This is a genomic window from Streptomyces sp. NPDC002787 (genome assembly GCF_053592095.1).
This window is the reverse complement of the sequence record NZ_JBSFVC010000017.1, coordinates 170761-227586: the sequence shown is the minus strand read 5'-3', so window position 1 is coordinate 227586 and position 56826 is coordinate 170761. Positions and strand designations below refer to the sequence as shown.

Below are 56826 nucleotides of genomic sequence, written 5' to 3'. Positions count from 1 at the left end.
CCCGCCTCGACATCACCGACCTCGGCGAGCTGTACGGGCTCGGCGCCTACGACGACGAGGACGTGGAGACCGTGGGCGGCCTCCTCGCCAAGGCCCTGGGCCGCGTCCCCATCGCCGGCGCCTCCTCGGTCGTCGCCCTCCCCGACGAGCGCGAACTGCGCCTCACGGCGGAGGCCGCCGCCGGCCGTCGGAACAAGATCGTCACGGTGCTGGTGGAGCCGATCGGCCCCGCCGAGCCGCCGGAGGAGGAGACGAAGTCCGAGTGACCCCTCAGGAGCTGCGTGCCTTCTGCCTCTCCTTCAACGAGGCCGTCGAGGATTTCCCCTTCCGCCCCGAGATCTCCGTCTTCAAGGTTCTCGGCAAGATGTTCGCGCTGAGCTGGACGGAGCAGCGGCCGCTGAAGGTCAACCTCAAGTGCGACCCCGAGGACGCGGTCCGGCTCCGCACCGAGCACCCCGGCCTGATCGCCCCCGGCTACCACATGAACAAGCGCCATTGGAACACCGTGACGCTCGACGGCCATCTCCCGGACCGCCTGGTCAAGGAGCTGATCGAGGACTCGTACGACCTGGTGGTGGCCGGTCTGCCACGGGCCGAACGGCTTCGGCTCGACCGGGCGTGACGCACCCCGTGCGGTGGTGGGCCGCACGCGTCTCCGTATGCTCGGCCCATGACCGACACCAGCGCGCTTGACCCCGAGGACCGCAAGATCGTCACCCTGGCCCGTTCCGCGCGGGCCCGCAACGCTGTGCCCGAGGGGGCGGCCGTACGGGACGAGACGGGCCGTACGTATGTCGCCGGGACCGTGGCCCTCGACTCCCTGCGGCTCAGCGCGCTGCGCACGGCCGTCGCCATGGCGGTGGCGTCCGGCGCCAAGTCCCTGGAGGCGGCGGCCGTGGTGACCGACGCGGAGACCCTGCCGGACGAGGACCGGGCCGCCGTACGGGACCTGGGCGGCCCCGGGACGCCGGTACTGGTGGCGGGCCCGGACGGGGCGGTGCGGGTGACGGTGACGGCGGGCTGACCCCCTCTGCGGGTCAGTTCTTCTGCAGGGTCCGTGTCACCCCCGCGATGACCGCTGTCGTCAGGATCCAGCCGAAGGCGATCAGGGCGTAGGCCAGCCACTGGGGGGTGGGGTCTGTCCAGTACCAGGCCGTGCGCTGGCCCAGGCCGCCGATGGGGATAAGGAGGTCGAGGGTGTAGACGAGGGGCTGGAAGGGGGCGCCCTCGCCCGGTTTCACCGGCGTGGGGGTGTGGGCGTCGAAGACGAGGGTGCCCAGCAGCGTCAGGGTGAGCAGCCAGACGCCGGCCAGCCAGGGGCGGTAGCCGTAGCCGACGGTCGCGTCGAGGAGGTGGCCCCAGGCGCGGGCCATCGGGGAGAGGGTGCGGCGCCGGTGGCGCTGCTTGGCCAGGAGCACCCGGCGGGCGTCGTCGTCGTGCCCGACCTTGCGGTACCAGGCCGCCAACTGCTCATACGGCTGTGGGCTGTAGCCCGGACTGCGCTGTACCCACTCCATACGGCGGGCCACCGCCGCCGGGCCGCCCACCGCCTCCCGCCGCTCGCCCTCCACGTCCGCGGTCTTGATCGAGCCGTAGACGAAGCCGTCCAGCTCCACGACCTCCGGCCAGCTGTGTGCGCCCTCGTGGAGGTACGACACCTGGGCGCCCCGCAGATCCACCGCTCCCGTCGGCCGCCGGGCCAGGGCGAAGTCGAAGTCGGCGGCCTGCATGAGCATGGCCACCAGGGCCGGGCCGGTGCCCTCGCCGTCGTCGGGTGTTCCGTTCAGGACGGCGCCCTCGAAGGACAGGTTGTCCGTGATCTGGGCGCCACGCAGGCGGACGGTGCCGTTGGAGACGAACCCGCCGGAGCAGTCGACCGTCTGGGCGACGGCGTTGTCCAGGGCGAGGGTCACCCCGTGCGGGCCGGGCCGTTCCAGGCGGGCTCCCCGCAGGAACAACCCGCCGGGCAGCTGGGCGCCCAGCAGCCGGACTTCACCGTCGGCGACGAATCCGCGCCGGCAGAAGAGGCCTCCTTCGACGACCAGGCCACCGGCGGACATCGCCCACCCGTCGGGGGCGATCAGCCGGGCCCTGTTCAGCATGATGCCGCCGGTCACATGGGCGTTGACCAGGGACAGGGCGGTGCTCTCGCGATGGAAGGGGGAGGAGGCCGGCCCTGCTTCCACCTGGGTGCCGAGCAGATCGAGACGTCCCCCGATCCGGCTCGACCCGGCCTCCAGCCTGGGCACCCGGCTGCCCATGATCGCGACCGTCCGCGTCTCCGCCCCGTAGAGGTTCACCTCCTGCTCGAACCAGCACTCCTCCAGCCAGAGGGGGTGCTCGATCCGGGCACCGGCCAGGTCGAGACGGCCGGAGATCCGCGCCCCGGCGAGAGAGAGCGAGCCGACCGCGCCGGGCCGCTGAGCGGCGTTGGAGCCGAGCAGCAGCGCCGCGATCACCGCCGCCCGCACCGTCCGCCGCGGTCCCCACTCCCCGCCCCCGGTGACCCGGTCCTCCTCCGGCGACCCTGTCCGCAGATCGACCCGCCGCCCTTCCGGAAACGCGTCCCACAGCTCACGCTCCGGCCCCGTCAACTCGTCGTAAGTGAGCACCCGTACAGGGTAGTGATCTTCGACCGTGCGGTGCCGGGTGTCGCTCGCGGCGTAGTGTTACGGCCGGTAACAGCCCTCCGAGCTGCGTGAAAATCTTGCGCGGGCGAGTGGACATCCGGGCCGGGCTACCGGCGAAACCGCGCGGCGCGGGACAGATCGCCTCACCGTCCCGACCCTGCCGGCGAGTGGGTCCGCACCCCCGGCGATCGGCTTCGGCCACTTTCGCCGACCCTTGGCGCAACCCCCGGAACAGCTCTTGCAATCTCGGGCCGCTCACGCCTCAATGGAGCCGTTCTCTTGGCGGACCGTCATATTCCGCCGCGCGGCCGCGCATTGCACCGCCCCCACATGGCAACGCCCGTACCGGGCCGTACGAGGTTTCCCCAGGCCTCGTGCGCATCCCGTACCAGGGAAGGGAATTCGCTCCATGAAACGCATACGACTCGGAGTCGGCTCGGCGCTCGCGGCAGGGACGCTGGCCGTCACCGGCCTCGCGTTCGCCCCGACCGCCTCGGCCGTCACCCCGGACACCGCGACCATCAACGCCAGCTGCACCATCGGCGGCTCCGGCGCGGCCACGCTCACGGCCACGCAGAGCGGGACGACCGCCACGGTCACCCTCTCCTCCGAGGAGATCACCGCCCCGATCGCCCTCGCCGAGGACTCCATCCAGTCCACGCTCACCTTCGTGAAGGCGAGCGGCGGCACGACGTCCTTCACCGGCACCGAGAACCCGGCCCTGGCCGCCGGTGACGGCATGGTCGTCGGTCCGCTCACCGGTACCGTCGCCCCCGGTGACAGCCTGGAGGCGTACGGCGGCTCCCTGCAGATGGTGGTCTTCGGCATCACCGTGAGCTGCACGGCGAGCGGACCGCAGTCGCCGGGGCCGTTCGTCTTCGACTGAGCCGAGAGCTCCTGAACGAGGGGTGGTGCCGTCCGGCGGCACCACCCCGCACCCCGGCCCTGTGTCTCAGAGCGCGTCGGGACCCCGCTCGCCCGTCCGCACCCGTACGACCGTCTCCACCGGCACCGCCCACACCTTGCCGTCGCCGATCTTCCCGGTCTGCGCGGCCTTGACGATCGTCTCGATGACGGCGTCGGCGTCGGCGTCCTCGACGACGATCTCGATGCGGACCTTGGGGACGAGGTCGACCTGGTACTCGGCACCGCGGTACACCTCGGTGTGGCCGCGCTGCCGGCCGTAGCCGCTGGCCTCGCTGACGGTCAGACCGTCCACGCCCGCCTCCTGCAGAGCGGTCTTGACCGCGTCGAGGCGGTACGGCTTGACGATCGCGGTGATGAGCTTCATGCCTGGGCCTTGGCCTTCTGCGTGGGGGGACGGTGGACGAGACGGATGAGATGGGCGAGGTGCCCGGGCACCGTGGCCCAGGACGCCGTGATCGTATGCCGTCTCGGCGTGGGACCGTAAGGCCGAGACCGGCGTGCCCGTGGTCCTCGTCCGCGGCCCTCGGCCGACCGGGTCGCGAGGGCGTGACGGCGACCGGGCCGGCGGCCGCGCCGTTGCGGAACGCTCACGTTCCGTGGTGGGTGCGGCGGGGCTTCGGCGATCAGGGACAATGGGCGCCATGAGCGTTCGTACCCAGTCATCCGAGAAGCCGGCCGAGGCCGCCCACCGCGCCGGCTTCGCCTGCTTCGTGGGCCGCCCCAACGCGGGCAAGTCCACCCTCACGAACGCTCTGGTCGGCCAGAAGGTGGCGATCACCGCGAACCAGCCGCAGACGACGCGGCACACGGTACGGGGCATCGTGCACCGCCCGGACGCCCAGCTCATCCTGGTCGACACCCCCGGCCTCCACAAGCCGCGCACGCTGCTGGGCGAACGCCTGAACGACGTCGTGCGTACGACGTGGGCCGAGGTCGACGTGATCGGCTTCTGTCTCCCGGCGAACGAGAAGCTCGGCCCCGGTGACCGCTTCATCGCCAAGGAACTGGCGTCCATCAAGAAGACGCCGAAGATCGCGATCGTCACCAAGACCGACCTCGTCGACAGCAAGGCGCTCGCCGAGCAGCTGATCGCGATCGACCAGCTCGGCAAGGAGCTGGGCTTCGAGTGGGCCGAGATCGTGCCCGTCTCGGCGGTCGCCGACAAGCAGGTGGACCTGCTGGCCGACCTGCTCGTCCCGCTCCTCCCGGAGGGCCCGGCCCTCTATCCCGAGGGCGACCTCACCGACGAGCCCGAGCAGGTCATGATCGCCGAGCTGATCCGTGAGGCGGCCCTGGAGGGCGTCCGCGACGAGCTCCCGCACTCCATCGCCGTCGTCGTCGAGGAGATGCTCCCCCGCGAGGACCGCCCCGCCGACAGGCCCCTCCTCGACATCCACGCCTTCGTCTACATCGAGCGCCCCAGTCAGAAGGGCATCATCATCGGCCCCAAGGGCAAGCGCCTGAAGGAGGTCGGCATCAAGTCGCGGAAGCAGATCGAGGCGCTGCTGGGCACGCCGGTCTTCCTCGACCTCCATGTGAAGGTGGCCAAGGACTGGCAGCGCGATCCTCGGCAGCTGCGGAAGCTGGGGTTCTGAGGGGGCGGCGAGACTCTGAGCCGAGCACGGCCGTTTAACCGGTCGCGCACCCTGGTCAAGTTTGACTAGCGTTGAGGTATGGGCGAGAAGACGATTCCGATCCTTCCGTGTCCGAGCCTCCGGCCGCTCCTCGACTTCTACGCGGCCCTCGGCTTCGAGATCACCTTCCAGCAGCGCAGCCCCAACCCGTACGCCGTGGTGGAGCGGGGCGGCATCGAGCTGCAGTTCTTCGGGCTGAAGGGGTACGAGCCGGCCGCCTCGGTCAGTACCTGCTACGTGGTCACGGACGACGTCGACGGCCTGTACGCCGCGTTCCGGGCCGGGCTCAAGCAGGCGTACGGGCGGGTGCCGACACGGGGGCTGCCACGCATCGGGCCGCTGAAGGACATGTCGTACGGCATGCGGCAGTTCCTGATGACCGACCCGGGCGGCAACTGTGTACGGGTGGGGCAGCCGACGAGCGAGGACCAGAGCCACCGGCCCGCCCCGAAGGAGACCTACGCGCGGGCCCTGCACCACGCGTCCCTGTTGGCGGACTCCCGGGAGGACCCGGCCGCCGCGGCGAAGGTCATCGACCGGGTGCTCCGGCCCGGGGAGGGCGAACCGGCCCCCACGGCGTCACAGCAGGTACGGCTGCTCGTGCTGCGCGCCGACGTCGCCGTGCGGACGGGCGACGAGGAGGCGGCGGCGGACGCGATCCGGCGCGCCGGGGCGGTACCCCTCACCGACGAGGAGCGGGAACAGGTCCGGGACAGCCTCCTACGGCTGGAGGACCTGCGGGGCCGGGAGCAGGCATGAGAAAAGCCGCCGCCCCGGATCTCCGGGGCGGCGGCCGTCATGTCGTGCAGGGTCCGGCGGTGGCCGGTGTCAGCGCGTCCACCAGGCCGCGGAGGTGTTCCGCAGGGTGTTCGTGCCGCAGTGGATCTCGCCCATGCCGAGGTGGTACGTCTCCCAGTCGTCCAGGTAAGACACCTTCATGCCGGCACTCGTGTACGCGGCCGTCACCGCCTCGGTGAAGATGTCCTTGCCGCCGATGACCGGGCCCCACTGGCGCGGCGCCAGGTAGTTCGTGCGGCTGAGGACGACGCCGTTGACCGCGCCGGGAACGTACGCGCTGGTCATCACCGGCGGCGCGGGCGCCGCGGGGGAAGCCGCCCCGAAGCCCTCCCGGCCCTTCGCACCCTGGCCCGCCGTCGTCTCGTCGAGCCGGCGCTGCTGGCCGTAGTCCCGCGCCACGTCCGGGAGTTCGGCGCCGGCGCCGAGGCGGGTCAGACGGGGGAGGCGGGTCTTGCCGTCGCCGCCCGACTGCGTCTCGCCCACCTGCTCCGTGCCCTGGGTGTAGAGGGCCGGGACGCGGACGACCTCGGCGTCCGTGACGCCCGTCTCGCGCTGGAGCACCGCGAGGTTGGCCTCGATCTTGCGGGTGGCGAGGTTGTTGTCGGAGACCAGGGTCTTGGAGGCGAGGGCCTTGGCGATGGTCTCCGTGGGGCCGAGCTTCCGGGAGAACATCTTCGTCGAACCGTGACCGGCGGCCTTCGCGTCACGCAGCAGCTGGAGCCCCGCCTCGGGGTCGGCGACCGCGATCTTCCAGCCGCGCGGGGTGTCGGCGGGCAGGAACTGCACGAACTCGTCGACATGGCCCACGTGCAGCCAGGACGTGTCGAGGAACAGCGGGTCCTGCATGCCCTGGGACTTCAGGAACGTCCGCATCACCTTCGCCGGCTTGGAGCCGACGTCCGGGCGCTGGCCCATGATGATCCGGCCCGCCGGGAACGAGCGCCCACCGTGCGCGAACGGCGGAATGGTCTCCAGGTTGCCCATGGAGTTGAGCGTCCACTCCTCCGAGTCCTTGGCGCCTGTCACCTGCACGGCACCGATGTTCGGGCCGCGCATCTTCTCGAACAGCTCCCGGCCGGACTCGCGGTCCAGCTGGGCGGAGCGCAGCATCACGCGCATCGCCTGCCGCTTGCCGTCCGCGCCGGTCATGCTGACGTACGCGGGCTCGACGAAGTCCTGCGCCCAGATGTCCCCGTACTTGGTGAAGTTCACCGTCGGCCGGGTGATGCCGGCGTCCTTGGCAGCTTGGTCCAGGCCCTTGCGGAAGGCGGCGTTGAGCTTGCCGTAGTTGCCGCCGGAGATCTTGGTGACCAGCAACTGCTGGGCGTTCTGCAGGTGGTGGTGGGTGAGGAGCGGGGCGACGCGCAGGGTGACCGAGTCGGCGGTGGTGCCCTTGGAGGACTTCACGGTCAGCCGGACCCGGGCCGTCCCGTCCCACTTCGCGGTGTCCCGGACGACGTCCTTGGCCTCCACGCCGAACTCCACACCGGCCTTCAACTCGGCCCGCGACAGCCGGGTCTTGGCCGTGACCGGCTCCCACTTCTTGCCCCGCTTGACGAACACACGCGTCTGCTTGGCGCCCGCCGTGACCTTCACGCTGCCCTGTGCGCCGGCGGGCGCGCTCTTCATCGGTACGGACCGTACGCGGGCGAGGTCGGCGGCGTCGGCGGTGCCGTTCACCTTCGAGTCGGAGGCGTCGTTGCAGGCGGCCAGCTGGGCGTCCGTGAGGCGCTTGCCGTTGGGGCCGGTGGCCGGGCAACGGCGGGTGTCGTCGTCGATGTTGGGCAGCATCAGGGCGCCGCGGGCGACGGTCCAGCCGTTCTCGCCGGAGGTGTCGGTGGTGCCGGTGACATCGACCTTGCCGTCGCGGTTGGTGTCCACCCGCAGATCGGTCGGGGGCGCCCCGGCCGCGAACGCCGAGGGCAGCGCCAGCGAGGGCGTCGCGAGGAGCGTGCCGGACACCGCCAGCACGGCTATCGCCTGCCGTGCGGGGCGGGTTCGGAATGGTCTGGTTGAACGCGTAGGCACAGAGCGTCCCTTCGGCGGCGAGCGTGGTCAGCACTGAAGACGGATGACAGCGCGGATCCGTTGTCTGTGCGCCTCCTGTGAAAGACGTGATCTGCCGCACGCGGGATGTGAACGGCGACGGGCGGGTGCGTCATCCACGCCACGGGCGGGCGCGCGATCTACTCCACGCCGCGAATCCGCCCCACGAACACCGCCCCCGCCAGCCCGATCACCGCCGCCACCAGGTACAGCGTCCGGTAGCCGCCGAGATGCGTCACGATCGGCGCCGCCAGCACCGGAGCGGCCACCTGGGGCAGGGAGTTGGCCACGTTGATGACACCCAGGTCCTTGCCCCGGTCGAGGGCCTTCGGCAGCACATCGGTCATGAGGGCGAAGTCGACCGACGTGAACACACCGAAGCCCAGGCCGAGCAGGGCCGAGGCGGCGAGCGCGCCGGGCCAGGTCGGCCAGAGGGCGATGAGGCCGGTCGCGCCCGCCATCAGCAGCCCCGACCAGTACACGAACGGCTTGCGCCGCCCCACCCGGTCCGACCACATCCCGGAGACCACCACCGTCGCCAGCAGCGTCGAGGCGTTCACCACCGTGAGGATCAGCACGCCCTGCTCCGGATCGGGATACCCGACCCGGTCCCGCAGGTAGAACAGCAGGTAGAGCAGGCCGACGCTGTTGCCCAGATTGATCAGGAAGCGCGTCAGCCAGGCCCACGCGAAGTCCGGATGGCGCCGCGGGCTCAGCCAGAAGCCCGCCAGGAACCCCCGCCACGACCACTCCGGGCGGGCCACCGCCGGCAGCGGCGGGTCCCGGTGGGCCAGCACGTACGGCAGCACGCCCACCAGCGTGAACACCGCACACGCCGCGTACCCCGCGCCGACACCCCCGCCCAGCGTCGCCAGCCCGGTGCCGCCGACCACGCCCAGGATCTGCGCCGCCCCCAACCAGCCGCCCACGGAGCCCCGTTGGAGACGCGGCACCTGATCCGGGACCGCCGCGGTGACCGCCGCCCAGGACGCGTTCAGGGTGAGCTGCACCAGACACCAGCCGGCCACCATGGTCCACAGCCCGCCCGCGCCCGCGAGCAGCAGCAGCGACACCGCCCCGCCGGCCGACCCCGCCACGATCCACGGCGTACGGCGGCCCCGGCGGGACGTCGTACGGTCCGACAGCGCCCCGAACAGCGGCGTGGCCAGCAACGAGACGACCGCCCCGGCACCGGTCACCCACGCCAGCACCGTCTCCTTCGACATTCCGGAGCCGGGCGCGAAGTCCTCCGCCTGCGAGGCCAGCAGGATCTGCAACGGGCCGTACCAGCCCACCCAGATCGCCCCGTTGGCCAGCGCCAGGGCCGAGGTCCAGCCCCCGCCGACCGGCTCGACGGGCTCGGCGAGGGCGTCCGTCGTCCGTGCCGTCGTCATCCTCGGTTCTGCGCCCGCAGCAGGTCCCGGTACCAGGCGTACGACGCCTTCGGGGTCCGCTCCAGCGACTCGAAGTCCACGTGGACCAGGCCGAACCGCCGAGCGTAGCCCTCCGCCCACTCGAAGTTGTCGAGCAGGGACCACACGAAGTAGCCGCGGATGTCCACGCCCGCCTCCGACGCCGCGTGCAGTGCGCGCACATGGCCGTCCAGGTAGGCGATGCGCTCCTGGTCGTCGACGCCCTCGTAGGAGCAGCCGTTCTCGGTGATGACGACGGGCGGCAGACGGTCGCCGTAGCGGGCGTGGAAGTCGGTGAGGAGCTCGGTGAGGCCCTCGGGGACGACCGGCCAGCCGAAGTCGGTGGTCGGGACGTTCTCGATCTGCTTGACGGTGAAGGGGAGTTCGGCGGGGATCGTGACACCGCCGAACTCGATGTCCGTGCCCTCGGGCGCACCCACGCGGGTCGGGGCGTAGTAGTTGATGCCGTACCAGTCGATCGGCTCGGAGATGACCTTCAGGTCGGAGTCGATGTCCGTGCCCGGCATCAACTCGCCGATCCCCTCCGGGTACTCGCCCAGCAGCACCGGTTCCGCGAACAGTCGGTTCAGCAGCAGGTCGTAGAAGCCCGCCGCCTCCACGTCCGCCTGCTCCTGCGACGCGGCCCACGTCGGCCCGTGCGAGTTGGCGATGCCGATGTCCGTGACTCCGGCCGCACGCAGCGCCCGTACGGCCAGGCCGTGGCCCAACAGCTGGTGGTGGGCGGCCGGGAGCGCGTCGAACATCAGCTGCTTGCCCGGCGCGTGGGTGCCGAGGGCATGGCCCAGCAGGGTGTGCTCGGCGGGCTCGTTGAGGGTGATCCACTTGCCGACGCGGTCGCCGAGCCGGGCGGCCACGACGGCGACGTACTCGGCGAACCGCTCGGCGGTGTCCCGGTTCAGCCAGCCGCCGGCCTCCTCCAGCGACGACGGCAGATCCCAGTGGAAGAGGGTCGGGACGGGGCGTACGCCCGCGCCGGCCAGCTCGTCCACCAGACGGTCGTAGAAGTCCAGGCCGCCCGGTGTGTTGACCCGGGGCCAGGAGATCGAGAAGCGGTACGCACCCACGCCCAGGTCGCGCAGCAGGGCCACGTCCTCGGGGTAGCGGTGGAAGTGGTCGCAGGCCACCGCCGCCGTCGAGCCGTCCTTGATGTGGCCCGTCCCGGCCGAGAAGGCGTCCCACACGGAGGGCTCGCGCTCACCCACGGCACCCTCGATCTGATGCGCGGAGGTCGAGACGCCCCACAGGAAGCCGGCCGGGAACTGGGGTATCGGGTTCGTCGCCATGGGCGGATCATCCGTACCACTGGTAACGGAAGTCAACGCCCCAGGGCGAACTGCCCGTTACGCACCCCGGAGCCGGTGTGAGGGCGGCTCACGCCCCTTCCTTGAGCACCCTTCTGATCAGCTCCCGCTGTTCCTCCGTCAGCCGGGGGTCCGCGCAGTACACGGTCCTGCCGTCCACCGTGATCTCGTACGAGAAACCGTCCGGCACCCCGAGCGGCGGCGAGCCCCGGCCGGCGGCGAGCGCGCGTTCGGCCAGGGACTGCCACTCCCGGGCATCGGGCCGCCCGGCGGTGTCCACCACCGCATGCCGCTCGATGCCCGCGAAACCGCCCGTGCGCCGCACTTGAATACGCATGGGTCATGTCTAGTACGGAACTACAGCGTCCGCACGCCCACCTGCTCCCAGGCCTTCAGCACCGCCGTCAGCTCGTCGCCCTGCCCGTACCGGTCCTTGGCCGCCTTCACCGTCAGGGTGGCGAAGTCGACGAACAGGGCCTGCTCCTTCAGTTCGCCGCCGGTGAGGACGTCGTACCAGATCTGGCCCGCCCGCTCCCAGGCATGGCCGCCGAGGGCAGTGGCCGCGAGGTAGAACGCGTGGTTGGGGATGCCGGAGTTGATGTGGACGCCGCCGTTGTCGCGGCCCGTGCGGACGTAGTCGTCCATCGTCGCCGGCTGCGGGTCCTTGCCGAGGACGTCGTCGTCGTACGCCGTGCCCGGGGCCTTCATCGAGCGCAGGGCCGTGCCCGTGACGCGCGGGGCGAGCAGGCCGGCGCCGATCAGCCAGTCCGCCTCGGCGGCGGTCTGGCCGAGCGTGTACTGCTTGATGAGGGCGCCGAAGACGTCCGACATCGACTCGTTGAGGGCGCCCGGCTGGCCGAAGTACGTCAGGTTCGCCGTGTACTGGGTGACGCCGTGGCTGAGTTCGTGGCCGATGACGTCGATCGGGATGGTGAAGTCGAGGAAGATCTCCCCGTCCCCGTCGCCGAACACCATCTGCTCGCCGTTCCAGAAGGCGTTGTTGTAGTCGCGCTCGTAGTGCACGGTCGCGTCCAGCGGCAGCCCGTTCCCGTCGATCGAGTCGCGCTCGTACGCCTTGAGGAAGAGCTCGAAGGTCGCGCCGAGGCCCGCGTAGGCCCGGTTGACCGTGGCGTCCTTGCCGGGCGCGTCACCCTCGCCGCGCACCTTCCTGCCGGGCAGATCGGTGCCGTGGCGGGCGTCGTAGATCGTGCGGTGCGGTTTTCCGGCTTCCGCGCCCGCGGGGGCGGCGATGGCGGGGGCGCCGATGACCGTGGTCAGGCGGCGGTGGGTGCGCTCGAAGGCGTCGCGCTCCAGGGTCTTGCGCGCGGCGTTGGCGAGTGCCGGGTCCTCGGCCTGGGAGAGCTTGTCGAGGACGTGGGGTGGGACGACGGTGCAGAAGACGGGCTCGTGGCCCCCGTTTGCGGTCATCTCCGCACGATTGCACTCCGTTAGGGGCGTGTCACTAGAGGCAACCTTGATTGGTGAAATGTGGCTGTATGGGTTGCGTTTCGTGGTCGCCGTGTTACTGAGGGTTGGGGTCGAGCTTGCCGTGCATGGGGGCTGGTCGCGCGGTTCCCCGCGCCCCTTCATGGTGCCCGGTGTGGCCTTGCGCACCTTTTGTCCGCTATGGCACCCCGGTCCCGCATACTGATACGGCCCCCCGCACCGAGGACGACTCGGCTACGCTGCTTCGCATCATGCGTTTCGGGCTGCTTCTCCTTAGCTGCCGCGGCGAGGGCCTGTAATCGAGGCCGACCCCCTCCCCGCGGTGCTTTGGCGTTGCGTCGTCGGCCGTCCTTTCCGGACCATCGAGGAGCCCACGCAATCATGGCGAACCGCCAGCAGCCCACGTCCATGCCGATCCACAAGTACGGGCAGTACGAGCAGGTCGACATCCCCGACCGCACCTGGCCGAACAACCGGATCACCGTCGCCCCCCGCTGGCTCTCCACCGACCTGCGCGACGGCAACCAGTCCCTGATCGACCCGATGTCGCCCGAGCGCAAGCGCCGGATGTTCGACCAGCTGGTCAAGATGGGCTACAAGGAGATCGAGGTCGGCTTCCCGGCGTCCGGGCAGACGGACTTCGACTTCGTACGGTCGATCATCGAGGAGCCGGGGGCCATCCCCGACGACGTCACCATCTCCGTACTGACCCAGGCCCGCGAGGACCTGATCGAGCGGACCGTGGAGTCCCTGAAGGGCGCCAAGCGCGCCACCGTGCACCTGTACAACGCCACCGCCCCCGTCTTCCGACGGGTGGTGTTCCGGGGCTCCAAGGAGCAGATCAAGCAGATCGCCGTCGACGGCACGCGGCTGGTCATGGAGTACGCGGAGAAGCTGCTGGGCCCCGAGACCGAGTTCGGGTACCAGTACAGCCCCGAGATCTTCACCGACACCGAGCTGGACTTCGCGCTGGAGGTCTGCGAGGCGGTGATGGACGTCTACCAGCCCGGACCGGGCCGCGAGATCATCCTCAACCTGCCCGCCACGGTGGAGCGTTCGACGCCGTCGACGCACGCGGACCGCTTCGAGTGGATGGGCCGCAACCTGTCCCGCCGCGAGTACGTCTGCATCTCCGTCCACCCGCACAACGACCGGGGTACCGCCGTCGCCGCCGCCGAGCTGGCGCTGATGGCCGGCGCCGACCGCGTCGAGGGCTGTCTGTTCGGGCAGGGCGAGCGCACCGGCAACGTCGACCTGGTCACCCTGGGCATGAACCTGTTCTCCCAGGGCGTCGACCCGCAGATCGACTTCTCCGACATCGACGAGATCCGTCGTACGTGGGAGTACTGCAACCAGATGGAGGTCCACCCCCGCCACCCGTACGTGGGCGACCTGGTCTACACGTCCTTCTCCGGCTCCCACCAGGACGCCATCAAGAAGGGCTTCGACGCCATGGAGGCGTCCGCGAAGGAGCAGGGCAAGACGGTCGACGACATCGAGTGGGCCGTTCCCTACCTGCCGATCGACCCGAAGGACGTCGGTCGCTCCTACGAGGCCGTCATCCGGGTCAACTCGCAGTCCGGCAAGGGCGGTATCGCGTACGTCCTGAAGAACGACCACAAGCTGGACCTGCCGCGCCGGATGCAGATCGAGTTCTCGAAGATCATCCAGGCGAAGACGGACGCCGAGGGCGGCGAGGTCACCGGCGGCGACATCTGGGGCGTCTTCCAGGACGAGTACCTGCCGAACCCCGAGAACCCGTGGGGCCGCATCCAGGTCCTGAGCGGCCAGTCGACGACCGACAAGGACGGCGTGGACACGCTGACCGTGGAGGCCGAGGTCGACGGCGTGGAGACCACCCTGGTCGGCACCGGCAACGGCCCGATCTCGGCGTTCTTCCACGCGCTGCAGGGCATCGGTATCGACGCCCGCCTGCTGGACTACCAGGAGCACACGATGAGCGAGGGCGCCTCTTCGCAGGCCGCCTCGTACATCGAGGTCGCCATCGAGGACAAGGTCCTGTGGGGCATCGGTATCGACGCGAACACGACGCGTGCGTCGCTGAAGGCGGTCGTCTCCGCCGTCAACCGCGCGGCTCGCTGACCAGCCTCACCGGCGGTTTGAAAGCCCCGTTCGCCGGATTCCGGCGGACGGGGCCCGTCGTTTACCGGCCAAACCCTGTGCGGGTCCCGGGTAGGCCTCGTCCGGAGTACTGACTACGCCTCATGGATGTGGCTAACATCACGCAAGCGCGGCGATGTGGCCGAGGGGGCACCTCCCGCGCCCAAGGGGCCGTGTGTGGGGGAGTTACGGAGGTGCGACGTGCTGCCAGGACGGGACCCGATCGGCCGTGCCACCGCGCTCGCCCGCGTCGGGCACACCAGCCGTGCCACCGGCTTCTCGCGGGTGGCGGGCACCCGGATCGCGTGGACCGGCGTCGGTGACGGCGAGTTCTTCTGCCCCGGCTGCGGAGGCGACCGCAACTACCAGCGCCTCACCGGCCGCCGCCGCTTCACGCTCCTCGGCGTCCCCGTCCTGCCGCGCGGTGAGACCGGCCCCGTGGTGGAATGCGCGGCCTGCCGCCACCACTACGCCACGGACGTGCTCGACCACCCCACCACCACCCGCTTCTCGGCGATGCTCCGCGACGCCGTCCACACGGTCGCCCTCGCCGTCCTGGCGACGGACGGCACCTGTACACGCCCGGCGCTGACCGTCGCCGCCTGCGCCGTCCGCTCGGCCGGCTTCGCCGACTGCACCGAGGACCAGCTCGGCGCCCTGGTCGAGGCCCTCGCCGCCGACACGGGCCGCGTCTTCGGGGAGCCCTGCGGCCCCGGTCTGGCCATAGAGCTCCACGAGGCCCTGGACCCGCTGGCACCGCACCTCGCCCCGACCGGCCGCGAGGCGATCCTGCTCCAGGGCGCGCGGATCGCCCTGGCCGACGGGCCGTACACCCCCGCGGAACGGGACGTGCTGGCCACGGTGGGGGCGGCCCTGACGATCTGCGCGGACGACGTGACGCGGTTGCTGGCGACAGCGCGCACCCCGTCGTGACCGCCACCGTCACCCCTCCTCACCCGTGCGTACCTCGCGCTGACTCCTGAGTCGCACCAACGCGTGTCCCACTCACACCGGCGCACTCATTTCCGCGCGCCCTTCGTCGCCACGCATGTGCTTCGAGCGCCGTCGTGTGCGCCGTATGGGCCACGCGGTCGTGGGGATCGTCGCCAGAGACATCCCCCCACGCACTGCGAGGTCCCCGGTGACGAAGACCGCCATGGCACCCTCCGCTCCAGGAGCGCTCCCGCTCATCGGCCACGCGGGCCGGCTGGCCCGCGACCGGCTGGGTTTCCTCGAAGAGGTGCGCGCCCTCGGGCCGGTCGTCCGGATCCGTCTGGGGCGCACACCGGTCCACGTGGTCAACGCGCCCGAGCTCGTCCAGCGGATGCTGGTCGCGGGCAACGGGGTCGAATTCGACAAGGGCGGACCCTTCTTCGACCAGGCCGCCCAGCTCGTGGGCAACGGCCTCTCCACCTCCCTGGCCGGAGCCCACCGCCCGATGCGCGCCACACTGCGGCCGGTCTTCGCCCGCCGGCACCTGCCCCACCACACCGAGCGGTTCCACGACTGCGCCCGCGAAGTGACCTCGGCGTGGCAGCCCGGGCAGATCGTCGAGCCGTACAACGAGATGAAGCGCTTCGCCGTCGCCGTCCTCGCCCGGACCCTCTTCCTCGCCCCCGAGGACCGGCAGGCCGTCGAGGCCGTCCAGCGCAATGTGCCGGAGATGCTCTCCGCCCTGGCGACCCACATGATGGTGCCCGGCAGCAACCGCCTGCCGACTCCCGAGAACCTGCGCTACGCACGGGCCTCCCGCGAGACGCGCGAGGCGGTCGCCGCGATGGTCCGGCGGCGGATGAGCGACCCCACCGACCACCACGACCTGATGTCGGCCCTCGTGCCCCCCGACCGCCCGGACGCCCACACCGAGCAGGAGGTGTTCGACCAGGTCATCACGTTCTTCATCGGCGGCACCGAGACCATGGCGTCACTGCTGTCCTGGACCCTGCACCTGCTGAGCGTCCACCCCCGGGAGTACGAGCGGGTGGAGGCCGAACTCGACGAGGTGCTCGGCGACCGGCCCGTCACCCTCCAGGACCTGTCCCGGCTGACCTTCATGAAGCGCGTGATCAACGAGTCGCTGCGCCTGCACCCGCCCGTCTGGCTGCTCAGCCGTGTCGCCCTCGTCGACACCGAACTGGGCGGCCACCCCCTCCCCGCCGGCGCGGGACTGCTCTTCAGCCCCTACGCCCTCCACCGGGACCCGGCCGTCTTCGCCGAGCCCGAGCGGTTCGACCCCGACCGCTGGACCGAGGACCGGATCGAACGCCGCCACCGCGAGGCGTTCATCCCCTTCGGCGCCGGCACCCGCAGGTGCATCGGCGACACGTTCGGGCTCGCCGAGGCACAGGTGGCCCTCGCGGTGATCCTCCGCGACTGGCGGGTACGGCCACAGCCGGGCACCGACCCCGAGCCGCTGCTGCGGATGACCATGCGGCCGCAGGGCGCACGGGTGATCCTCGACCGCCGGACGGACCGGGCCCCCTCCGCCGAGGCGGGCGTACTCCCCGGGGAGTAGTACGGCCCCCGTGCCGCCCCGGGCAGTACGGCTCAACTCGCCCTCACGCGCGACGAATCGGCCCTCCTTCGCCGGGAGTCTGGTGAACGTCCACAGACACCCGTCGAAGGAGGGGGGACCCCGGCATGGGGCCCGGAGAGACACACGTGCGTACGCGTCGGCGAGCGGTGCCCTGGCTGGTGCTCGGGCTGTGGGTGGTGTTGCTCGCGGTGGTCGCGCCGTTCGCGGCGAAACTGTCCGAGGTGCAGAACGACCGGGCGGTGGACTATCTCCCGGCGAGCGCGGACTCGACTCAGGTCGCGAAGATCCAGGACCGGTTGCCGGGAGGTGAGACGACCGAACTGGTGCTCGTGTACCACCGGGAGGGCGGGCTGACCGCCGCCGACCGGGCCGCAGCCGACGCGCAGGTGGCGGGGATCGCAGAGCGGGACCGGCTGGTCGCGGAGCCGGAGGGGGTGCCGTCGGAGGACGGGGACACCCTCATGTATCCGGTCGCGAGCAACGGGCCCGGGACCGACGAGAAGCTGCGGGACGCGTTCGTCGAGCGGGTGCGCGACGTCGCCCACGGCGGGGGAGGGCTGACGGTCGAGGTGGGTGGGCCGGGAGCCCTCGCCACCGACGCGGGCAAGGTCTATGAGTCGCTCGGCGGGCCGCTGCTGTACACCACCGTCGCGGTCGTCGCCGTACTGCTGATCATCATCTACCGGAGTCCGGTGCTGTGGCTGGTGCCGCTCGTCGTCGCCGGGATCGCGGACCTCCTGTCGATGGGGGTCGCGTACGGGCTGAACCAGGCCTTCGGGACGACCGTGTCGGGGCAGAGCTCGGGCGTGATGACGATCCTGGTCTTCGGGGCGGGGACGGACTACGCGCTGTTGCTCGTCTCCCGGTACCGCGAGGAGCTCCGGCGCATCGAGCGGCCGTACGAGGCGATGAGGGTCGCACTGCGCGGGTGCGGGCCCGCCGTGCTCGCCTCCTCCGGGACCGTCGCCGCCGGGTTGCTGTGTCTGCTGGCCGCCGACCTGAACAGCAGCCGGGGAATGGGACCGCTCGGCACAGTGGGCGTCCTGTGCGCCCTCCTCGCCATGCTCACCCTGCTGCCGGCGCTCCTCGTACTCCTGGGGCGGAGGGTGTTCTGGCCGCTCGTACCGGCGTACGGGAGTGAGCCCAAGCAGCGGCGGAGCCTGTTCTCGGCGATGGGGTCGTCCGCCGGGCGGCGCCCGCTGACCGTGCTGGCGGGCGGGGCCGTCCTGCTGGGCGCGCTCGCCCTCGGCACGCTGAACCTGCCCGGATCGCTCAAGCAGGAGGACTCCTTCGTCGACAGGCCCGAGTCGGTCGCGGCCATGGAGACCTTGGCCAAGGCCTTCCCCGGACAGAGCACCCAGCCCATCTCGGTGATCACGCCGACCGGGCGGGCCGCCGCCACGGTCGCCGAGATCGAGGGGCACGCGGGAGTCGCCGCGGTCGAACGCGGCCGTAGCGGTGACGGGTGGACCGAGATCTCCGTCGTCGCGAAGAGCGCGCCCCAGTCGGCGGCCGAGACCGCCACCATCAAGTCGCTGCGGGACCGGCTGCCGGAGTCCTACATCGGCGGACCCAGCGCCGAGCAGCTCGACCTGTTGGACACCAACGCCCGGGACCGGCTCGTCGTCGTACCGATCGTGCTCGTGTCCGTGCTGCTCATCCTGGTCGCGCTGCTGCGGAGCCTGGTCGCGCCGCTGCTGCTCGTCGTCGCCGTCGTCGCGGTGTGGGCGGCCTCGCTCGGCATCGGCGGACTGGTCTTCGGGCCGGTGTTCGGGTTCGAGGGGACCGATCCGGGGCTCGGGCTGCTCTCCTTCGTCTTCCTCGTCGCCCTCGGTGTCGACTACGGCATCTTCCTCATGCACCGGATGCGCGAGGAGTCCCTCGCCGGCGCCGAACCGGCCGCCGCCGCGCTCACCGCGCTGCGCACCACGGGCGGGGTCATCGCCTCCGCCGGGCTCGTCCTGGCCGCGACCTTCGCCGTGCTGCTGAACATGGGGCTCGTCCAGCTCGTCGAACTGGGCTTCGTCATCGCCGTCGGCGTGCTCCTCGACACCTTCCTCGTCCGTACGTACCTGGTGACCAGCGCGAGCGTGGCGCTGCGGCACAAGGTGTGGTGGCCGGGACGGCTCTCGCGGGAGCCGGCGGACCGGGTGGGGCCGCCCCCGGGTGAGGCGACGGACCGGGAGCGCGTGGCGGTTGGCCGGTAGCCACGACCACCACAGGGGCGCCCTTCCCTCCCGGAAGGGTGCCCTCCTGACGGAGGATGAGCCCGTGACGGCAACCACGAGCACGAGGTTCGGACCGGGACTCGTCGAACGGCTGCGGACGGCGACCCGGGCCGACGCCCTGCGGTACGACGCGTACATCGCCGCCGCCCTGGCCGTCCTCGACTGCGTGACCGCCGTGGTCATCACGGGGGACGGGCGCGTGCCCGACACGCTCGGCTTCGCGCTCCTCCTCGCAGCCCATGTGCCGCTGGTCTGGCGCCGGCGCCGGCCCGTGCTCGCGCTCTGGGTGCTGGTGGCCTGCGTCGCCCCGTACCACGCGCTCGACAACAACCATCCGGCCGCCGTCGCCCCGGCCATGCTGGCGCTCTACACGGTCGCGGTGAGCGGCACGGCCCGTCGCACGCTGCTCAACGGCGCCGCCGTCGTGGGCCTCACCCTGGCCATCAACGCGCTGTTCACTCCGCACCAGATCCCGGAGTTCCTGCGGATCTCGGGCTGGATCGTCTCCGTCCTCGTCTTCGGCGGATACGTCCGGGTCCACCGCCAGTACGTCGCCTCCGTCGTCCAACGCGCCGAGCGCGCCGAACGGACCCGCGAGGAGGAGGCGCGGCGGCGGGTCGCCGAGGAGCGGCTGCGCATCGCCCGCGACCTGCACGATCTGCTCGCCCACAGCATCACGCTCATCGGCGTGCAGACCTCCGTGGCCGCGCACGTCCTCGCCGCCGACCCCGACCGCCTCGACCGCGCCGCCGTCGCCGAGGCCCTCGACGACATCGCCGAGACCTGCCGCACCGCCCGTGGCGAACTGCGCGGCACGCTGGAGGTGTTGCGCGAGTCCGAGTACGCCGGTGCCGGCTCCCGTGGCCCCCTGCCGGGCCTCGACGGCCTCGCCGACCTCGCCGACGCGGCCCGCACGGCGGGGGCCCGCGTCGAGGTCACGGTCGCGGCCGACGGGGTGCCGTCGGGGGTGGGCGCCGCCGCCTACCGGATCGTGCAGGAGGCACTGACCAACGCCGTACGGCACGGGGGAGCGGACGTGGCGATACGGGTGGAGCTGCGGGGAGGGGGAGGGGCGCTGCGGGTGAGGGTGAGGGACGACGGGGTGGGGGGAGCGGTGGGAACGTCTTCAGGAGGCTCTGGCTTCGGGATCCTCGGCATGCGTGAGCGGGCCCGCAGCGTCGGCGGCACGCTGGAGGCGGGGCCACGGGCGGAGGGCGGCTTCGAGGTGGAGGCGGTGCTGCCGCTGGTCGGGGTCGGCGAGCGGGAGGTGAGCGATGCCGGCGAGCCGCATGCTGCCGCCGGTGCCGGTGCCGGTGCCGAGGTTGGCGCCGAGGTCACTGTCTCTGTCGCCGGGCAGACGCCGGGAGGAGCGGCCCGATGACCGACCGCACCATCCGCGTACTCCTCGCCGACGACCAGACCCTCGTCCGCGCCGCCTTCGCCATGCTCGTGGAGTCGGCGCGGGACATGGAGGTGGTGGGGCAGGCGGGGACGGGCCGGGAGGCGGTGGAGCTGGCGCGTACGGCGCGGGCGGACCTCGTCGTCATGGACCTGCGCATGCCCGACCTGGACGGCATCGAGGCGACCCGGCTCATCGCGGCGGACGAGGACCTCGCGGGCGTACGGGTCCTGGTCCTCACCACGTATGACACCGACGAGCACGTGGTGGAGGCCCTGCGGGCCGGCGCCTCCGGCTTCCTCGTGAAGGACATGCGGCCGGCTGAACTCCTCGACGCCATCCGCACGGTGGCCGCCGGCGACGCCCTTCTCGCCCCGGGCCCCACGGCCCGTCTCATCGCCCGTCTGCTGCGCGGCCCCGCCGCGCCGGCCGCCCTGCCCGACGGCGGCCCCGAGTGTCTCTCCGACCGGGAGAAGGAGGTCCTCACGCTCGTCGCCCGCGGCCTGAACAACACCGAGATCGCCGACACCCTGGGCCTCAGCCCGCTGACCGCCAAGACCCATGTCAGCCGCATCATGGGCAAGCTGGGCGCCCGTGACCGGGCCCAGCTGGTGATCGTGGCCTACGAGTCGGGGATGGTGACGCCGGGGGAGGCCTGACGGCTCGTCACTGTCCGTTCGGCCCACTGCTGTTGCCGGGCCACAGGGGAAACATTAGGTTCACCGGACATCCGACATCCGACATCCCGTGTCCGGGGGAGCCGCCTTGTCCGTCAGAAGCCGCCGTACGGCCACCGCTCTGCTCGCCGCGACGGGACTGATCACCGCCGCGATCACCACGGCCACCACCGCCGAGGCCGCCCCGGGCCTCCCCGCCCGGGGTTGTGTCTCCTCCGTGCCGTACGTCTCCGGTCAGGGCGGCTACGACACGTACCGCGTCCCCGCCGCGATCACCACCCGCGCGGGCACCGTGCTGGCCTTCGCGGAGGGCCGGCGCGACGGGGCCGGTGACACGGGCAACATCGACGTCGTCCTCAGACGGTCGGGCGACGGCGGCTGCAACTGGGGGCCGCTGAAGGTGGTGGCCGCCGGGAAGGGGGACACGCGGGGCAACCCGGCGCCCGTGGTCGACCCGAGGACCGGCCGGATCGTCCTCGTCACGTCGTACAACGGCGGCACGGTCACCGAGGGGCAGATCATGCGGGGCGAGGTGACCGCCGAGCAGAGCCGTCGCGTCTTCGTGCAGACGAGCAAGGACGACGGCCGCCGCTTCAGCGCCCCCAGGGACATCACGGCGGACGTGAAACTCCCGGGCTGGCGCTGGTACGCGACCGGCCCGGGCCACGCGGTCGCCCTCACCCGGGGACCGCACGCGGGCCGCCTGGTCGTTCCCTCCAACCACTCGGCCGCACCCCCGGCGGACTCGGCGGACTCGGGGCAGGAGCCCCGGTACTACGGCGCCCACGCGATCCACTCCGACGACGGGGGCGCGACCTGGCGGCTGGGCTTCGTCGACGACTCGTACGACGGGATCGACAACGCCAACGAGAACGTCGCGGCCGAACTCCCCGACGGGCGGCTGTACTTCAGCGCGCGGGACCAGCACGGTACGAGCGCCGGCAACCGTCTGGACGCCTACTCCGGCGACGGCGCCGAGTCGCTCGACCGCCCGTACACCGTCCAGCCCACCCTGTCCGACGTCCCCGTGGTCCAGGGCTCGGTCCTCCAGCTTCCCTCCGGCGGCCCCCTCCTGTTCTCCGGCCCCTCCGACCCCACCGTGCGCCGGTCGATGTCCGTCCGGCGCAGCGATGACGCGGGCCGCACCTTCACCAGGTCCACGACGCTCTCGTCACGACCCGCCGCCTACTCCGACCTCGTCCTCCTCGGACGCACGCACGTCGGGCTCCTTTACGAGACCGGCGCGACGGGCCCGTACGAGACGATCGAGTTCCGCCGCCTGCCGCTGTCGGGTCCGCTGGGCTAGGACCCTGCAGACGTCGCGGACGTGTGGTGCAGGATCGCCTCGGCGAGGGGCCCCTGGACCTCGGGCGGGAGGGCGTGGCCCATGCCGGGGATCTCGACGACGTGTGCGCCTCGGACGACCTGGGCCAGGTGCTGGGCATGGGGCGGCGGGGCGACGGGCTCGGCCGGGGCGGAGATGACCAGGGTGGGGACGGCGGTCCGGGCGAGCTGTTCGGTGCGGTCCATGCCGGAGGGGTCGGCCCGGGCGTGGGCGGTGCTCGCGGTGTGGTGGCCGGTGTGCTCGATGATGTCCCGTTCGAGGGCGCGGGCGTAGTCCGCGTCGAAGGGGATCCGATCGCCGCCCAGGACCCGCCAGTGCTCGACTCTCCGCTCCAGTTCGGCCTCCAGCCCCAGGTCCTCCACGGGGCGGGCCCACATCTCCAGCAGTTCCGGGGCGATGCCCGGCAGGTCCTCGGGTGGGGTCCGGGTGCCGTCCGGATGGACGTACGGGGCGGTGCTGAGCGCGCTCGTGCCGATCAGCGTGGCGCTGAGGAGCCGGTCGGGACGGTCGGCGACGAGGAGCTGGGCGAGCATGCCGCCCAGGGACATGCCGACGACGTGGGCGCGTTCGATGCCGAGGTGGTCCAGCACCCTGACGGCGTCCTCCGCCAGTTCGGTGACGGGATACGGGTCCTCGTCGAACGACCAGGTGGAGCGGCCGGTGTCGCGGTGGTCGTAGCGGATGACGCGGTGGCGGGTGGCGAGCGCGTCCACGAGTCCGTCCGGCCAGGCCAGACCCGATGCCTGGGCGCCCATGATCAGCAGGAGAGGGGGTGCGTCGGCGGGGCCGCGCTCCTCCACCCACAGATGTATGCCGGGTGCCGCGTTCACTGAGCGTTCCATGCCGTGCGCTCCTCGCCTGTCGGGGCCTGTCGGCTGATGAGACGAGACGTATCGTATCGCATTCATGGCGGGCTCGGCGGCGCGATGTCGGCGGGCAGGCTGGGCCGCGCCCCGAAGCCGTGTGTGCGGTGCGGCTGGCTAGAGCAGGCCCGCCGCCGCCAGGTACTTGCCGACGCGCTCGACCTCCGCCTCCGACAGCGGCACCTGCGGTTCCGCCGTGGCCGGGCAGTCGATGATTCCGCGCAGGTGGAGGGCCGCCTTGAAGGCACCGAGCGCGGACGAGCCGGTGCCCATGCGGGACGGGTCGCCGACACCCACGATGCCGAAGAGGGCGCACAGGCGCTCCTGTTCGGCTCGGGCCCGGTCCCAGTCCCCGGCGCGGCAGAGGCGGTCGAGGTGGACGTAGCCGGCGGGGTCGACGTTGGCGAGGCCGGGGACGGCGCCGGAGGCGCCCAGCGCGAGGGCGGAGTCGATGACGAGTTCGGAGCCGGTGAGGGTGGTGAAGCCGGTGAGGGCGGCGTCGGCGCGGGCGCCCGTCACGACCGTGCGGAAGCCGGCCAGGTCGCCGCTGGAGTCCTTCAGGCCGGCGATGACGCCGTCCGCCGCCAGCTCCAGGACCACCTCGGCGGGCAGCTTGGTGTGCACGGTGGCCGGGATGTCGTAGGCGAAGACCGGGACGGGGGAGCCGGCGGCGAGCAGGCGGTAGTGGCGGGCGATCTCCACCGGGTGGGTGCGCGAGTAGAAGGGCGCGGTGGCCACGACGGCCTCGGCCCCGGCGGCCGTCACCGAGCGGACGTGGTCCAGGACGCGCGGTGTGCTCATGTCGATCACCCCCGCGAGGACGGGGAGCTGTCCGGCGACATGACCGGCCACCGTCTCCACGACCTGCCGCCGCCGCGCGTCCGTCAGGTACGCCGCCTCCGACGTCGTACCGAGCACGAACAGCGCGTCCACGCCGCCCGTCACGAGATGGTCGACCAGCCGGACGAGTGAGGGGACGTCCACCTCGCGGTCCGGTGTCAGGGGCGTGCAGACGGGCGGGATGACACCGGTCAGCGGGGCGGGGACGGTCATGGCGGCTCCCTTGGGTGCTAGCTGTCGCGTACGGCTCGCTCGGTACCGCCCTCCACTGCCGTGGCGGTCGCCGAGGAGACGGACCCGGACGCGGCCCCGGACACCGCCTGGGCGACCAGGTCGCGCGTCGACTCCGTCTCCTGCACAGGATGGTGGCAGCGGAAGCGGTGTCCGGGGTGCGACGCGGCCGCGAAGTCCGGCATGATCTCGGCGCAGACGTCGTCCGCCTTCCAGCAGCGCGTACGGAACGGGCAGCCGCTCGGCGGCCGGACGGCCGACGGGACGGGGCCCACCAGCGGGATCGGGTCGATCGGGTCCAGCAGTCCGGGCGTCGCCGAGAACAGCGCGCGGGTGTACGGGTGCCGGGCGCGGTCGGTGACCAGGGCCGCCGGGGTCTCCTCCACGATCCGGCCCAGATACATGGTGATCACCCGGTCGCTCATCCGCCGTACCGTCTGGATGTCGTGCGAGACGAAGACCAGCGCCAGGCCCAGGCGTTCCCTGAGGTCCAGGAGGAGGTTGAGGATCTGGGCGCGGACCGAGACGTCCAGCGCGCTCGTCGGCTCGTCCGCCACCACCAACTCCGGGTCGAGAGCCAACGCCCGGGCGATCGCGACCCGTTGGCGCTGTCCGCCCGACAGCTGGCCCGGCAGTCCGTCCGCGAGCGCCGTCGGCAGACCGACCAGGGACATCAGCTCCCGGACGCGGTCCTCCCGTTCGGCCGGGGTGCCGCGCCTGTGCACATCGAGGGGGTCGCGCAGGATCTGGCGGATCGTCAGACGGCGGTTCAGGGCCGTGGACGGGTCCTGGAAGATCATGCCCGTGCCGCTGCCGACGGCCACCCGGCGCTCGGCCGGCGACATGGACCACAGGTCACGCCCCCGGAAGGAGACCGTGCCGGCCGTCGGCCGGTCCACGCCCACCAGCACCTTCGCCAGCGTCGACTTGCCGCACCCCGACTCGCCCACCACGCCGACCGTCTCACCGGGCGCGATCACCAGATCGGCGCCGGTCAGGGCGTACACCCGGTCCCGGGTGAACACCCCGCCGCTGCGCGCCCCGTGGACGACATGGGCGCCCGAGACCTCCACGAGCGCGTTCACCGGGCCACCTGGCCTTCCGTGCTGTCCATGAGGTCCTCCGCCGGGTGGTGGCAGGCCGCCGTGTGCGTAGGGGGGCCCAGCAGGGCCGGGGCCGTCGTACGGCAGAGGTCGCTCGCGCGGGGGCAGCGGTCGGCGAAGCGGCAGCCGGCCGGGAAGTCGGCGGGGGAGGGGACGACGCCCTTGATCTGCGTCATCCGTTCGGCCGCCGACTCCAGGGACAGGACACTGCCCAGCAGGCCGCGCGTGTAGTGGTGCGCGGGCCGCTCGACCAGGTCCGCCGTGACGCCCGTCTCGACGATCTGCCCGCCGTACATCACGACCACCCGGTCGGTGACGTCCGCGACCAGGGCCAGGTCGTGCGAGACGAGGATCAGCGCGAAGCCCAGCTCCTCGCGCAGCCGCAGCAGCAGCTCGATGATCTGCGCCTGCACCGTCACGTCGAGCGCCGTCGTCGGCTCGTCGGCCACGATCAGCCTGGGGTCGCGGGACAGGGCCATCGCGATGAGGACGCGCTGGCGCTGGCCGCCGGAGAGTTCGTGCGGATAGCTGCGCAGGGTGCGTTCGGGGTCGAGGCCGACCAGACGCAGCAGCTCGGGTGCCGGGCGCTTGCCGCCCCGGCGTACGACCTGCTTCAGCTGGGCGCGGATCGTCATCGCCGGGTTCAGGGAGGACAGGGCGTCCTGGTAGACCATCGCCATCTCGTGCCCGAGCAGACGGCGGCGTACGCGCATCGGCTCGCCCACCAACTGCCGCTGGTCGAAGCGCACGTGTCCGCGTACGCGGGCGCCCTTCGGTTCCAGGCCCATCACCGTCAGCGCGGTCAGCGACTTGCCGCAGCCCGACTCGCCGACCAGGCCCAGCACTTCACCGGGCCGGACGTCGAAGCTGATGCCGTCGACGATGTCCACGCCCCGGTGGCGCTTGTCGAAGCCGATCGCCAGGTTCTCGACGGACAGCACCGGTCGGCCTACGGGGAGGGGACGGGCCCGGGAGCGCAGCCGTACGGCCGCTTCGGTCAGTCCCGGCAGCTCGGTGACCTCGCCCCCGCCCGCCTTGGGAGCCTCCAGCCGGTCCTCCTCCTCACGCGGCTCCACATCCCGGGCGACCGGCGCGGCCCACGCGTCGGAGACACCCTCGGAGAGGATGTTCAGGGACAGCACCGTGACCAGCATCAGCAGGCCCGGGAAGACGGTCGCCCACCAGCCGCCGGTCAGCACCATGTTCTTGCCGTCCGCGATGACACTGCCCCACGACGGGTCCGGCGGCCGTACGCCCGCGCCGATGAAGGACAGCGACGCCTCGAAGACGATGGCCTCGGCGACCTGGACCGTGCAGAACACGAGCACCGGCGCGGCGCAGTTGACGGCCACGTGCCGGATCACGATGTGCGGGGTGCGGGCTCCCAGGACCCGCTCGGCGGTCACATAGTCCTCGCCGTACTGGTCGAGGACGTTGGCCCGCACGACCCTGGCGACCGGCGGGGTGAACAGGAACGCGATCGCGCAGATCAGGACGGTGATCCCGCCGCCGAAGACGGCCACGAGGACGGCGGCCAGCGCGATCCCGGGGAACGCCATGACGACGTCCAGGCAGCGCATCAGCGTCTCGTCGACCGCCTTGCGGGAGGTCGCGGCCACGGCTCCGACGACCGCCCCCACGACCAGTGCCAGCCCGGTCGCGCCGAGGCCGATCGCGAGCGACCAGCGCGCCCCGTACATCAGCCGGCTCAGGATGTCCCGGCCGAGGCTGTCCTGTCCCATCCAGTGCTCGGCGGAGGGCGCGCCGGTGCCGCCGACCAGGGCCTGCTGGTCGAGCGGGTCGTGCGGGGCGAGCCACGGGGCGAGCAGGGCGGTGAGGACCACGACCGCCAGGAAGCAGACCGCGATCCGGGACAGCGGCGGCAGCCTGCGCCAGGAGCGCAGCCGCACGCCGGGCCGGGACAGGGCCTGAGTCAGGCGTCTGCGCGTGGTCACCATCAGGCCGAACATCAGGGCATCAGCTCCCGTTCGAGCATCAGGGCATCAGCTCGCATCCCTCAGACGCGGGTTCACCAGCAGATAGAGGACGTCGATGACGAGGTTCACGACCACGAACCCCGCGGCCGTGGTCAGGACGACACCCTGGACGACCGCCGGATCGCCGTTCTTCACGGCGTCGATCATCAGCTTGCCCATCCCCGGCAGCGAGAAGATCGTCTCGATGACGACCGCGCCGCCGAGCAGATAACCGACGCGCAGCCCCAGCACGGTCAGCGGATTGATCAGCGCGTTCCGCAGCACGTTCCGGCCCACGACGACCCGTGGCGGCAGCCCGCTCCCGATCGCCGTCCGTACGTAGTCCTTGTCGAGCTCCTCCACCACCGACGTCCGCACGATCCGTGTCAGCTGCGCCGCCACCGGCAGCGACAGCGCGAACGCGGGCAAGGTCATCGTCTTCAGCCAGCCGGTGAAGGAGTCCGCCGGATTCACGTACCCGCCCGTCGGGAACCACCCCAGGTCCACCGCCAGGTACTGGATCATCAGCAACGCCAGCCAGAACCCCGGCGCCGCCACCCCGGTCAACGACACCACCCGGATGATCTGGTCCGGCAGCCGGTCCCGGTAGATCGCCGCGGTCACCCCGCCGAGCAGTGCCAGCACGACCGCGATGCCCAGCCCCAGGAAGGTGAGCTGGAGGGTGAGCGGCAGCGCGGTCATGACCTGATCGACGACGGGCGCCCGGGTGAGCGCGCTGATCCCCATGTCCCCGTGCAGCAGATCGCCCACGAACCCGACGTAGCGCACGGGCAGGGGGTCCAGCAGCCCGTTCTCCTCCCGGAAGTCGTGCAACTGCTCCGGTGTCGGATTGGCTCCCTGGAAGAACGCCGACGCCGGGTCGACATCCGAGAACCGCATCACGATGAAGACGAACAGCACGATTCCGAGCATCAGCGGGACGAGCAGAGCGACCCGCCGCATCAGAATGCGCAGGACGGCGACCACGCTAGACCCACTTGGCCTGGAGCAGATTGATGCCCGGATACGGCTGTGCCCTTATCCCGCTGAGCCGCTTCGGATTCCAAGCGGTCATGAGCTCGTTGTGCACCACCGGATAGAGCACGGCCTGCTCGGCGACGATGTCGATGTAGTCCTGCACCATCGTCTTCTTCTTGTCGGCGTCGGGTTCCCGCGTCGCCCGGTCCATGTCCCGGAAGAGCCCCTTGGCCACCGCGTTGTCGGCCCAGCGCGCGTACTGCATCCACAGGTTCTGCGGCCCGTAGTTGTAGTGCATGATCAGATCCGCGTCGAGCCCGAACTGGTTGGGGTTCGACGCGGCGGCGACGACCTGGTAGTCCTGCTTCTGGTCCATTTTCGTGAAGACCGCGGTGGTCTCCTGCGGCGACAGCGTCGTCTCGACCCCGATCGCGTCCCAGGACGCCTTGATGGTCGGCAGACAGTCGACGATCCAGCTGACGTTCACCGCCAGGATCTCGATCCTCAGCCCTTTCACGCCCGCCTCGGCCAGCAACGCCTTCGCCTTGTCGGGGTCGTACGCGTACACGTTCTTCGCCGGCCGGTAACTCGGATTCCCCTCATTCAGAAAGGAACTCGTCGGCTTTCCGTGCCCCTTGAGGGCCACCTCGATCATCTTGTCCCGGTCGATCGCGTAATGCAGCGCCTGCCGCACCCGCACATCGTCGAAGGGCTTGCGCCGGGTGTTGAACATGAGGAAGAGGTTGTTCATCCCGGAGCCGCCCTGGACGGACATGCCGCCCTTCTCCAGCTGCCCGATATTGGCGTACGGGATGTTGTCGGCGATCTGCGCGCCCGCGCTCGCCCCGGAGATCTTCGCCACGCGCGGTGCCGCGTCCACGATGGTCAGCCAGTTCATCTTCTGGAAGGCGGGCGGCCGGGGACCGTTGTAGTCGGCGAAGGCCTCGAACGTGGTGTTGGACTTCGGGTGGTGCGCGGTCTGCCGGTACGGCCCCGAACCGATCGCCTTGCCCTTGATGGCGTCCTCCCAGGCGCCCGGCTGGGAGAAGACGTGCTTCGGCATGATCTTCGCCAGCGTCAGCCGGGAAATGCCGTCCGGGAAGGGGAATTTGAGGACCAGCTCGACATTGCGCGCGTCGATCTTCCTGACCTCCTTCAGCCAGCTCGCGAAGAAGCCCTTCGCGAGGGTCTGGGTGCCGGGGTCGAGAATGCGCTCGTACACGAAGACGACGTCGTCGGCGGTCACCGGCTTGCCGTCGTGGAAGGTGGCGCCGGGCCGCAGCTCGAACTTCCACGACGTACCGCCGAGATCGCTCGGCACGGCCGTCGCGAGCGCCGCGTACGGCTCGCGCGAGATGGGGTCGGTGTCGAGGAGGCCTTCGTAGATGTGGTTGTTGGCGGCCATGCAGAAGGCGGACGCGGTCTGGGTCGGGTCCCAGCTGCCGTCGTTGCCGTAGCCGATGACGGCGGTCAGGGTGCCGTTCTTCCCGCCCCCGCCGCCACCGGTGTCGTTGGTGGACTCCGGCCCGGCCGAACAGGCGGCCAGCGACGAGGAGACGGCGGCGGCCGCGCCCAGCGCGCCGGAGTACTTCAGGAACGACCGGCGGGGCGTCGCCGGGGCGTCACGGGTCACGTCGCGCACGGTTCCTCCAGGGAGGCGGCGAGGGAGCGAAACGGTGGGGGGGGAGATCTCTGGCGGAGATACGACGTCCTACGTCCTACAGGGAGCAGCGTGACCTTAAGAGCGCCCGTGGGGGCGGTCAAGAGATCGCACACGAATGGCGTACGTGCCAAAGGTGCGACCAATGGCGGTGTGAAATAAGGACGGTTGACGGTCCGTTAGGGCAGAATTTCCCGGGGCGATCACCGTGTGTTCACCCGGCGTTCCCCTGGTCGGTTCACGTGGTTTCCGTCCGGAGGTGGGGCGTCGGATGTCCGGCGAGCGTACGATGCGGCGCATGTCTGAGGAGAGCGGGAGCCGGCGCCGGCCCGAGCGGCGGGTGAGCGGCCGGATCCAGCACGAGGTGATGCAGCTGATCCTCGACCGCAAACTCCAGGCGGGCGCACCCCTGCCCACCGAGACGGAGCTGATGGAGGACCTCGGCGCCAGCCGCAACTCCGTCCGTGAGGCGCTCAAGGCCCTGCAGGCCCTCGACATAGTCGACATCCGGCACGGCTACGGCACCTACGTCGGCGAGGCCTCCCTCACGCCCCTCGTCGACGGCCTCACCTTCCGCACCCTCGCCCGGCCCGACGGCGACTCCGCCGCGCTCGCCGAGATCCTCCAGGTCCGCGAGGTCCTGGAGGACGGCCTCGTACGACGGGTCGCGGGCACCCTCACCGAGGAGGAGCTGGACGGTCTCGCGGCCGTCGTCGACCGGATGGAGGCGGCCGGCCGGGCGGGCGAACCCGTCGCCGAACTCGACCGCGAGTTCCACGAACTCCTCTACGCCTCCCTCGGCAACGCGCTCATCCCCCAGCTCCTCGGCGCCTTCTGGACCGTCTTCCTCCGGGTCGCCGGCGCCCGCGGCTGGACCGACGACCCCACCCCCGAGCTGACCGTCCGCCGCCACCGCGACATCGTGGCCGCCCTGCGCGCCCACGACGTCGAGGGCGCGCAACGGGCGATGGCCGACCACTTCCGGGGCATCGAGTCGAGGTCCGCGCAGGCCTCACGCGGGGTGGGCTAGGCCATGGGAGAGACGACGACGGGGATCTGGGACCCGGCCGGTCCCGGTGTGCTGCGGCTGCCCTCCGGGCGGTCGGTGCGCGGGCGCGGGCTCAGCCGGCCGCTCCCCGACGGCCAGGTCCCCACCTACGCCGTGTACCTCCTCGGCAAGGAGCCGCCCGCGGTGCCCTGGGCGTCCCGCTGGCTGCGGTGGCCCGACTTCCGGCTGCCCGCCGACCGGACGGAGGCGGCGGAGGTGCTGAGGGACGCCTGGGAGCGGGCGGCCGTCGACCGCGTGGAGCTGGCCTGCGGCGGCGGCCGGGGCCGCACCGGGACCGCGCTGGCCTGCCTGGCGGTGCTGGACGGCGTACCACCGGAGGAGGCCGTCGCGTACGTACGCCGGCACTACGACCGGCACGCGGTGGAGACACCGTGGCAGCGGCGGTACGTACGGCGGTTCACGGCCTGACCGCCCGGGGCGCCCGGGGCGGCGGCCGGTCACGGTCGGCGCGCACAGCGCCCGTACGCCGGCCCGGCTCTGCGTCGCCGAGACGGGCCTCGCGTTCGGGCAGGGGCGCGAACGGGCCCGGATGCGCGCCGCGATGCCGCTGCTCGCCGACGGCCTGCCCGTCGAGGCCGTCGCCCACCGCGTCGGCTACGCCTCCACTCGTCCTTCGTCGCGGCGTTCCACCGCGTCGTCGGCGGGACCCTGCGCCAGTACTTCCCCGTGCCCCGCTGAGCGGCGCCACCGTCCGGAAAGGCGGCGAGCCGCCCCCGCCACCCCTGCCCGTCCCATCCGCGCGGTGCTGCCCCCGGCCCCGCTACGGGGTTTGCCGCCGAGGCGACAACGGGGGGTGTGGGGTGCAGCCCTCAGGATGGGACGGGTAGGGACGGCGGGGGCGGCTTGCCCGACGTTCCGGCCGGGTGAGAGATCCGCGGACGTCGCGGCCGACCCGGGGCTAGGGCCCGGTCCTCGCGGGCCCGTACAGCGCGTTCGGCGCCCCGGTCATCAGCGCCCAGTACCTGTCCCCGTACGACCAGTGCCACCACTCGGTGGGGTAGTTGACCAGCCCGGCCGTGATGAGCGCCGCGGAGAGCGTGCGGCGGTTGCGGCGGGCCGTTTCGGAGATGTTGGGGGCGTCGGTGTAGCAGGCGTCGTCGCTCTCCTCGGGGCTGGCGTCGAGACGGGTGCCCATGTCGAGTTCCTCCCCGGCGGCCGTGCACAGGGTGAGGTCGACGGCGGCGCCGGCGACATGCGGCCCTATCTCCGGCGGGGAGAGGGAGCGGCTGGCCTGGACGTGGAGGTACTCCTCCGACCAGTCGGGGTTGGCGAGGCGCAGCTCGGCGGAGTACCTCTCGAAGTACTCGATCTGCAGGGCGAGCGGCCGGTACCCCTCGGTGACCAGCAGCCGCAGCCCGTCCGGCAGCAGCCGGGCGGCGCGGGCCAGACGCCAGGCGACGCCCTCGCGGAGGTGCGCGTACGACCCCTCGGGGTCGGCCTGGCGGGAGTCGACCACCACGAAGGGCAGTTCCCTCAGGTCGACGAGGGGCTCACCGCAGTCCTGGACCGGGACGCGGGCGACCTCGGGGTCGCTCATGAGGATGATCGAAGGCATGCGTCGTCTTCCACCGGGCGGGAGGTGTGATGCGGCGGGGTCTGCGGCAGCACCCCGGGGAGGGACCTGATCCCCTGATGTCCCTCCCCGGGGGCTTCCCCCCTTGAGTGGTGGTCTGTGACCTGGCGACGGTCGTTCCCCCCGTCCGTCCTGCCGTTCGGATCCCACTGTGCTCACGTTCCCACCGGTCCGTCCCCTGTGCGCTCCGGTGGGCCGACCGGCCGGGCGGTGGTCGCCCGGCCGATCCGTTGTTCCCCCGAGAACAACGAGAATGGCGCACTCCGCTGGAAGTTCTCTGCAAGTCCGCCGCAAGCGGGTTTCAGCCGCGACGGCTTACATGGCCCTGTACGCGTGTGCCGGGCGGCCCGTCGGCCGAGACCGGCCCGCCGCCCGGTGGGCCCGGATCACACCCACGGCCATGGCTCGTGCCGCTCACGGGCCTCGCAGGCGTCGAACACCGCCATCGCCTCGGCCCGCAGCGCGTCGGCGCCGGCCTGGTCGCCGAGCGCGGCCCGTACGACGGACAGGTTGCGCAGGGCACGGGCCCGGGGGAGGGGCAGGGCCAGGACGCCCCAGAGGGCCGCGGAGGCGGTCAGCAGTCCCTCCGCGTCCGCGAGGCGGCCGTCGGCCAGCGCGCACTCGCCGAGCGTGCGCAGCGTCAGGGCCTCGCCGAAGCGGTCCTCGTGGACCCGGCAGACCTCCACGATCTCCCGCAGCTCCGTCTCCGCCTCCCGGACGTGCCCCAGCCGCAGCCGCGCCTTGGCCCGGGCCCGCAGGGCGTACGCCGCCATGTGCGGGTCGCCGAGGGAGCGCAGGATCTCCAGCGCCTCCTCGGCCACCCGCGCCGCCTTCTCGTATGCGCCGAGCGAGCGGTGCACCAGGCTGAGCGTGCGCAGCGCCAACGCCTCGCCACGCCGGCTGCCGAGCCGCCGGTACGCCCGCAGCGACTCGTCGAGGAGCGGGAACGCCCCTTTCTGGTCGCCGAGTTCGAGGCGTACGGAGCCGCCGTACCGGCAGGCGACACCGACCCCGGTGTCGTCGCCGACCCGCCGGAAGCCGTCGGCCGCCTCGGTCAGGGCCCGTTCCGCCTCGCGGAGTTCGCCCACCTCGCGGCAGGCGCTGCCGAGGCCGGCGAGGGCGGCGGCGCGGCCTCGTACGTCGCCGAGTTCGGTGCAGATCCGCTCGGCGGTGCGGAAGTACTCCTGGGACTCGGCGATGCGGTCCTGCTCGTAGCGGAGCTGTCCGAGGCCGATGATCAGCAGGGCCTCGCCCGAGCGGTCCTCGGCGCGGCGGGCCGCCGCGAGGGCGGCGTCGTGGCTGCGCCACCAGGCGTCGAAGCGGTTCTTGATGGCGAACGAGGAGGAGCACAGGGCCGCTGCCGCTTCGCAGGCGAGGGTGTGCAGGCCTAGCGCTGCCGCGCGCTCGACGGCGGTGGTGAGGGTGTCCGCTTCGGCGTCGAACCAGGCGAAGGGGTCTGCCAAGGCGCGGTGGGCGGTCTGTGCGCCTACCGGGGTGGGGGGTTCGGCCGGTGTGCGACCACCGGTCGTGTGTGGTTGATCGCGCCCGCGCGGCGGAGCCGCACATGTGACAGCCCCGCGCCCCTTCAGGGCGAGCCTCTGTCTCAGGACCACCGCACCCGACGGGGCCGTTTCCGTCACCCGGTCCATCAGCCACAGCCCGGCGGACAACGCTCGCCCCACCGCCTGCGTGCGATCGTCCACCGGGTCCTCGGTCTCCGCTCGTTCGGCGGCGTAGACGCGGACGAGGTCGTGGAGGCGGTAGCGGGGCTGGCCGATCTGGTCGCGGCCCGGGCAGTCGATCAACTGGGCGTCCAGGAGGCGCTCCAGAATCTCCTCCGCCTCGTCCTCCGGCATGTCGGCGAGCGCGGCGACCGTCCACAGGGCGACGTCGGCGGAGCCCAGCGTGGCGATGCGGCGCAGCACCCGGCGGGCGCACTCGTCGAGGGCCTGGTAGCTGAGGCCGAGGCCGGCCCGTACCTCCAGGTCGCCCACGGCCAGCTCGTCGAGGCGGCGGTGTTCGTCGGCGAGGCGCTCGGCGAGCACGCTGGGCGTCCAGTGCCGCCGGGTCGCCAGGCGCGCGCCCGCGATCCGCAGGGCCAGCGGCAGCCCGCCGCACAGCTCGACGATCCGCCGCGCGGCGGCCTCCTCGCGCGGATCGTCCGGGGTGCGCTCCGGCCCGGTGACCCTGGTCAGCAGCTCCAGACCGCGTACGTCGTCCAGGACGCCCAGGTCGGTACGGCGGGCGCCGACGAGCCCGGCCAGCCTGGCCCGTGAGGTGACCAGCACCCCGCAGGTGGCGCTGCCCGGCAGCAGGGGCCGCACCTGGGCCTCGCCGTTCGCGTCGTCCAGCACCAGCAGCATCCGCCGCCCGGCGACCATGCTGCGGAACAGGTCGCCACGCTCGGCCGTGTCCTCCGGCGGGTCCGCGCCGAGCGCCCGCAGCAGCCGGCCCAGCACCTCGGCGGGCGGGACGGGCTCGCTGAAGCCGTGCAGTTCGGCGTAGAGCTGGCCGTCGGGATACTCGGCGGCCACCCGGTGCGCGGCCTGCACGGCAAGCGCGGACTTGCCGACCCCGGCGGCCCCCGAGACCACGACGACGGGCATCGCCTCCCGCTCGCCGGTCAACTCCCCGACGACTTGCGCCAGTTCCTCCTCCCGGCCGGTGAAGTCACCGATGGCGGGCGGCAGAAGGGACACGGGGCGGAGCGCGGCGGCGGGCGGGGGTGCGGCGGTGGCCGTGGTGGGGACGAGGAGCGCCGGGTCGGCCCGCAGGATCGCCTCGTACAGCCGGTTCAGTTCGGGCCCCGGATCGAGCCCCAGTTCGTCGGCGAGCACGGCCCGCCCCCGCGCGTACACCGCCAGCGCGTCGGCCTGCCGGCCCAGCCGGTACAGGCCCAGCATCAGCTGCCCGCGCAGCCTCTCCCGCGTCGGACGCGCCCCGACCAGCGCGGTCAGCTCGGTGACCAGCTCCGTCTCGTGGCCGCCGCTCTCCAACTCGGCGGCGATCCGTTCCTCCAGGACCGCCTGCCGGGCCTCCTCCAGCCGCCCGGCCTCACCCCGCAGCGCGTCCCCGACCCCGCCGAGCGCCGGCCCGCGCCACAGCTCCAGCGCCTCCCGCAGCAGCCGGGCGGCCTCCTCGTGGTCCCCTTCGGCGGCCGCCCGCCGCCCGTCCGCCGTGCGCGCCTCGAACTCCGCCAGATCGAACCGTCCGACGCCGGGCCGCAGCACATACCCCGGCGGCCGGGTCTCGAGCGCCTCCGCCACCTCCGCGGGCAGGGCCCGCCGCAGCGCCGACACATACGTCTGCACCAGCGCCCGGGCGGTGTCCGGGGGCTCGTCCCCCCAGATCACGTCCACCAGCGCGTCCGTGGGCACCACCTGCCCGGTCCGCAGCAGCAGCACGGCCAGCAGCGCACGCGGTTTCGGCCCGCCGAGCCGCAGGGGTCTGCCGCCGTGCCACGCCTCGACCGGACCGAGCAGTCGGAATTCCAGCTCCACGGGTCCCCATCTTCCGTGTCGTCGGACCGCCGGGACAGCGGTTGCTCACGCAACGTTCGACGCTCATGTACGCCGAGTGGTTTCCCAAGGCGCATGATGCGCCAGCGAGTTGTCGGAAAACGGGGGAACCAAAGGGAATCTTAGGTGGACAACGCGGAGATTCCCCACCTGTGTGAGGACCACCTGTGACGATGCCGTGGGAGAGCCGTGGTGCCGCCCGGAGGGACGGCTTCGGCGGCACCCTCGGCTTCGGCGGACCCGGCGGACCCGGCGGACCCGGCAAAGACCCGAGGCTCACGGGAACACGGGGTACGCCGCCTGGAAGGCCAGCCGCCGGTCCGCGCCCGCGCCCAACGCGCCGAGGACGTCGTCGAGGGCCAGGAACTCCTCCCAGGCCGGCCTGCCGCTCGCCTCGACCAGCCGCCCGACGACGAGATCCTCCAACTCCCGCACCCGCTTGTTCTTCCACACCTTGTCCGCGAGGGAGACCAGCAGGTCCTCGATCCCGGCCCCCGGCTCCGCCCACGCGGCGTGGGTTCCCGCGAACCTGGCCCACTCCGGCTCGACACCGTGCTCCCGCAACAGCCGGCGCCCCGCCTCCTCGTGCGCGGAGCCGGGACCCGAGAGCTCGTCGACGTGCTCCGTCTTCCCGATGTCGTGCGTGGCCGCCCCGAAGAGCACGGCCGCACGGTCGAACGGCAGCTCCGGGTACCGCCGCTCCATCCAGTCGGCCAGCTCGTACGCCACGTCGTGCACGAGCCGTAGGTGGGCCGTGAGCCGGGACGGGGCGCCGAGGCTCCGCAGCAGGGTGGCCGCCCGCTCGGGCAGCGGCCTGAGCGGCGGGTCGGTGTCGGCGGTCAGCGGATCGGCGGAGCCCATCGAATGCACGGCTTTTGTATACCGGGCGTTCGCGTCTATTGGCCAAGGCCCAAAGCATTTGTGCCGTCCCGAAGTTGTACAGCACAGACTCCCGCCGAGTTTAGACACAGCAGGTCACCGAAGGGATGCGAAGAGTGAAATTCGATGAGGTGGGGGAGCACGGTGGAGGCAGCTGAGAAGGGCTCGGGGGGCGACGCCCGGCGCGATGCGCCGGAGAGGCGGAGGAAATGGTGGAGGAATTGCGGCGAATGGGCCCCGGGGCGGGAATTGTGACGCCGTCACCGGGCATTTCGGCGGCGGCCCTGCGGTGAGCGGTAACGGGAAGAAGCCGGCGGTCGGCACCTACGCGGTCGACACCCGCACCGGGAAGGTCGGCCGGGTCATGGGCCACGAGGGGCCGTACGTCCAGCTCCGGCCGGTCGGCGGAGGGAGGGAGTGGGACTGCGCCCCCGAGGCCGTACGGGCCGCCACGGCCATAGAACGGCTGCGCGCGGCGACCGCGTACGAGAACGCCCGTAGCAGAGGCGAGGTCCCTTGAAGGGGCGACCGTAGGCGAGAATGGGCGGCATGAGTCTGTTCCGCGACGACGGCATCGTGCTGCGCACCCAGAAGCTGGGTGAGGCGGACCGGATCATCACGTTGCTCACTCGTGGTCATGGGCGGGTGCGGGCCGTGGCCCGGGGAGTGCGGCGGACGAAGTCGAAGTTCGGGGCGCGGCTCGAACCCTTCTCCCATGTGGACGTGCAGTTCTTCGCGCGTGGCAGTGAGCTGATCGGCCGCGGGCTGCCCCTGTGCACCCAGAGCGAGACCATCGCCCCGTACGGCGGCGGCATCGTGAGCGACTACGCCCGCTACACCGCCGGGACGGCCATGCTGGAGACCGCCGAGCGGTTCACGGACCACGAGGGTGAGCCCGCCGTGCAGCAGTACCTGCTGCTCGTCGGCGGGCTGCGCACCCTCGCCCGCGGCGAGCACGCGCCCCACCTCGTCCTCGACGCCTTCCTGCTGCGCTCGCTCGCCGTCAACGGTTACGCCCCCAGCTTCAGCGACTGCGCCAAGTGCGGCATGCCCGGTCCGAACCGGTTCTTCTCCGTCGCCGCCGGAGGGTCCGTCTGCGTGGACTGCCGGGTGCCCGGCAGCGTCGTACCCTCGCCGCAGACGCTGGAACTGCTCGCCGCGCTTCTTACGGGAGACTGGGAGACCGCGGACGCGAGCGAGCCGCGGTACGTCCGGGAGGGGAGCGGGCTGGTGTCCGCCTATCTGCACTGGCATCTGGAGCGCGGCCTGCGCTCACTTCGGTACGTGGAAAAGTCGTAAGCGGAGCCGGTCGGCGCGACAGAGTCATCGGTACGACAGAGTCATCGGCACGACAGAGTCGTCAGCACCACAGAGGAGACGAGAAGCACATGGTGGTACGCGGGTTCCTTGGGCGTCAGCGCCGCGGGTACAAGGCACCGACGCCGCACCCCTCCGGCGCCCGCGCGCCCAAGCTCCCCGGTGAGCTGGTCCCCGAGCACGTGGCGATCGTCATGGACGGGAACGGGCGCTGGGCCAAGGAGCGCGGGCTGCCGCGCACCGAGGGCCACAAGGTCGGTGCCGAGCGCGTGCTGGACGTGTTGCAGGGCTCGATCGAGATCGGCGTCCGCAACATCTCCCTCTACGCCTTCTCCACCGAGAACTGGAAGCGCTCGCCCGACGAGGTCCGCTTCCTCATGAACTTCAACCGGGACTTCATCCGCAAGACCCGCGACCAGCTCGACGAACTCGGCATCCGGGTCCGCTGGGTGGGCCGGATGCCCAAGCTGTGGAAGTCGGTCGCCAAGGAGCTCCAGGTCGCCCAGGAGCAGACCAAGGACAACGACCTGCTGACGCTGTACTTCTGCATGAACTACGGAGGCCGTGCCGAGATCGCCGACGCGGCGCAGGCCCTCGCCGAGGACATCCGCGCCGGCCGGCTCGACCCCTCCAAGGTCACCGAGAAGACCTTCGCGAAGTACCTCTACTACCCGGACATGCCGGACGTCGACCTCTTCCTGCGCCCCAGCGGCGAGCAGCGCACCTCCAACTACCTGCTCTGGCAGAGCGCCTACGCCGAGATGGTCTTCCAGGACGTGCTGTGGCCCGACTTCGACCGCCGTGACCTGTGGCGGGCGTGCGTCGAGTTCGCCTCCCGCGACCGGCGCTTCGGCGGCGCCATCCCGAACGAGGAGCTGCTCGCGATGGAGGGCCGGACGGAGGACTGACCCTTGACGGAGGCCGGTGGGGAGAACGTCGAGCTCGTGTACCGGGCGACGGTCGGGGACTTCCGCGAGGCGGTGCGCGCCTCCATGCGGGCCTCGGCCGTCGGCCGGTGGGGTCAGCGGCTGCTGCTGTTCTCCGCCGGGACGGGCGCGTTCGTCACGGTCGTGGCGCTGGCCCTGGGCCGTACGCCCGACGCACAGGTCCTGGTGATGCCGGTGGCGGCGGTCGTGGGACTCGTCCTGCTGCCCCGGCTCCAGGCCCGCCTCCTCCACCGGCGAGCGGCGGCCCGAGGGCTGCACCGCACCGTGCTGGACCTGTGGGGCGTGACCGTCGAGCACGACCACGGCACCGAGCGCCCGGCCCGCTGGTCGCAGGTCTCCCGGTACGCGGAGACCCCGCACACCTTCGTCCTGTTCAGCGGCGCCCACGCGCCCAGCCTCACCGTGCTCCCGAAGCGGGGCCTGGCGAACCCCGCCGACGCCGACCGGCTCCGCGCCGTCCTGGCCCGCGAAGGCCTGAGGCGGCTGTAGCCCCCGGTTCGGCCCCGCCGTATGCGACTGCCGGCCTTCCCGGCCGTGTCCGGCTGCCGGCCCTATGAGGTCTTCGCCGCGCACTCCGCGCAGGTGCCGAAGATCTCCACGGTGTGCGCGACGTTCACGAAGCCGTGTTCCGCGGCGATCGCGTCGGCCCACTTCTCGACCGCCGGGCCCTCCACCTCCACGGCCTTGCCGCACATCCGGCAGACGAGGTGGTGGTGGTGCTCGCCGGTCGAGCAGCGGCGGTACACGGACTCGCCGTCGGAGGTGCGCAGGACGTCGACCTCGCCCGCGTCGGCGAGGGTCTGCAGCGTGCGGTACACGGTGGTGAGCCCGACCGAGTCGCCCTTGTGCTTGAGCATGTCGTGGAGTTCCTGCGCGCTGCGGAACTCGTCGACCTCGTCGAGTGCCGCCGCCACGGCCGCCCGCTGCCGGGTGGAACGACCTCGTACGGGTCCAGCGGTCGTCACCGTTGCCTCCTCACGTCGCGGTCTTGCCGGGCCATTGTGCCAGCCCGCGGGGACCCCGTTCGGACGCCGGTCAGCCGGCGGACCTCTCGGCGGAGGTCCGGCTGGCCGGAACCGTATCCCTGGCAGCCCCCGTGCCGGCGGCCTCCCCGGCCTTCGGGATCACACACTCCGCGGGGTCGCCCGCGGCCTGTTCCAGCGCTCTCGCACGCCGTCTGGCCAGCGGTGTCGCCAGCCCGGTGAGCACCATGAACGCGGCGATGGCGAGCAGCACGATCGTCGCGCCGGGCGGCACGTCCTGGTAGTACGAGGTGACCGTGCCGCCGATCGTCACGGTCACCCCGAGGGCGACGGCGATCGCGAAGGTCGCCGCGAAACTGCGGGTGAGCTGCTGCGCGGCGGCGACGGGGACGACCATCAGCGCGGACACCAGCAGCAGGCCGACGACACGCATGGCGACCGTCACGGTCACGGCCGCCGTGACCGCCGTGAGCAGGTTCAGCGCCCGCACCGGCAGACCCGTGACCCGGGCGAACTCCTCGTCCTGGCTGACCGCGAACAGCTGCCGGCGCAGCGCCAGCGTCATCACGATCACGAACGCGGCGAGGACGCAGATCGCGGTGATGTCCTCCTGTGACACGGTCGACAGCGAGCCGAAGAGGAACGACATCAGGTTGGCGTTGGTGCCGCCGGGCGCGAGGTTGATGAGCATCACACCGCCGGCCATGCCGCCGTAGAAGAGCATGGCGAGCGCGATGTCGCCGCGTGTCTTGCCGTACCAGCGGATCAGCTCCATCAGCACGGCGCCCACCACGGACACCAGCGTCGCCATCCACACGGGCGACCAGGAGAGCATGAAGCCGAGGCCGACGCCGGTCATCGCGACATGGCCGATGCCGTCGCCCATGAGGGCCTGGCGGCGCTGGACGAGGTAGATGCCGATCGCGGGGGCGGTGATGCCGACGAGGACGGCGGCGAGCAGGGCCCGCTGCATGAAGGCGTAGTTGAGCATTTCCATCGCGGTCGCCTTCTCAGCTCAGCAGCCCGGTGCGGACCGGCTCGGTGCCCGGTGCCGCGTGGGGGTGTACGTGGTCGTGGCCGGGCAGCGCGTGCTGACCGACCGCCTTCGGGGGCGGGCCGTCGTGGGTGACGCAGCCGTCGCGGAGCACCACCGCCCGGTCGATCAGCGGCTCCAGCGGGCCGAGTTCGTGCAGGACCAGCAGGACCGTCGTCCCCTTGGCGACCTGTTCGCGCAGGGTCGAGGCCAGCACCTCCTGGCTGACCAGGTCCACGCCCGCCATCGGCTCGTCCATGATCAGCAGTTCGGGTTCGGAGGCGAGGGCACGGGCGATGAGGACGCGCTGGTGCTGGCCGCCGGAGAGGGCGTTCACCGAGTCCTTGGCCCGGTCGGTCATGCCGACCAGGTCCAGGGCCCGGCGGATCGCCTCGTGGTCGGCCTTGCGGAGGATGCCGAGGCGGGTGCGGGAGAGCCGGCCCGAGGTCACGATCTCCGTCACCGTCGCCGGGACACCGCCCGCCGCCGTCGTGCGCTGCGGTACGTACCCGAGGCGCCGCCAGTCGCGGAAGCGGTGCCTCGGGGTGCCGAACAGCTCGATCTCGCCGGCGCTGACCGGCACCTGCCCGATCACCGTGCGTACTGCGGTGGACTTGCCGGAGCCGTTGGCGCCGAGCAGCGCGACGACCTCACCGCGGTGCACGGTGAGGTCGATGCCGCGCAGGACCGTGCGCGAGCCCAGTTCGGCGCGTACACCGCGCAACGAGATGACGGGCTCGGTCATGCCTGCTGCCTCCGAATGATCACTTGGCTCCCAGGGCGTTCCGCAGCGCCTTGAGGTTGGCTTCCTGGACCGAGAAGTAGTCCTTGCCGCGCGACTTCTCGGTGATGCCCTCGATCGGGTCGAGGACGTCCGTCTTCAGTCCGGCGTCGGCGGCGATGGTCTTCGCGGTCTTGTCACTGACGAGTGTCTCGTAGAACACGGTGGTGACACCGTCGGCCTTGGCCATCTTCTCAAGTTCCTTGACCCGGGCGCCGCTCGGCTCGGACTCGGGGTCGAGGCCGGAGATGGCCTCCTCGGTGAGGCCGTAGCGCTCGGCGAGGTAGCCGAAGGCGGCGTGGGTGGTGATGAAGACCTTGGTCTTCGTGTTCTTCAGCCCGTTCTCGAACTGGTCGTTCAGTGCGCCCAGCTTCTCGACCAGGGCCTCGGTGTTGGTCTTGTAGGTGTCCGCGTGGTCCGGGTCGGCCTTCTCCAGGGCGGCGCCGACACCCTTGGCGACCTCGGCGTACTTCACGGGGTCGAGCCAGATGTGGGGGTCCTTGCCGGACTCCTCGTGGCCGTGCTCGTCCTCCACCGGCTCGTCGTCGTGCTCTTCGGCATGACCGCCGACCTCGTTGCCGTGCTCCTCCAGCGAGGTCAGCGTGGCGGCGTCGATCTTCGTCTTGATCTCGGACTGCGAGACCGCGTCGTCGACGGAGGGCTGCAGGCCCTTGAGGTAGAGCACCGCGTCCGACTCCTGGAGCGCGGCCGTCTGCTTGGCGCTGATCTCCAGGTCGTGCGGCTCCTGGCCGGGCTCGGTCAGACTGGTGACGTTCACGTGCTTCCCGCCGATCTGCTCGGCGAGGAAGGCCATCGGGTAGAACGACGCGACGACGTCGAACTTGTCGGTGTTGCCCGAAGCGGCGCTGTCGCCGCCGCAGGCCGTGAGTGTGGTGAGGCCGAGGGCGGCGGCCGCGGTCGCCGCCGCGGGTATCAGGAATCGTCGTCGTACTACGTTCATGACAGTCATTTTCATCTTGTCTGGAAACGATTGTCAACAAGCCTGGTGGTAAGCCCTGGGTAAGGCCTATGTCCGGTCTGGGGCCGAACCGATTTGATCGGAGGGGAGCCTCCGCCGGTAACCTGAAGCATTCGCTCTGAAGCGCATCGCTTCGTCGCCCGTCGTCGTAATGAAGAGAGCACCGTGGCCGCCGACAAGATCGACACCATCGTCAGCCTGAGCAAGCGCCGTGGCTTCGTATTCCCGTGCAGCGAGATCTACGGCGGTCAGCGTGCCGCCTGGGACTACGGACCGCTGGGTGTCGAGCTCAAGGAGAACATCAAGCGCCAGTGGTGGCGCTACATGGTGACGTCGCGCGAGGACGTGGTCGGTATCGACTCGTCCGTCATCCTGGCCCCCGAGGTCTGGGTGGCCTCCGGTCACGTCGCGACCTTCTCCGACCCGCTCACCGAGTGCACCTCCTGCCACAAGCGGTTCCGCGCGGACCACCTGGAGGAGGCGTACGAGGCGAAGAAGGGCCGCCTGCCGGAGAACGGCCTCGCGGACATCAACTGCCCGAACTGCGGCACCAAGGGCCAGTTCACCGAGCCCAAGCAGTTCTCGGGTCTGCTCTCCACCCACCTCGGCCCCACCCAGGACACCGGCTCGATCGCCTACCTGCGCCCCGAGACCGCCCAGGGCATCTTCACCAACTTCGCCCACGTGCAGACCGCTGCACGCAAGAAGCCCCCGTTCGGCATCGCCCAGATGGGCAAGTCCTTCCGCAACGAGATCACGCCCGGCAACTTCATCTTCCGCACCCGCGAGTTCGAGCAGATGGAGATGGAGTTCTTCGTCAAGCCGGGCGAGGACGAGAAGTGGCAGGAGTACTGGATGCAGGAGCGGTGGAACTGGTACACCGGCCTGGGCCTGCGCGAGGAGAACATGCGCTGGTACGACCACCCGCAGGAGAAGCTCTCCCACTACTCCAAGCGCACCGCCGACATCGAGTACCGCTTCCAGTTCGGCGGCAACGAGTGGGGTGAGCTGGAGGGCGTCGCCAACCGCACCGACTACGACCTCACCGCGCACTCCAAGGCCTCCGGCCAGGACCTGTTCTACTTCGACCAGGAGGCCGGTGATCGCTACACCCCGTACGTCATCGAGCCGGCGGCGGGTGTCGGCCGCACGATGCTGGCGTTCCTGCTCGACGCGTACACCGAGGACGAGGCGCCCAACGCCAAGGGCAAGCTGGAGAAGCGGACGGTGCTGCGGCTCGACCACCGGATCGCGCCGGTGAAGGTGGCGGTGCTTCCGCTGTCCCGCAACGCGGAGCTGTCGCCGAAGGCGAAGGGGCTCGCGGCGGCGCTGCGGCAGAACTGGAACATCGAGTTCGACGACGCGGGTGCGATCGGGCGCCGTTACCGGCGCCAGGACGAGATCGGTACGCCGTACTGCGTGACGGTCGACTTCGACACGCTCGACGACAACGCGGTGACTGTGCGTGAGCGGGACTCGATGAAGCAGGAGCGGGTGTCGCTCGACCAGATCGAGGGGTACCTCGCGGGTCGGCTCGTCGGCGCGTAGGTGCTGGTGGGCGGGTTCGCGTCTGCCTGGCTCGGGTGATGTGCCGGCCGCGGGTTGGTCGTGGCTGGTCGCGCAGTTCCCCGCGCCCCTTGACGGGGCCGGGGAACTCGGCGTTCACAGGGTCAGGTCGGCGAACAGGGCCGCGTGGTCCGAGGCCTGGTTGAGTTTCGAGGTGACCGTGGTGAAGGACGGGAAGGTCTTCGGGGCCCAGATTCCCCGGCGTTCCACGCCCACGTGCGTCACGCGGTCCCACAACTCCGGGCTGAACATGAGGTAGTCGAGTTTCTGCTCGTCGCGTTTGCCGGTGCCGTGGGTGCCCGGGGGGTTGGTTCCGTAGCTCTCGTGGGTCATGGCCTCGCGGAGGCCGGCGTCGAGGAGGAGCTTGATCGGAGGGCTGGAGAGGGAGTCGTTGAGGTCGCCGGCGACCACGACGCGCAAGGAGCGCTCCAGGGCCTCCTCGTAGATCTCCCTGACCCTCTTGGCCTGGGCCTTGCGGCGCTTGTCGTTCTCCGAGGCCCTGCCGAAGCCCTTGCTCTTGAAGTGGTTGCCGAGGATCCACAGGGGCTCTCCGTCGACCTCCACCTCGAACTCGGGGCAGTCGCGGCTGAACACCGGGGTGCCGGACGCGCCGGGATCGAAGATGTGCGACCGCACGGACGTGATCGGGAACCGGCTGAGGATGCCGACGTCGATGCCCCGGCTGTCGTTGCCGTCGATGAGCAGATTGAACGGGTACGGTTCGTGCCCCATCGCCCCGCCCAGCACCTGGGTGTTGAAGCGGTCCAGGGTGAGCCGGTCCTCGACCTCGACCGTGAGCAGGATGTCCGCGTTCACCTCGGCTATCACCCGGGCGGTGTTCTCCACCGCCTCCCAGCCGATGTCACCGCGCACCATCTCGGCCCAACCGGCCCACTTCGACCGCCCCTTGGCGACGATCCTGAGGACCGGGCTTCCGTTCGGGGAGACCGTGTAGAGCTTGGCCCCGCCACGGGGCTGGTTGACGAAGAACGGCCGGCGGCTGTCCGGGTCCGAGTTGTGCGCGTCGTGCTTCACGATCAGCTCGGAGATCCGCTCCTTGTCCGCCTCCTGGTAGATCTCCTTGTCGAGGAGACCGACCAACTCGTTGAAGTCATCAAGGATCTCTTCGCGCCGATCCGGGTCGTCGAGGCCGAACACCATGGGCCGGCGGAAGAGGTTCTCGGCGTTGAACGTGGCGATACGGATGCTCATGCGCCCTCCAGGGGCCAGGCGGCCGGATGACAGGCACTTCGAATTCTCCGAGAGGGGACGAATGGTGTCCAACGGAGCGCTGCGGAAACGTCCGTAGTTCCCGGAAAATTCTTCCTACGACCCACCAATCCGGACCTGCCGTCGGTTCCGAAGGAGAGGGCAGACGGCCCGCAGGGGGCGGGCCGCGCATCTTCACGGGGGCGTTCATGCGCAAGCAAGCAGTGATCGGCGTACTCACCATGGCGGTGGCGATCGGAACGGTCGGCGCGGTCGGGGCGGGGGCGCTGGGCGGATCGTCGGCGCCGGCCGGGGCGACGACGGGGGACGGGCCGGCCGGTATCGAGGCGAAGGGCGGCGGCCTGGGCAGCGGCGGGCGCGTTCCCGGCGGGCTGAAGGCCATCGGTCTCACCGCCGACCAGCGGCTCGTCGTCTTCCCCGTCGACAAGCCCGGCGCCACGGTGCCGCTCGGCAGGGTCGGCGGCCTCAAGGGCGACACGAGGCTCGTCGGCATCGACTACCGCGTCCAGAACAACAAGCTGTACGGCGTCGGCGACAAGGGCGGCATCTACACGATCCGCGAGGTCGGCGCCAAGGCCACCAAGGTCTCCCAGCTCACCGTCGCGCTCAAGGGCAAGGCCTACGGCGTGGACTTCAACCCCGCGGCGAACCGCCTCCGGGTGATCAGCGACACCGGCCAGAACCTCCGCCACAACCTCGACGACCCGCAGGGCGCCCCGGCCGCCGGCACCACGGCCGTCGACGGCACCCTCACCAACCCGCCGGTCCCGCCCGCCACGGCCGGCGCCACGGCTCAGGGGGTGGCCGGGGCGGCGTACACCAACAACGACCTCGACGCCACCACCGCGACCACCCTCTTCGACCTGGACACCGCTCTCGACCAGGTCTCCGTCCAGTCCCCGGCCAACGCGGGCAACCTCGCCCCCACGGGCAAGCTCGGCGTCGACGCCCCGCTGAACTCCGGGTTCGACATCTACAGCTCGGCGCGGAGCGGGGTGAACGCCGGGTACGCGGTGACGGGGGCGCGGGTGTTCGGCGTCGACCTGCTGACCGGGAAGGCGAGCGCGAAGGGGAACTTCCCGAAGGGCCGGAAGGTGGTGGACCTGGCGATTCCGCTGCGGCAGGGATGAGTTCAGGGGGTGAGCGCAGGGATGAGCGCCCGCTGAGGCGCTGAGGCACTGAGCGGGAAGGCGAGTGACGCGTGACAGATGACAGCTGACAGATATTGAAATCTGTCAGCTGTCATGTCATCGTGGAGCGCATGACGACAACCATGCAGACCCGCACCCTCGGAACCACCGGCCCCCAGGTCTCCGCCCTCGGCCTCGGCTGTATGGGCATGTCCGCGCTGTACGGCGGCGCGGACCGGGCCGAGTCCCTCGCGACGATCCACGCGGCCCTCGAAGCCGGCGTGACCCTGCTGGACACGGGCGACTTCTACGGCATGGGCCACAACGAGCTGCTGATCGCGGAGGCCCTGCGCACCGCGCCCGCCGCCCTCCGGGAGCAGGCGCTGACCAGCGTCAAGTTCGGGGCGCTGCGTGACCCGGACGGGGGCTGGTCCGGATACGACGGCCGCCCCGCGGCGGTGCGGAACTTCGCCGCGTACTCCCTCCAGCGCCTCGGCACCGACCACATCGACGTCTACCGGATCGCGCGGGTCGACCCCGACGTGCCGATCGAGGAGACGGTCGGCGCGATCGCGGAACTGGTCGAGAAGGGGTACGTACGGCACATCGGCCTGAGCGAGGTGGGCGCGGAGACGATCCGCCGGGCCGCCGCGACGGCCCCGATCGCGGACCTCCAGATCGAGTACTCCCTCATCTCGCGTGATATCGAGGACGAGATCCTGCCGACCACGCGGGAGCTGGGCATCGCGGTCACGGCGTACGGAGTCCTCTCCCGGGGGCTGATCTCGGGCCACTTCACCCGTGACCGGCAGCTGGCGGCGGGCGACTTCCGGGCGTTCTCGCCCCGCTTCCAGGGGGAGAACCTTCACCGCAACCTGGACCTCGTCGAGGCGCTGCGGAAGGTCGCCGAGCAGAAGGGGGTGTCGGTCGCGCAGATCGCGATCGCCTGGGTGCTGTCACGCGGGGAGGACATCGTCCCGCTCGTGGGGGCCCGCCGCCGGGACCGTCTGGCCGAGGCTCTGGGCGCGCTGGAGGTGACCCTGGAGGCGGCCGACCTGGCGGCGATCGAGGGTGCCGTCCCGGCCGCCGCGGTGGCGGGTGACCGCTACCCGGCGGCCCAGATGGCGCACCTCGACAGCGAGCGCTGATCCTTCAGCCGGGTACGGTTCCGTCCATGGCACCGACCTCCGAGACCCTGACCGCCGAGCGCATCCTCGAAGCGACCGAGGAGGTCCTGCGCCGCCACGGACCCGCCAAGGCGACCGTGGTGGACGTGGCCCGCGCGCTCGGTGTCAGCCACGGGAGCGTCTACCGCCACTTCCGTACGAAGGCGGCCCTGCGCGAGGCGGTGACCAAGCGCTGGCTGGACCGGACGACGGCGACGCTGACCGCCATCGCCGCCGAGGACCGTGACCCGGAGGCCCGGCTGCGCGCCTGGCTGGCGGCCCTCTTCGAGGCCAAGCGCCGCAAGGCCGGCGACGACCCCGAGCTGTTCGCCACCTACCAGGTCCTGACGGACGAGAACGGCGAGGTGGTCGGCGCCCACATCGCCGACCTGACCGCCCAACTGGCCAGGATCATCCGGTCCGGCGCCGACACCGGCACCTTCACGTCCGCCGACCCCACCACCGCCCGAGCCGTCTTCCACGCCACCGCCCGTTTCCACGACCCCTCCTACGCCCCCGTCTGGCGACAGCCGGACATCGAGGAGCAGTTCGCGGCGGTCGTGAACCTGGTGGTGCGAGGACTGCGGCGGTGAGCGGCCTTCGGCTCGGCCCAGTGGCGGGGCCGCCGTCCCGAGGGGCGTGACCGCCGCGGGTCAGGAGAGTCAGGGGCCGTCGGGGGATGTCGAGGGCGGAGCCGTTGTCGCGCCCGTACCGGTCCCAGGGGCCGTCGAAGCGCCAGGCACACGGCCGGCGGTGTCGGCGGCCTCGTTCGGCGTCACGCTAGGCCGCGCAGAACTCGTTGCCCTCCGGGTCCCGCATCAGCCACCAGTGGCCCGCCGGGCCCTTGTCGAACTCCTCGACGCGGGTGGCGCCCAGGGTTTCCAGGCGGGTGACCAGCGCGTCCAGGCCGCCGGCTTCGGCGTGGATGTCGATGTGGAGGCGGTTCTTGACGGTCTTGGGCTCGGGGACGTCCTGGAAGAGGAGACGGCGGCCCTTGCCGATGCCGGTGAAGGGGTCGTACGGGTCCTCGGGGTGCCGGACGGCGGCGTAGCCGCGGAAGACGCGGTGGCCGTTGTGCTCGGCGACGGCGGCCTCGGGGAGGTCGCCGGTGGAGAGGAGGTGGGTGATCAGCGTGCTCGGGTCCTCCACCTCGTAGCCCAGCGCCGCGGCCCAGAAGTCGGCCAGGGGCTGCGCGTCGCGGGTGTCGATGACCAGTTTCCAGTTCAGCGCGGCAGTCATGTAACCGGTTATATTGGTTACATGGGTTCGTCGTCCAGGGCATCCGCTGCGAAGGAGGTGTCGGGAGTGTCGGGCATCCCGCTGCGGTCCTACTCGGGGAACGTCTACCGCTTCGATCCGGGCGCCCTCTGTCTGGAACTGCTCGTCACCGGCGGCCCCGGCGCCCTGACCCGCTACGAGGTGCTGCACACCCCCGCCGACCTGGTCACCTGGGCCGGTCAGTCCCGGCTCACCCCCACGCCGTCGGCACTCCGGATCACGGAGGACGAGGTGGCGTACGCCCGGCGGCTGCGCGACGCGCTGACCCGTACGGTCGCCTCGCGCGTCGTCACCGGCGGCCTCCCCGAGCTGGGCATAGCCCCGGCGGACTCCGCCGACCTCGACCTCATCAACGAGGCCGCCGCCCGGCCCTCGCTCGCCCCCGCCATCGGCGCGGACGGCACCCGGGGCTGGGCCCCGGGGACGGCGACCGGGGCGCAGCTCCTGTCCACCGTCGCCCGCGACGCCGTCGACCTCCTCACCGGGCCGTACGCGGAACGGCTCCGCATGTGCGCGGGCGACCGCTGCTATCTGCTCTACGTCGACACCTCCCGGCCCGGCCGCCGCCGCTGGTGCTCGATGGAGCACTGCGGCAACCGCCACAAGGTCCGCGCGCACCGCGTGCGCCGGGCCGGGAACGGCCCGGTTGAGTAGCAGTCCACGAGAAAGGGTGATCCTCATGTCCGCTCGATCCACCGGACTCACCAAGGACGCCGGATGGCAGGTCGGCGTCTCCCGCACCCTGCGCCAGTCACCCGCCGCCGTATGGGAGTTCATCAGCGGCCCACGCGGGCTGGAGCTGTGGCTCGGCGCCGGCGCGCGCCTCGCTCCCGAGCCCGGCGCCCCGTACGAGACCGACGCGGGCGTCACGGGTGAGGTGCGCGGCTACCGTCCCGGTGACCGTATCCGGGTCACGTACGGCGATACGACCGTGCAGGTCGCCGTCTCGGCGGCCGGCGGCGGCCGGTCCGTGCTCGTCTTCCATCAGGAGCGTATGGCGAGCCCCGAGGAGCGGGAGCTTCAACGGGCGCACTGGCAGCGGGTGATGGAGCAGGTCGCTCGGGCGCTCGACGATCTGCCCTGAAGGCGGAACGCGGAAGGCGGTCACGAACCCGTCGGGTCCACCGTCGCCTGGTGCGCCTCGGCGAGATGCTCCTCCGCCTTCAGCCAGGGCAGGAACTGCGCGCCCTTGCGCCAGCCGCACGTGTCGCATCTGACCGTGCGTTGCACTCCCGAGCGCTGGACCCGCACGGTGTGCTCCCGCCCGTGCTGGTCCCAGCGGCTCACCTTGCTCGTGTTGATCTGCTGCATGACGTCTCCAGCCGACACCCTCACGGCTCCACGTCCGTGAGGTCCGTGAGGAGTGTGCGGCAAGACCAATATCAACGGGGCGGATCCCACGATGAGTTGTCCCAGGCGTTACCTCATGTGCCGTCCCACCACGCGCGGTGCGCGGCGCGATGTCGGCCCTATGCTCCGACCCCCGCCGCGTCCCGCACCTCCGCCGACTCCAGGCGCTTCGCCGTCCGGTCGGCGGTCCCCCGGGCCCACGCGCCCGTCGTCAGCGCCCCCAGCACCAGTACGGCGAAGCCGCAGCCGGCGACGATCCACCAGGCGGGCCGCGCCGCCGCCACGAAGGAGTCCGCGTACGAGGACGAGCCGATGCCGGCGGCCAGCACCGCCCCGATCACCGCGACGCCCAGCGTCTGGCCGATCTGGCGGCTGGTGGAGGCGACGGCGGCGGCGACACCGGCCTGGGCGCGGGGCATGCCGGAGACGGCCGTGTTGGTGATGGGCGCGTTGACGAAGCCGAAGCCGAGGCCGAAGAGGACGTAGCCGATGACGAGGGTGAGGTTCTCGGTCTCGGCCTCGAACGCGGCGAAGAGCACCCCGCTCGCGGTCATCGCGATCCCGGCGACCAGCAGCGGCAGACGCGGCCCCCGACTGCCGACCAGCCGTCCGGCGACCGGCGCGCAGACGAAGCACAGGAACGCCATCGGGAGCATCCACAGACCGGCGTGGAGGGCGTCGAGGCCGCGGACGTTCTGCAGGTACAGCGTCGACAGGAACAGGAAGCCGCCGAGCGCGGCGAACGCGCTGACCGCTATGACGGTCGCCCCGCTGAAGGGCGCCGAACGGAAGAAGCGCAGGTCGATGAGGGGTTCGTCGCGGCGGGGCTCGTACCACAGGAGGGCCAGGAGCGCGGCGAGCGAGAGGCCGCCGAGGCCGAGGGTCTCGGCGACCGGCGCGGTCGGCGCCTCGATGATCGCGTAGGTGAGGGAGCCGAGCAGCGCGATGACGAGCAGCTGGCCCACGGGGTCGGGGCGGCGGGCCTTCGGGGCGCGGGACTCCGGGACGTACCGCCAGGTCAGCAGCAGCGCGGCCAGACCGACCGGCAGGTTGATCCAGAAGATGGAGCGCCAGCCGACCGACTCCACGAGGAGCCCGCCGATGATCGGTCCGGCGGCCATCGAGATGCCCACCACCGCGCCCCAGACCCCGATCGCCCGGGCCCGCTCGCGCGGATCCGTGAACGTGTTGGTGATGATCGACATCGCGACCGGGTTGAGCATGGAACCGCCGACCGCCTGCACCATACGGAAGGCGACCAGCGATTCGAGGTTCGGGGCGAGGGAGCACAGCAGCGAGCCGAGCGTGAAGACGACCAGGCCGGCCATGAAGACCCGCTTGCGGCCGATCCGGTCCGCGGTGGACCCGGCCAGCATCAGCAGGGCGGCCAGGACCAGGGTGTAGGCGTCGATGGTCCACTGGAGCCCCGCGAGGCTCGCGTCCAGGTCGCGCTGCATCGAGGGCAGGGCGACGTTCAGGACGGTGTTGTCCAGGCTCACGATCAGGAGGCTGGTGCAGCAGATCGCGAGCACCAGCAGACGGTGGCGGCGGCTGAGCTCGGGCATGCGCCCCATCGTACGCCCAACTCGATAGTGCGCCTAACTAATGAATGGCGAGCATGCGTCCATGTGCGTGACAATGGGGGAATGTCCACGCCCGTGTCCCTCGCGCAGACCCCCTTGCGGATCGGCCCCCACGCCGTCTCCCCGCCCGTCGTCCTGGCCCCCATGGCCGGGATCACGAACGCGCCCTTCCGGACGCTGTGCCGCGAGTTCAGCGGCGGCAAGGGCCTGTTCGTCAGCGAGATGATCACCACGCGGGCGCTGGTCGAGCGCAACGAGAAGACCATGCAGCTGATCCACTTCGACGCGACCGAGAAGCCGCGCTCGGTCCAGCTGTACGGCGTGGACCCGGCGACCGTCGGCAAGGCCGTCCGCATGATCGCGGAGGAGGGCCTCGCCGACCACATCGACCTGAACTTCGGCTGCCCGGTCCCCAAGGTCACCCGCAAGGGCGGCGGCTCCGCCCTCCCGTACAAGCGGAACCTGCTCCGCGCCATCCTGCGGGAGGCGGTGAGCGGCGCCGGGGACCTGCCCGTCACGATGAAGATGCGCAAGGGCATCGACGACGACCACATCACCTACCTCGACGCCGGCCGCATCGCCGTCGAGGAGGGCGTCACAGCGATCGCCCTGCACGGCCGCACGGCCGCCCAGCACTACGGCGGCACGGCCGACTGGGACGCCATCGCCCGCCTCAAGGAGCACGTCCCCGAGGTCCCCGTCCTCGGCAACGGCGACATCTGGTCGGCCGAGGACGCGCTGCGGATGGTGCGGGAGACCGGCTGCGACGGGGTGGTCGTGGGACGCGGCTGCCTCGGCCGGCCGTGGCTGTTCGCGGACCTGGTGGCGGCGTTCGAAGGCCGTACGGAAGACATCGCGCGGCCTTCGCTGCGCGAGGTCGCGGACATCATGGTCCGGCACGCCGGCCTCCTCGGCGAGTGGATCGGCGACGAGTCGAAGGGTGTCGTCGACTTCCGCAAGCACGTGGCCTGGTACCTCAAGGGCTTCGCGGTCGGCTCCGAGATGCGCAGGCGCCTCGCCGTCACCTCCTCCCTCGCCGAACTCCGCTCCGGCCTCGACGAGTTGGACCTCGACCAGCCCTGGCCGACCGGCGCCGACGGCCCGCGCGGCCGCACCTCCGGCAACAACCGCGTCGTCCTCCCGGACGGCTGGCTCAAGGACCCGTACGACTGCGCGGGCGTGGGCGAGGACGCCGAACTGGACACGTCCGGGGGGTAGTTGCCCGGTTCTGCCAGTGTTCCGGTCGTTGTGCGGCTGATTTCCGCCATCTCGGAATGAGTGGCGAAATGTCCGGGTAGCGCGTTTCGGTGTGCGGAGCGAATGAGACACCGAGGAAGCCGGCGCGGTCGACGCGGAAACCGTCGGCGCCGCCCGCCTACGTCCCCCACTGCGCGCACCACGTCTCGTACGTCCTCACCGTCCTGGACCGGCTGGTCCCGGCCGGCACCCGGTGCGCGGTCATCGGCGCCCCGCTGAACTCCGACGTCGGCGACAGCGCGATCTGGCTCGGCCAGCGCGCGCTGCTCGGCGCGCTCGGGGCCGAGGTGCGCTACGCCTGCGACCTGGTGTCGTACGACGCCGGGCAGCTGGCGGCCTGCCTCCCGGACGGGCCGATCATGCTGGCGGGCGGCGGCAACCTCGGCGACCTGTGGGAGGACAGCCAACTCCTGCGCGAACAGGTCCTACGGGACTTCCCGGACCGCCGGATCGTCCAGCTGCCCCAGTCCGTGCACTTCACCGACCACGCCAACCTCACCCGGGCCCGCCGCGTCTTCGACGCCCACCCCGATCTCACGCTGCTGCTGCGCGACCGGCACAGCCTGCACCGCTGCCGCACGGTCTTCGAGGCACCCGCGCTGCTCGCCCCCGACCTGGCCTTCGCCGTGCCGCCGGACGCGCTGGCAGGCGGCGGCACGGTCGCCCATGACGTCGTCTGGCTGGCCAGCGAGGACAAGGAGCCGGCGAAGGGCCCGCCGGCCGGGCGCGGCGCGACCCGGCGGGAGCACGGCGGCCCGTACGTCTTCGACTGGACCCGGGAGGGCGCCGACGCCGGCTGGCGCCAGGCCAAGGAGGCACTGTGGCGCGGCCGGGCACGGGCCCTGTGCCGCGCCGCCTCCGGCGATCCGCCCGGCGCCGTCCCCGCCCTCCTCGCCGCCTACGACGGCCTGGCCCGCCTCCAACTGGCCCGTGGCTGCCGCCTGCTGACCGCCGGCCGGGTCGCCGTCACCGACCGCCTCCACGGCCACGTCCTCGCCCTCCTCCTCGGCCTCCCCCACGTCCTGGTCGCCGACCGCTACGGCAAGGTCCGCAGCTACTGGGACACCTGGACGGCCCACAGACCCCCCACCACGGCCTGGGCCTGGACGGAGGCGGAGGCGAGGCAGACGGCGGGAAGGCTGCTGGCTGACCTCCGGGCTGAGAGGCAGGGGGTGTAGCCCATGCCTTTCAGGGCGCGGGGCTGTATCGATATGCGGCTCCGCCGCGTGGGCGCGAGCAACCACGACGAACCCGCAGCCCGCCAACGACCCCCACCTCAACGGCGCTCACGCACCCCCCACCGCGGTCAGCAGAGCCAATGGCGCCGCCGCGGACCGCGCCTCCCGCACACACGCGTGCGGATACGGCACCGGCTCCGCATGCGTGTCCCGCCCGTACCCCGCGAGAACCTCCGGCAGCCGATGCCCCGCTGCCGTCGCCGCGTCCACCATGCCGGAGGCCACCGTCCGCGCCTCGTCATGCAGTCCGTACCGCGCCAACCCCAAGGTGATCAGCGCGTTGTCGTGCGGCCAGACCGACCCCCGGTGGTACGACAGCGGGTGATACGCGGGCTGCCCGGAGGCCAGGGTCCGCACGCCCCACCCGGAGAAGAAGTCGGGTTCGAGGAGCCGCCGCCCCACCACCTTCCCGTACTCCTTGTCCAGCAGCCCCGACCACAGCAGATGCCCCGCGTCCGAGGCGAGGGCGTCCACCTGCCGGCCCTCACCGTCCAACGCCAGCGCGGGAAAGGCGTGTTCGGGCATCCAGAAGTCCTGCTGGAAACGGTCGCGCAGATCACCGGCGGCCTGCTCCAGGAGCGCCGCGTACACCTGGTCCTCCCAGACCGTGCGGGCCAGCGCCGATGTGCGGCGCAGCGCGTCGTACGCGTAGCCCTGCGCGCCCGCCGCCATCACCGGCCCGGTGGCGGGACGGCTGCCGTCGGCGGAGCAGATCGAGCCGGGGGAGTCCTTCCAGTTCTGGTTGGCGAGGCCGCCCTGGTCGGCGCGGTAGACGAGATAGCCGCGGGAGGTGAGGCCGCCGTGGTCGAGCATCCAGCCGATCGCGGCCCGCGCGTGGGGTTCGAGGCGGCGGGCCAGGGTGACGTCCCCGGTCTGCTCGACGTACGCGCCGAGGAGGACGAGGAACAGCGGGGTCGCGTCCACCGAGCCGTAGTAACGCCCGTACGGCACCTGCCCGAAGTGCGCCAGCTCGCCGTGCCGCACCTCGTGCACGATCTTGCCGGGCTGGGCGACGGAGTCGACGCCGACCTCGGTCGCCTGGGCGGCGGCGAGCGCGAGCAGCGTGGCGGCGGCCGGCTCCGGCCGGTAGGGGAGCGTGAAGAGGGAGGTCAGCAGGGCGTCACGGCCGAGGAGGGTCAGGAACCAGGGCGCTCCGGCCGCGGGCACCCGGAGCGTCTCGCCGTCGGGGCCGGTCGCCGGGACCTGGAGCGCCGCGAGGTCGGCGAGCCCGCGTGCGCAGGCCGCCGCCAGCTCCGGCCAGCCGGTGGGGAAGGCCACGCCCTCCATGAAATCGCCCTCCACGGCGAGGAGTTGATCGCGCACGGCGGCCGGGGAGCGCGGCACCCGCAGTGCCCGTCGGTCGCCGTGCGAGCGCGCCATCACCCGCAGGGTCAGCTCCGCCGAGCCGTGCGGAGCGACATCGAGGGCCCAGACGAGCCGCCGCGCGCCCGTCCCGGTCTCCTCCACGCTGTCCGGCGCGGGCTCGGCCGTCACCGTCGTAGAGGACTGCCACTCACCGCGCCGATAGGTGAACTCCACACCGTCGTCGAGGACTTCGCGGCTTCTGACGACACCGCTCTTGGCGTACGTACGGAAGTCGGAGCGCAGCTCGAACTGGTCGGTGAAGTCGGCGTCCACGGTCATCGCGATCCGGACCGTCGTCGCCACCGGGCGGTTGCTCGTGACCCGCAGCGACTCCACGAACGCGCTGTCGCAGACGGCCTGTTCACGGAAGAGCGTGTACGCGGGCGGCTCCCGGCGCCCGCCCCGGGGCACG

52 protein-coding genes (2 of these 52 cut by a window edge) are annotated in these 56826 nt (G+C 71.6%); 27 read left to right on the top strand and 25 right to left on the bottom strand.

Annotated elements, in window-relative coordinates; genetic code table 11:
- The 3 genes in view from ACWD26_RS24840 to ACWD26_RS24830 are tightly spaced (at most 48 nt apart) and all read left to right on the top strand, a layout consistent with a single transcriptional unit that may run on beyond the window.
- On the top strand, positions 1-266 hold the 3' end of the coding sequence (locus ACWD26_RS24840; protein WP_451273536.1) for a hemolysin family protein. The gene continues 1042 nt to the left of window position 1, outside the view; the window shows 266 of its 1308 coding nt (coding positions 1043-1308); the start codon falls outside the window, past its left edge; its stop codon occupies positions 264-266.
- The gene (locus tag ACWD26_RS24835) at positions 263-622 is read left to right on the top strand and encodes an MmcQ/YjbR family DNA-binding protein (protein ID WP_451273534.1); all 360 of its coding nucleotides are present in this window, start codon (positions 263-265) and stop codon (positions 620-622) included. Before ACWD26_RS24840 ends, ACWD26_RS24835 begins: the two co-directional genes overlap by 4 nt.
- Positions 623-670: 48 nt before the next feature.
- Complete coding sequence (locus ACWD26_RS24830; protein ID WP_451273532.1) at positions 671-1024, top strand: cytidine deaminase; 354 nt, start codon at positions 671-673, stop codon at positions 1022-1024.
- Between the two features lie 13 nt (positions 1025-1037).
- Here the strand turns inward: ACWD26_RS24830 and ACWD26_RS24825 are convergent, their stop codons facing one another.
- Positions 1038-2612, bottom strand: a complete 1575-nt coding sequence (locus ACWD26_RS24825; protein WP_451273530.1) for an oxidoreductase — start codon at positions 2610-2612, stop codon at positions 1038-1040.
- A 427-nt stretch (positions 2613-3039) separates the two neighbouring features.
- Here ACWD26_RS24825 and ACWD26_RS24820 point away from each other — a divergent pair, with 427 nt between their 5' ends.
- A complete protein-coding gene (locus ACWD26_RS24820) occupies positions 3040-3516 on the top strand; it encodes a hypothetical protein (protein WP_451273528.1) in 477 nt (158 codons plus the stop codon).
- A 66-nt stretch (positions 3517-3582) separates the two neighbouring features.
- On the opposite strand, the gene ACWD26_RS24815 is transcribed toward ACWD26_RS24820, so the two are convergent.
- The gene (locus ACWD26_RS24815) at positions 3583-3921 is read right to left on the bottom strand and encodes a P-II family nitrogen regulator (RefSeq protein ID WP_451273526.1); all 339 of its coding nucleotides are present in this window, start codon (positions 3919-3921) and stop codon (positions 3583-3585) included.
- Positions 3922-4189: 268 nt separating this feature from the next.
- Here ACWD26_RS24815 and era point away from each other — a divergent pair, with 268 nt between their 5' ends.
- Together era and ACWD26_RS24805 are read left to right on the top strand one after the other, a co-directional pair.
- Positions 4190-5152, top strand: coding sequence for a GTPase Era (gene era / locus ACWD26_RS24810; RefSeq protein WP_451273524.1), 963 nt, complete (start codon positions 4190-4192; stop codon positions 5150-5152).
- A gap of 78 nt (positions 5153-5230) precedes the next feature.
- Positions 5231-5950, top strand: coding sequence for a bleomycin resistance protein (locus tag ACWD26_RS24805; protein WP_451273522.1), 720 nt, complete (start codon positions 5231-5233; stop codon positions 5948-5950).
- Between the two features lie 69 nt (positions 5951-6019).
- Here the strand turns inward: ACWD26_RS24805 and ACWD26_RS24800 are convergent, their stop codons facing one another.
- The 5 genes from ACWD26_RS24800 to ACWD26_RS24780 form a co-directional block, all read right to left on the bottom strand.
- Complete coding sequence (locus ACWD26_RS24800; protein ID WP_451273520.1) at positions 6020-7960, bottom strand: protein-arginine deiminase domain-containing protein; 1941 nt, start codon at positions 7958-7960, stop codon at positions 6020-6022.
- Between the two features lie 215 nt (positions 7961-8175).
- Positions 8176-9429 carry an MFS transporter gene (locus tag ACWD26_RS24795; protein ID WP_451273518.1) on the bottom strand — a complete coding sequence of 418 codons (1254 nt, stop codon included), beginning with the start codon at positions 9427-9429 and terminating at the stop codon, positions 8176-8178.
- Positions 9426-10751 carry a GH1 family beta-glucosidase gene (locus ACWD26_RS24790; RefSeq protein WP_451273516.1) on the bottom strand — a complete coding sequence of 442 codons (1326 nt, stop codon included), beginning with the start codon at positions 10749-10751 and terminating at the stop codon, positions 9426-9428. The genes ACWD26_RS24795 and ACWD26_RS24790 overlap by 4 nt, the downstream gene beginning before the upstream one ends.
- Before the next feature lie 88 nt (positions 10752-10839).
- A complete protein-coding gene (locus tag ACWD26_RS24785) occupies positions 10840-11106 on the bottom strand; it encodes a protealysin inhibitor emfourin (protein ID WP_451273514.1) in 267 nt (88 codons plus the stop codon).
- Positions 11107-11126: 20 nt separating this feature from the next.
- Positions 11127-12197, bottom strand: coding sequence for a M4 family metallopeptidase (locus ACWD26_RS24780; protein WP_451273512.1), 1071 nt, complete (start codon positions 12195-12197; stop codon positions 11127-11129).
- A 399-nt stretch (positions 12198-12596) separates the two neighbouring features.
- Here ACWD26_RS24780 and leuA point away from each other — a divergent pair, with 399 nt between their 5' ends.
- The 7 genes from leuA (at position 12597) to ACWD26_RS24745 (ending at position 22482) form a co-directional block, all read left to right on the top strand.
- Positions 12597-14318, top strand: coding sequence for a 2-isopropylmalate synthase (leuA, locus tag ACWD26_RS24775; RefSeq protein WP_451273510.1), 1722 nt, complete (start codon positions 12597-12599; stop codon positions 14316-14318).
- Positions 14319-14537: 219 nt separating this feature from the next.
- On the top strand, positions 14538-15269 hold the full coding sequence (locus ACWD26_RS24770; RefSeq protein WP_451273508.1) for a TerB family tellurite resistance protein: 732 nt from the start codon (positions 14538-14540) through the stop codon (positions 15267-15269).
- A gap of 208 nt (positions 15270-15477) precedes the next feature.
- Complete coding sequence (locus ACWD26_RS24765; RefSeq protein WP_451273506.1) at positions 15478-16851, top strand: cytochrome P450; 1374 nt, start codon at positions 15478-15480, stop codon at positions 16849-16851.
- A 125-nt stretch (positions 16852-16976) separates the two neighbouring features.
- The gene (locus tag ACWD26_RS24760) at positions 16977-19079 is read left to right on the top strand and encodes an MMPL family transporter (RefSeq protein ID WP_451273504.1); all 2103 of its coding nucleotides are present in this window, start codon (positions 16977-16979) and stop codon (positions 19077-19079) included.
- A gap of 64 nt (positions 19080-19143) precedes the next feature.
- On the top strand, positions 19144-20481 hold the full coding sequence (locus ACWD26_RS24755; protein WP_451273502.1) for a sensor histidine kinase: 1338 nt from the start codon (positions 19144-19146) through the stop codon (positions 20479-20481).
- Complete coding sequence (locus ACWD26_RS24750) at positions 20478-21158, top strand: response regulator (RefSeq protein ID WP_451273500.1); 681 nt, start codon at positions 20478-20480, stop codon at positions 21156-21158. Before ACWD26_RS24755 ends, ACWD26_RS24750 begins: the two co-directional genes overlap by 4 nt.
- 106 nt (positions 21159-21264) lie before the next feature.
- Entirely contained in the window at positions 21265-22482 is a 1218-nt protein-coding gene (locus ACWD26_RS24745; protein WP_451273498.1) for a sialidase family protein, read from the top strand.
- On the opposite strand, the gene ACWD26_RS24740 is transcribed toward ACWD26_RS24745, so the two are convergent.
- The 6 genes from ACWD26_RS24740 to ACWD26_RS24715 all read right to left on the bottom strand — a co-directional run bounded on the left by ACWD26_RS24740 (position 22479) and on the right by ACWD26_RS24715 (position 30154).
- Entirely contained in the window at positions 22479-23363 is an 885-nt protein-coding gene (locus ACWD26_RS24740) for an alpha/beta fold hydrolase (RefSeq protein ID WP_451273496.1), read from the bottom strand. The genes ACWD26_RS24745 and ACWD26_RS24740 overlap by 4 nt on opposite strands.
- Positions 23364-23501: 138 nt before the next feature.
- A complete protein-coding gene (locus tag ACWD26_RS24735; protein ID WP_451273494.1) occupies positions 23502-24437 on the bottom strand; it encodes a dihydrodipicolinate synthase family protein in 936 nt (311 codons plus the stop codon).
- Between the two features lie 17 nt (positions 24438-24454).
- Entirely contained in the window at positions 24455-25540 is a 1086-nt protein-coding gene (locus ACWD26_RS24730; RefSeq protein WP_451273492.1) for an oligopeptide/dipeptide ABC transporter ATP-binding protein, read from the bottom strand.
- Entirely contained in the window at positions 25537-27516 is a 1980-nt protein-coding gene (locus ACWD26_RS24725) for a dipeptide/oligopeptide/nickel ABC transporter permease/ATP-binding protein (protein WP_451273490.1), read from the bottom strand. The genes ACWD26_RS24730 and ACWD26_RS24725 overlap by 4 nt, the downstream gene beginning before the upstream one ends.
- A 45-nt stretch (positions 27517-27561) precedes the next feature.
- On the bottom strand, positions 27562-28521 hold the full coding sequence (locus tag ACWD26_RS24720) for an ABC transporter permease (RefSeq protein ID WP_451273488.1): 960 nt from the start codon (positions 28519-28521) through the stop codon (positions 27562-27564).
- 1 nt (position 28522) lies between these two features.
- On the bottom strand, positions 28523-30154 hold the full coding sequence (locus ACWD26_RS24715) for an ABC transporter substrate-binding protein (protein WP_451273486.1): 1632 nt from the start codon (positions 30152-30154) through the stop codon (positions 28523-28525).
- A gap of 307 nt (positions 30155-30461) precedes the next feature.
- Here ACWD26_RS24715 and ACWD26_RS24710 point away from each other — a divergent pair, with 307 nt between their 5' ends.
- Positions 30462-31202, top strand: a complete 741-nt coding sequence (locus tag ACWD26_RS24710) for a FadR/GntR family transcriptional regulator (protein ID WP_451273574.1) — start codon at positions 30462-30464, stop codon at positions 31200-31202.
- A gap of 3 nt (positions 31203-31205) precedes the next feature.
- Positions 31206-31649, top strand: coding sequence for a protein-tyrosine phosphatase family protein (locus ACWD26_RS24705; RefSeq protein ID WP_451273484.1), 444 nt, complete (start codon positions 31206-31208; stop codon positions 31647-31649).
- 490 nt (positions 31650-32139) lie between these two features.
- Here ACWD26_RS24705 and ACWD26_RS24700 read toward each other — a convergent pair whose 3' ends face one another.
- The 3 genes from ACWD26_RS24700 to ACWD26_RS24690 all read right to left on the bottom strand — a co-directional run bounded on the left by ACWD26_RS24700 (position 32140) and on the right by ACWD26_RS24690 (position 37193).
- On the bottom strand, positions 32140-32796 hold the full coding sequence (locus ACWD26_RS24700; RefSeq protein ID WP_451273482.1) for a M15 family metallopeptidase: 657 nt from the start codon (positions 32794-32796) through the stop codon (positions 32140-32142).
- 404 nt (positions 32797-33200) lie between these two features.
- Positions 33201-36314, bottom strand: a complete 3114-nt coding sequence (locus ACWD26_RS24695; RefSeq protein ID WP_451273480.1) for a BTAD domain-containing putative transcriptional regulator — start codon at positions 36312-36314, stop codon at positions 33201-33203.
- Between the two features lie 294 nt (positions 36315-36608).
- The gene (locus tag ACWD26_RS24690; protein ID WP_451273572.1) at positions 36609-37193 is read right to left on the bottom strand and encodes an HDIG domain-containing metalloprotein; all 585 of its coding nucleotides are present in this window, start codon (positions 37191-37193) and stop codon (positions 36609-36611) included.
- A 307-nt stretch (positions 37194-37500) separates the two neighbouring features.
- On the opposite strand from ACWD26_RS24690, the gene ACWD26_RS24685 reads away from it, so the two are divergent.
- From ACWD26_RS24685 to ACWD26_RS24670, 4 genes are all read left to right on the top strand, one after another.
- The gene (locus ACWD26_RS24685; protein ID WP_451273478.1) at positions 37501-37731 is read left to right on the top strand and encodes a hypothetical protein; all 231 of its coding nucleotides are present in this window, start codon (positions 37501-37503) and stop codon (positions 37729-37731) included.
- 29 nt (positions 37732-37760) lie between these two features.
- Positions 37761-38510 (top strand): DNA repair protein RecO, encoded by a 750-nt coding sequence (gene recO, locus ACWD26_RS24680; RefSeq protein ID WP_451273476.1) that lies wholly within the window; start codon positions 37761-37763, stop codon positions 38508-38510.
- 89 nt (positions 38511-38599) lie between these two features.
- Positions 38600-39436, top strand: coding sequence for an isoprenyl transferase (locus tag ACWD26_RS24675; protein ID WP_451273474.1), 837 nt, complete (start codon positions 38600-38602; stop codon positions 39434-39436).
- Positions 39437-39439: 3 nt separating this feature from the next.
- Positions 39440-39964: a YcxB family protein gene (locus ACWD26_RS24670; RefSeq protein ID WP_451273472.1), complete on the top strand. Its 525-nt coding sequence runs from the start codon at positions 39440-39442 to the stop codon at positions 39962-39964.
- 62 nt (positions 39965-40026) lie between these two features.
- On the opposite strand, the gene ACWD26_RS24665 is transcribed toward ACWD26_RS24670, so the two are convergent.
- The 4 genes from ACWD26_RS24665 to ACWD26_RS24650 form a co-directional block, all read right to left on the bottom strand.
- Complete coding sequence (locus ACWD26_RS24665; RefSeq protein WP_451273470.1) at positions 40027-40440, bottom strand: Fur family transcriptional regulator; 414 nt, start codon at positions 40438-40440, stop codon at positions 40027-40029.
- A gap of 70 nt (positions 40441-40510) precedes the next feature.
- Positions 40511-41455, bottom strand: coding sequence for a metal ABC transporter permease (locus tag ACWD26_RS24660; RefSeq protein ID WP_451273468.1), 945 nt, complete (start codon positions 41453-41455; stop codon positions 40511-40513).
- Positions 41456-41468: 13 nt separating this feature from the next.
- Complete coding sequence (locus ACWD26_RS24655) at positions 41469-42236, bottom strand: metal ABC transporter ATP-binding protein (RefSeq protein WP_451273466.1); 768 nt, start codon at positions 42234-42236, stop codon at positions 41469-41471.
- A gap of 19 nt (positions 42237-42255) precedes the next feature.
- Positions 42256-43233 (bottom strand): metal ABC transporter substrate-binding protein, encoded by a 978-nt coding sequence (locus tag ACWD26_RS24650; RefSeq protein WP_451273464.1) that lies wholly within the window; start codon positions 43231-43233, stop codon positions 42256-42258.
- Positions 43234-43416: 183 nt separating this feature from the next.
- Between ACWD26_RS24650 and ACWD26_RS24645 the strand changes: the two genes are divergently transcribed.
- On the top strand, positions 43417-44799 hold the full coding sequence (locus ACWD26_RS24645; protein WP_451273462.1) for a glycine--tRNA ligase: 1383 nt from the start codon (positions 43417-43419) through the stop codon (positions 44797-44799).
- A 114-nt stretch (positions 44800-44913) separates the two neighbouring features.
- Here ACWD26_RS24645 and ACWD26_RS24640 read toward each other — a convergent pair whose 3' ends face one another.
- Positions 44914-46029: an endonuclease/exonuclease/phosphatase family protein gene (locus ACWD26_RS24640; protein ID WP_451273460.1), complete on the bottom strand. Its 1116-nt coding sequence runs from the start codon at positions 46027-46029 to the stop codon at positions 44914-44916.
- 206 nt (positions 46030-46235) lie between these two features.
- On the opposite strand from ACWD26_RS24640, the gene ACWD26_RS24635 reads away from it, so the two are divergent.
- The 3 genes from ACWD26_RS24635 to ACWD26_RS24625 all read left to right on the top strand — a co-directional run bounded on the left by ACWD26_RS24635 (position 46236) and on the right by ACWD26_RS24625 (position 48936).
- On the top strand, positions 46236-47177 hold the full coding sequence (locus ACWD26_RS24635) for a DUF4394 domain-containing protein (RefSeq protein ID WP_451273458.1): 942 nt from the start codon (positions 46236-46238) through the stop codon (positions 47175-47177).
- Between the two features lie 143 nt (positions 47178-47320).
- Positions 47321-48325 (top strand): aldo/keto reductase, encoded by a 1005-nt coding sequence (locus ACWD26_RS24630; protein ID WP_451273570.1) that lies wholly within the window; start codon positions 47321-47323, stop codon positions 48323-48325.
- Between the two features lie 26 nt (positions 48326-48351).
- Complete coding sequence (locus ACWD26_RS24625; RefSeq protein WP_451273456.1) at positions 48352-48936, top strand: TetR family transcriptional regulator; 585 nt, start codon at positions 48352-48354, stop codon at positions 48934-48936.
- 187 nt (positions 48937-49123) lie between these two features.
- Here the strand turns inward: ACWD26_RS24625 and ACWD26_RS24620 are convergent, their stop codons facing one another.
- Positions 49124-49582, bottom strand: a complete 459-nt coding sequence (locus ACWD26_RS24620; protein WP_451273454.1) for a VOC family protein — start codon at positions 49580-49582, stop codon at positions 49124-49126.
- Positions 49583-49603: 21 nt separating this feature from the next.
- Here ACWD26_RS24620 and ACWD26_RS24615 point away from each other — a divergent pair, with 21 nt between their 5' ends.
- Positions 49604-50275 carry a CGNR zinc finger domain-containing protein gene (locus ACWD26_RS24615; RefSeq protein ID WP_451273452.1) on the top strand — a complete coding sequence of 224 codons (672 nt, stop codon included), beginning with the start codon at positions 49604-49606 and terminating at the stop codon, positions 50273-50275.
- A gap of 25 nt (positions 50276-50300) precedes the next feature.
- Entirely contained in the window at positions 50301-50705 is a 405-nt protein-coding gene (locus tag ACWD26_RS24610) for an SRPBCC family protein (RefSeq protein ID WP_451273450.1), read from the top strand.
- Between the two features lie 20 nt (positions 50706-50725).
- Here ACWD26_RS24610 and ACWD26_RS24605 read toward each other — a convergent pair whose 3' ends face one another.
- Together ACWD26_RS24605 and ACWD26_RS24600 are read right to left on the bottom strand one after the other, a co-directional pair.
- A complete protein-coding gene (locus tag ACWD26_RS24605) occupies positions 50726-50932 on the bottom strand; it encodes a hypothetical protein (RefSeq protein WP_451273448.1) in 207 nt (68 codons plus the stop codon).
- A gap of 158 nt (positions 50933-51090) precedes the next feature.
- Positions 51091-52536, bottom strand: coding sequence for an MFS transporter (locus tag ACWD26_RS24600; protein WP_451273446.1), 1446 nt, complete (start codon positions 52534-52536; stop codon positions 51091-51093).
- Between the two features lie 81 nt (positions 52537-52617).
- On the opposite strand from ACWD26_RS24600, the gene dusB reads away from it, so the two are divergent.
- Both dusB and ACWD26_RS24590 read left to right on the top strand, forming a co-directional pair.
- Positions 52618-53772, top strand: a complete 1155-nt coding sequence (gene dusB / locus ACWD26_RS24595; protein ID WP_451273444.1) for a tRNA dihydrouridine synthase DusB — start codon at positions 52618-52620, stop codon at positions 53770-53772.
- A gap of 89 nt (positions 53773-53861) precedes the next feature.
- Positions 53862-54989, top strand: a complete 1128-nt coding sequence (locus ACWD26_RS24590) for a polysaccharide pyruvyl transferase family protein (RefSeq protein WP_451273442.1) — start codon at positions 53862-53864, stop codon at positions 54987-54989.
- A gap of 108 nt (positions 54990-55097) precedes the next feature.
- Here ACWD26_RS24590 and ACWD26_RS24585 read toward each other — a convergent pair whose 3' ends face one another.
- On the bottom strand, positions 55098-56826 hold the 3' portion of the coding sequence (locus ACWD26_RS24585; protein WP_451273440.1) for an amylo-alpha-1,6-glucosidase. It continues 212 nt past the right edge of the window; the window shows 1729 of its 1941 coding nt (coding positions 213-1941); its start codon lies beyond the right edge, outside the window; it ends in the stop codon at positions 55098-55100.

Coding starts and splice junctions, on each gene's coding strand:
- recO (WP_451273476.1), top strand. CDS start 37,761: ATGAGTCTGTTCCGCGACGACGGCATCGTGCTGCGCACCCAGAAGCTG.
- ACWD26_RS24605 (WP_451273448.1), bottom strand. CDS start 50,932: ATGCAGCAGATCAACACGAGCAAGGTGAGCCGCTGGGACCAGCACGGG.
- ACWD26_RS24780 (WP_451273512.1), bottom strand. CDS start 12,197: ATGACCGCAAACGGGGGCCACGAGCCCGTCTTCTGCACCGTCGTCCCA.
- era (WP_451273524.1), top strand. CDS start 4,190: ATGGGCGCCATGAGCGTTCGTACCCAGTCATCCGAGAAGCCGGCCGAG.
- ACWD26_RS24620 (WP_451273454.1), bottom strand. CDS start 49,582: ATGACTGCCGCGCTGAACTGGAAACTGGTCATCGACACCCGCGACGCG.
- ACWD26_RS24675 (WP_451273474.1), top strand. CDS start 38,600: ATGGTGGTACGCGGGTTCCTTGGGCGTCAGCGCCGCGGGTACAAGGCA.
- ACWD26_RS24610 (WP_451273450.1), top strand. CDS start 50,301: ATGTCCGCTCGATCCACCGGACTCACCAAGGACGCCGGATGGCAGGTC.
- ACWD26_RS24705 (WP_451273484.1), top strand. CDS start 31,206: ATGGGAGAGACGACGACGGGGATCTGGGACCCGGCCGGTCCCGGTGTG.
- ACWD26_RS24635 (WP_451273458.1), top strand. CDS start 46,236: ATGCGCAAGCAAGCAGTGATCGGCGTACTCACCATGGCGGTGGCGATC.
- ACWD26_RS24660 (WP_451273468.1), bottom strand. CDS start 41,455: ATGGAAATGCTCAACTACGCCTTCATGCAGCGGGCCCTGCTCGCCGCC.
- leuA (WP_451273510.1), top strand. CDS start 12,597: ATGGCGAACCGCCAGCAGCCCACGTCCATGCCGATCCACAAGTACGGG.
- ACWD26_RS24785 (WP_451273514.1), bottom strand. CDS start 11,106: ATGCGTATTCAAGTGCGGCGCACGGGCGGTTTCGCGGGCATCGAGCGG.
- ACWD26_RS24795 (WP_451273518.1), bottom strand. CDS start 9,429: ATGACGACGGCACGGACGACGGACGCCCTCGCCGAGCCCGTCGAGCCG.
- ACWD26_RS24655 (WP_451273466.1), bottom strand. CDS start 42,236: ATGACCGAGCCCGTCATCTCGTTGCGCGGTGTACGCGCCGAACTGGGC.
- ACWD26_RS24750 (WP_451273500.1), top strand. CDS start 20,478: ATGACCGACCGCACCATCCGCGTACTCCTCGCCGACGACCAGACCCTC.
- ACWD26_RS24790 (WP_451273516.1), bottom strand. CDS start 10,751: ATGGCGACGAACCCGATACCCCAGTTCCCGGCCGGCTTCCTGTGGGGC.
- ACWD26_RS24615 (WP_451273452.1), top strand. CDS start 49,604: ATGGGTTCGTCGTCCAGGGCATCCGCTGCGAAGGAGGTGTCGGGAGTG.
- ACWD26_RS24630 (WP_451273570.1), top strand. CDS start 47,321: ATGCAGACCCGCACCCTCGGAACCACCGGCCCCCAGGTCTCCGCCCTC.
- ACWD26_RS24740 (WP_451273496.1), bottom strand. CDS start 23,363: ATGGAACGCTCAGTGAACGCGGCACCCGGCATACATCTGTGGGTGGAG.
- ACWD26_RS24760 (WP_451273504.1), top strand. CDS start 16,977: ATGGGGCCCGGAGAGACACACGTGCGTACGCGTCGGCGAGCGGTGCCC.
- ACWD26_RS24640 (WP_451273460.1), bottom strand. CDS start 46,029: ATGAGCATCCGTATCGCCACGTTCAACGCCGAGAACCTCTTCCGCCGG.
- ACWD26_RS24815 (WP_451273526.1), bottom strand. CDS start 3,921: ATGAAGCTCATCACCGCGATCGTCAAGCCGTACCGCCTCGACGCGGTC.
- dusB (WP_451273444.1), top strand. CDS start 52,618: ATGTCCACGCCCGTGTCCCTCGCGCAGACCCCCTTGCGGATCGGCCCC.
- ACWD26_RS24625 (WP_451273456.1), top strand. CDS start 48,352: ATGGCACCGACCTCCGAGACCCTGACCGCCGAGCGCATCCTCGAAGCG.
- ACWD26_RS24820 (WP_451273528.1), top strand. CDS start 3,040: ATGAAACGCATACGACTCGGAGTCGGCTCGGCGCTCGCGGCAGGGACG.
- ACWD26_RS24830 (WP_451273532.1), top strand. CDS start 671: ATGACCGACACCAGCGCGCTTGACCCCGAGGACCGCAAGATCGTCACC.
- ACWD26_RS24735 (WP_451273494.1), bottom strand. CDS start 24,437: ATGACCGTCCCCGCCCCGCTGACCGGTGTCATCCCGCCCGTCTGCACG.
- ACWD26_RS24725 (WP_451273490.1), bottom strand. CDS start 27,516: ATGGTGACCACGCGCAGACGCCTGACTCAGGCCCTGTCCCGGCCCGGC.
- ACWD26_RS24805 (WP_451273522.1), top strand. CDS start 5,231: ATGGGCGAGAAGACGATTCCGATCCTTCCGTGTCCGAGCCTCCGGCCG.
- ACWD26_RS24700 (WP_451273482.1), bottom strand. CDS start 32,796: ATGCCTTCGATCATCCTCATGAGCGACCCCGAGGTCGCCCGCGTCCCG.
- ACWD26_RS24650 (WP_451273464.1), bottom strand. CDS start 43,233: ATGAACGTAGTACGACGACGATTCCTGATACCCGCGGCGGCGACCGCG.
- ACWD26_RS24710 (WP_451273574.1), top strand. CDS start 30,462: ATGCGGCGCATGTCTGAGGAGAGCGGGAGCCGGCGCCGGCCCGAGCGG.
- ACWD26_RS24690 (WP_451273572.1), bottom strand. CDS start 37,193: ATGGGCTCCGCCGATCCGCTGACCGCCGACACCGACCCGCCGCTCAGG.
- ACWD26_RS24600 (WP_451273446.1), bottom strand. CDS start 52,536: ATGCCCGAGCTCAGCCGCCGCCACCGTCTGCTGGTGCTCGCGATCTGC.